Raw genomic sequence first — 57,671 nt, forward strand, 5'->3', positions numbered from 1 at the left:
GAAAACTACAGGCTTTTCTTGTTTATCAGGTTTTTTCTGCTGAAGCATATTCATACTATAATTCTGGTGAGGCAGCTCCGCTGCACTTCTTTAATTCTTATGCCCAGCATATTTGCTGTCCTCTATAATGCCGTCGTTTGAATAAAATCAAACAGTCGGCATTTTTCTTATAACGTCTTTCTACATTTCAACAAATTTTGACCGTAAATAACCGTTATGTTCGATATCGGGCATTTATTATAATTGAAATTAACGTAACTGCCTAGTATATAGGTATTTAATATTGGCATTTTGCTTGTAATCAGGGTAAGCATAATATTATTTATGGACAGACCCTTACCCTCAGCAATCCTAGCTTCAGAAAAAAGAAAGTGGTGGACTATTTCATTTTTAATGGCATTGGTTCTTCTGCTTGCCATCTGGTTTTTAAGGCAGGTATTCCGATCGGAATTATCTGCTTCCAAGATTTCCACAGCAATGGTAGAACGTGGGTCAGTGACTAATACTATTAACGCTACAGGGGAGGTTTTACCTGAATTCGAAGAAGTATTGTCAAGTCCTATTGCTGCTTCTGTTCAGCGCGTTCTACTGGATGCAGGCCAGAAGGTGAATGCCGGACAATCTATTTTAACGCTCGATAAGTCTTCCATCACCACCGAGTATGAAAAACTTCAGTTTCTCATTGAATCGAAAGAGAATGAGATCCACAAATTGAGACTTGACCTCGAAAAAAGCTACTTCGATATTAAATCCAGCAACCAGATTAAGCAATTACGGATAAGTAATTTGACGGACATGGTTACTGGAGCAAAGAGACTGTATAAGGCCGGTGGTGGTACTATGGAAGATATAGAACAGGCGGAATTAAATCTTAAGGTTGCTCAACTCGAGAAAAAGCAGCTCGAAAATGAAATAAGCAGCAAACAAAAGACTATGAAAATTGAATTGCGGGAGGCTGAACTGGCTCTGGCCATCCAGCGGAACGAGGTTAGTGCACTAAAACGCAAAATGGGTCAGGCGGATATTGTGGCATCCAGAACAGGTGTGGTAACCTGGGTAAACCAGAATATAGGGGCTAGTATACAGCAGGGGGAGGCGCTAGCTAGAATTGCTGATTTGAGTTCATTTAAAGTGGCTGGCAGTGTTTCAGATGTTCAGCTGGAAAACTTGCATACTAATATGCCTGCAGTGATACGTATTGGGGAAAAGCAGTTAAAGGGAAAAGTGATAAATATTTCCCCTTCAGTGAAGAATGGTATTGTTTCGTTTGACGTACGGCTGGAGGAACATGATAATTCACTTTTACGGCCGAATATGAAAGTCGAAATCTTCTTAATCACTGCTGTACATGAAAAGACGATGCGCATTACCAATGGAGCAGCATTCAATGGTTCTAATTTGCAAGATGTATTTGTAGTTACTAAAGGAAAAGCTGTGAGAACGAAGATAAAAACCGGGTTGAGCAATTTCGATTATATCGAAGTTCTAAATGGCCTGAATGTCGGGGATCAGGTGATCGTTTCCGACATGAACACTTATAAAAATCAATCTGAAATAGTGATTTCACCATAATTTGAATCCTGATGACCTCTATACTTGTTTTTATTTGCTTTTTTATGCCTCATCCGTCAGTTGCGTCACAAGATACTATCCGGTTGTCCCTTTCACAAGTTATTGATTCCGCAAAAAGGAATTCGATAGCTGCGAAGCAAGCCGTCACCGTCCGTGAAACACGGTATTGGGAATGGCGAAGCTTTAAAGCAGATTATCAGCCGCAATTAGCATTGGAAGGTACGCTTCCAGGATACAACAAAAGCTATACCCAGGTCCTGCAACCTGACGGGACCATTATCTTTCAGCCTATTCATAATGATAATTCATCCCTTGCACTTAATTTCTCCCAACAAATTGCCGCCACAGGAGGTAAGATATATGGAACCACTCAACTACAACGCTTTAATGATTTTGACAGGAATAATGTTTTATATAATGGAATTCCTTATGGAATTGGCTATACACAGCCAATACTTCAGTTCAATAAATTGAAATGGGACAAGAAGATCGAGCCACTCAAATTGAACGAAAGTAAACAAAGTTATATAGAGGCTCAAGAGAAGATCGCGCTAGTGGTGACCGGATATTATTTCGATCTGCTGCTTGCTCAGGTAAATCTGCAGATTGCCGAAACAAATCTAAAAAACACACTCAAAATATTAACGATTGCAGAGTTGAAGTTTGAACTGGGGAAGGTAGCTAAGAATGAAATTTTACAATTAAAGTTAGAACAGCTTAATGCGGAAAAAGCCGTGGGCACTGCGAAGCGTGACATGGAAATCGCCACATTAAATCTATATAGTTATACCGCAATGGAGTCTGGATCTCCTGTCGTTCTACAAATGCCTGAAGCTATAAACTTTATGCAGGTTGCAGCAGAACGGGTTTTGGAGGAGGCATACGCAAACCGTTCTGACGCAATTGCTTTTGTCAGAAGGATTGCTGAGGCCAACCGCGATATCGCAAAAGCAAAAGGGGAAAACGGTCTGATTGCAAATCTGAAGGTCAATGCCGGATTTTCTAACGCCGCCGGATCTGTGTTTGATATCTACCGTTCACCAAAAGCTCAACAGTCCGTTCAGATGCAATTATCCATTCCTATTCTGGACTGGGGGAGGTCGAAATCACGGACTAAGACCGCCGAGGCAAATGCCCAGTTTGTAACCTACGCGGTTGAACAGGATAAACAGATTTTCAAACAGGAAATTATTACCCAGGTGACTTTAATTAATATGATGAAAGATCAACTGGTGCTGACCGCAAGGGCAGAAAACATAGCAGCAGAGAAATACAAAATCGCAAGTGAGCGATATGTGCTGGGAAATCTTGGAATTACTGAGTTAAGTATAGCCTTTCAGGAAAATGATCGTGCAAAACGAGATTATGTTGCCTCGCTACGTGATTTCTGGGAAGCCTATTATCAGCTCCGTTACTTGTCTTTATACGACTTTGAAAAAAATGAAAAAATAATTTATAAATAAATCAGCTAAAATTGTAAACATGATTGAACTAAAAAATATTGAAAAAGTATACCGGACGGATACGGTCGAAACACTAGCTATTAACGGCATCAATCTGCATGTAGCTAAAGGTGAATTCCTTTCTATTATGGGACCCTCAGGCTGTGGGAAAAGTACCTTATTAAATATTATGGGATTATTGGATCAGCCTTCGTCAGGAACGATCGTTGTTGATACGCAGAATACAAATGCCTTTTCGGACAAGCAGCTGGCAGGATTCAGAAACAAGAAATTAGGCTTTATTTTTCAGAGTTATCACTTAATTAATGATCTGCAGGTACTTGATAACGTAGAGCTGCCTCTATTATATAGGAATATTTCTTCGTCAGAACGTCGTGAACTTGCAGCGGCAGCACTGGAAAAAGTAGGTTTGAGTAACCGGATGAGCCATTTTCCGACACAGTTATCAGGGGGACAGCGTCAGCGCGTGGCTATTGCTCGCGCGATTGTCGGCAGACCTGAAATTATTCTGGCCGATGAGCCGACAGGGAATCTGGACAGTGCAATGGGAAACGAGATTATGGATATCCTGCTGCGCTTGAATGAAGTCGATGGGACTACCATTGTCATGGTAACCCATGATGAGCATATGGCGAAAAAGACACATCGTCTGGTGAGATTGTTTGATGGTTCACAAGTTCAATAAAAAAAGGTATGCTTAAGAATTATTTTAAAATAGCCATTGCAGTTCTGCAGCGCAGAAAGTTTTTCACCTTTATCAGCCTTTTCGGAATTAGTATAACCCTAACCATACTTATGGTGGGAACTGCTTTTCTGGACCAGACCATACGCGTAGATTACCCGGAGGCCAAGAGAGACCGTTCTCTCTATGTCTCGTCAATGCAGATGAGTAATACAGAAAAAGGATGGATTAACAGGAGTAGTTTATCAATCTATTTTTTGGAGAAGTACGTGTCCTCTCTGAAAAACATCGAGGCAATGGCGATTATTGCTTATGAAAAATCTGTCAATGCTTATGTTAATGATAAGAAATTAGAACTGGGAATCCGGTTTACGAATGCCGACCTGTGGCGGGTCATGGAATTTACGTTTCTGGAAGGAAAACCATATACCAACACACAGCTAAAGAATAAAGACGCTGTTGCAGTAATTTCTGAAGCTACAAAGAAAGCTTATTTCGGAGATGCTACTCTCGTGACGGGGAAGTTTATTAAGGTTGATAATATTGATTACAAAGTAATAGGGGTGGTTAGAGATGTAAATAAACTGAACGGAAATGTCGCTGGTGACTTGTACATTCCCTATACTCTATCGAAACAAGATTATTCGTATAAGGATTTGCTAGGCGATTATAACGGTATATTATTAGCAAAAGATGCTGCTGATCTGCCGAGAATACAGCAGCAGTATCAACAGATGGTCAGCAAAGTACCTATTGAAAATGCTGAATTTGATCAGCTCGTTAGTTACGCGGACACCTTTATGGAGAATTTAACGAGGTCTGTGGCACGCACTAGCGATGCGCATGACAATGGGATGCGTAAAGTATTGATCACTTTAAGTAGTATGGTATTTCTGTTTTTACTGTTGCCGACCATCAATCTGGTAAATATTAATATGACTCGTATTATGGAACGTGCGTCGGAGATAGGAGTGCGTAAAGCTTTTGGTGCATCTTCGACAACGTTAGTTTACCAGTTTATTGTGGAGAATGTAATACTTACTTTACTGGGAGGAATTTTTGGAATAATATTCTCCCTCCTGCTGATGTATTTTCTGAACTCATCAGATCTTTTTCCCGGTATGGATCTTAGTCTAAATGCTACAGTTATGTTCTATAGCGTCCTGATTTGTCTTGTCTTCGGATTTTTGTCGGGAGTTTATCCAGCATGGCGTATGTCCCGGTTAAATATAGTAACAGCCTTAAAAGCTTAAAAATTCTTCATCACAAAAAATATAACAATGTTCAAGCATTTGATTAAACTAATATGGAACCGGAGAAAGAAAAACTCCCTGTTCCTTGCGGAGATAGTAGTTTCCTTTATGGTTATTTTTATTCTCAGCTCCTTTCTTATCTTCTACTATCAGAACTACCGGAAAGCACTGGGATTTAATTACGAAAATGTATGGGTGCTGCGCTACAGTAACCCACCTGAGCTTAAGGAAATAGATTCCTTGGTCCGTTATTATGATCAGGTTAGAAATGTACTCAAATCTGCACCTCAGGTAAAATCATATAGCTTTTCTGGTGGTAATTTCCCTTACTCAAACAGTATTTCTAATAGTAATCTCGATTACAAAGATAAATCTTTTACCGGTGTCAATGTTTATAGTATAGAAGGCGACTATCCCAAAGTAATGGAAACTGAACTTGTTGCGGGCAGATGGTTCACCGCAGAAGACAGCTTGAATAAACACAAACCTATCTTGATTACAAAAACATTGAGTCAGGAAATGTTTGGGGCCGATAATCCAATTGGTAAAATTACAGGGAAAGCAGAAAAAGAGGCGGAGATAATAGGCGTAATCAACGATATCAAAAGTGATGGCGACTACCTGCCAAGTGGAAACAGTATGTTTAGCCAGCTTAAGCCGGGAGATGTGAAATGGGCGGGCCGGATTTTAATCCGGGTCAGTCCGGATGCAGATGCTGCTTTTGAAAGTAAATTGTATAAATTATTATCAAATACCATGAAAGGGTCTTCCATAGAACTGTCTCATCTTTATGATATCAGGGCTTCCAGAAACAGGCAGACGACGACACCGATGTTGATATTTGCTATAATTGCTAGCTTTTTGGTGTTTAATGTTTCTTTAGGTCTTTTCGGTGTGCTTTGGTACAATATTAACCAGCGTAAGAGCGAAATTGGTTTAAGACGTGCGATTGGAGCGAGTGCATTTGCCGTAAACAGGCAGTTGGTCACGGAGGCTTTAATTTTAACAACATTTTCCTTATTAATCGGTGTTTTCTTTGCTATCCAGTTTCCTCTGCTCAAGGTGTTTGACCTGGAATCCAGCGTTTATTTTATTGCCATATTTATCTCTTGCATTTTTATTTATCTCCTGGTATTTATCTGTGCACTTTACCCCGGAAAACAAGCCGCGGCAATTATGCCTGCAATGGCCCTTCATGAAGAATAATTGTTATATTCAAAAAGTATGATTTTAGTTATAGATGATGATATTGCTGTCAGAACGTCGCTGCTTTTATTGCTGGGAAATGCCGGGTATGAAGTGCTAGGAATAGACAATCCGGAGGAAGCGATGGAAATAATTCAACAGCAAGAACCTGATCTGGTTTTATTGGATCTTAATTTCTCTATAGGTACGACCGGAAAGCAAGGGATGTCTGTATTGGAGAAGATCCGTAAGAACTATACGATGCCTGTCATTCTGATTACCGGCTGGGGAAGTATTGACCTGGCTGTTCAGGGAATGAAGATGGGGGCTAATGATTTTGTGAATAAGCCCTGGCAGAATGATCATCTGTTAAATAGCGTTAGCACACTGCTGGATTTAGAAAAAGAAAAAGTGGTGAGCCTGACGCGTCGTCAGCTGGATAAACAATATAACTTCCCTTTTATTATTGGGGAGGACGCGCAGATGCTTCAAATCCTGGAAACTATAGGCAGGGTCGCCACTACTGATGCGTCTGTGCTGATTCTTGGGGAAAGTGGAACAGGTAAAGAGCTGATTGCGGAGGCTATACATGAAAATAGCCGTCGACGGACAAAACCTTTTATTAAAGTGAATTTAGGAGGGATTTCCTCAACTCTTTTTGAAAGCGAAATGTTTGGGCACGTTCGCGGAGCTTTTACTGATGCACGTTTCGATCGTACCGGCCGGTTTGAACTCGCTAATAAAGGTACTATCTTTTTGGACGAGATCGGCGATCTTGAGCCTGCAAGCCAAGTTAAACTGCTCCGTGTATTGCAGGACAGAACCTATGAGGTACTGGGTAGCAGCCGTAGTAAAACGGTAGATGTAAGGGTGATCTGCGCGACAAATAAAAATCTGCATGAATTGGTTTCGTCCGGATTATTTAGAGAAGATCTTTTATATCGGATTAATCTCATCACAGTTCAGCTCCCAGGCCTGCGTAACCGAAAGGATGATATTACGTTATTAGTTAAGTTCTTTTTGAATAATTTAAGGGAGATCTATAACAGACCGGCCCTTTCAATTTCGCCGGCTGCGATGAGATGGCTGAAGCACTTACCCTTGCCGGGAAATATCCGACAGCTTAAAAACCTGGTGGAACGTACGATTCTGGTTAGCAGAAATGATATTCTTGACATTTCTGATTTTCAGACCCAGCTGGAGGTTGTGCCGATAAAGACAGATCAGCTGTCTCTACCCAGTGTTGGCGCAATGACACTGGACGAAATAGAAGCTGAGATGGTACGAAGGGCTATGAGCTTCCATCAGAACAGGATCACTAAAGCTGCTGCCTCACTAGGCATCACACGGAATGCATTGTATAGGAGACTGGAAAAACATCAAATACCTTTCCATGAAACTGAAGACTAAGTATCTGCTATTTACCGGCATATGCCATGTGGTTTGTCTGGTTCTGAGTTATCTGATATTAGAGAAACATCCGCTAATTTTTATGATCGCTGAAATACTGATTCTGTTGTCTTTTTTTCTAGCCTGGAAACTCTATAAGGACCTGATACTACCGCTAGAGTATCTACGGGAAGGAATTCGGGCGATTAAAGAAAAGGACTTCACCGTAAAATTTCTGCAAACAGGAAAAAAGGATGTTGATGAGCTAGTGATGGTTTACAATCATATGATCGATGAACTCCGGATCGAGCGGACTAAACAGGAAGAACAGCATTTTTTTCTGGATAAATTAATTGAAACCTCACCTACAGGTATTATCATACTGGATTATAATGGTGAATTGAAACAGGTCAATTCCACCGCATCAGAACTTCTCAGGCTCCTGCCGGACCTGCTGGATAAACAACTTAAAAACATGAAGATTGGTGAATCAGAGCTGATCCGGTCGGGTAGCCTCCGTACTTTTAAAGTACAGAAATCACATTTTCTTGATCATGGTTTTCCAAGAGTTTTTATGATGATAGAGGAGGTTACTGCGGAGATTTTTGAGGCAGAGAAACAGGTTTACAGCAAGGTTATCCGGATGATGGCACACGAGGTTAATAATACTGTAGGGCCTGTCAATTCAATTATGGATATGACCTTGCAAAATGCGGTTCTGTGGACAGATCAGAAAAATATAGCATTGCAAAAGGCATTGGGTGTGGCAATGGACAGGAATCACAATTTGAATTTATTTATGCGGAATTTTGCAGATCTCGTTAAATTATCGCCTGTTAATAAAACATCTGTGGACGTAAGTAAACTGGTTAATTCTGCAGCAGACCTGATGCATTTTACAGTAGAGAATAAAGTCATTCGCCTGTTGGTGAAGGGTTCAGAAACTCCATTTCATATTCAAGCTGATGCACTACAACTGGAACAGGCCCTGCTTAACATATTAAAAAATTCGATAGAAGCAATTTCTGATACTGGTGAGATCTCATTGAATTTGTATCCTGAACAGGGAAAGCTGGTGATCTTAGATAATGGTTCCGGACTCTCTGGGGGAGTTGATGAGATATTATTCAGCCCTTTCTTTACAACAAAAAAAGACGGGCAGGGGATAGGCCTTACGTTGGTAAGAGAAATTCTCATTAATCATGGATTTGAATTTAGTTTACAAACTACCGCTGATGGACTTACAGCATTCTCTATCTTTTTTAAATAAGCATTTACATAAAACAAAACGCGGCTGTCCGGCATGTAATGCCGGACAGCCGCGTTTTGTTAGGACCAGAATTTTTATTGTGGATTCTGAGCTAAATTATCTAACGTTACTTCCCGTTGCGGAATTGGAAGTAATAGTTTATTTTCTGTGATCTGGTAAGAGCTGGCAGGGTAGAGATCCTTGTTCTTAGCAACTTCTCTTTTTCCATGATCAAGCATTACCGGAATTGCTTTCCCTGTTCTTAACAGGTCATACCAGCGGTGGTTTTCAAATGCAAGTTCTACTTTTCTTTCCTGTGCGATTGCCTCTCTGAAAGCTTCCTGACTATTTACATTTAATGCTGCGACTGGATTACCCGCAGTTTTCGGTGAAAGACCTGCTCTGGTTCTCACGCTGTTAAGTAGGTTAAAGGCTTCTCCGTTAGCGCTAAATCCGGATTCGTTCAAACATTCAGCAATCTCCAGCATGACATCTGCATATCTGATAATAGGGAAATTAACATTGGTTTGGCCGGGTTGAATAAAACCATGGTTGTATTTTTTGATGTACGGAGCTGCAACAAAGCCTGTTGTAGCATTGAATCCTTCTGCAAGGGAAGTGTTTCGGCGTTTATCTCCAGTTTCATAAGCACTCATCAGGTCATCAGTAGGCGTATTCCATCCACTTGAAAAACTTAAATTAGTACCAAGATCCTGAGTGACTACGGTACCTGAATTGAAAGGCGCAAATTGGTACATAAAGTTACTGGCCAGATCAGGTACTGACCCTAAATACTGTATTTCGAAAATTGATTCCTGATTATTTTTATTGGCAGGAATAAAGATATCTGCATAACTAGGCATCAGATTATAACCAGTCACTTTTCTTAAGGCAGCAAGTGCTTCAGGAAATTTCTTTTGAGTCATATATACTTCTCCTAGAATCGCATTAGCTGTTCCGCTGGTCACCCGGCCTTTGTCTGCTGAGCCATAACTTGCCGGAAGTTTTGTTTCGGCATCAGTCAGATCTGCCAGAATCTGATTGTAAACCTCTTCGACAGATGCGCGGCCTTTAGACTTGGCATCATCTGGCGAGTTAGTTACCTCTAGTCTTAATGGAACACCTCCAAATTGTCTGACGAGATTGAAATAGTGAAATGCGCGCAACAGTTTTACTTCGCCTATTGCCTGATTTTTCGATTCATCAGACATCTGTATGCGATCGACGTTGTTCAGGACATCATTACATCGGGAGATGCCGGTGTAGCTCTGTTGCCAGAAATCCTGAATAAGTGTGTTAGCTGATGTAACCAGAAATTGATCTACCAACTCCCTGTTTTCCTGCCCCCGTTGTGGTGCATTATATTGAAAAGAAGTGTTGTCGGAGCGCATTTCTCCGAACATCCAGTAACTGAATAAACCCAGGTCGCGGAGTGACCGGTAGGAACCAACTACGCCTTGTTTTAAATCTGATTCGGTTTTCCAGAAGTTAGCGCCCAGTAACCCTGATTCAGGTTGCTGAGCTAAAAAATCTTTCTTACAACTAGCTGTGAACAGTGCTGTGCCAAGTATTGTGGTAATTATGTATTTTGATAAGGTTTTCATTATTTCTGATGGTTAAAAGGTAACATTTAAGCCCAAAGTCATGATTCTTGGGATCGGATAGTTGGTGAAGTCACGTCCTGGAGTAAGTACAGAGGAATTATTTGTACTGGCTTCTGGATTTGCACCGCTGTATTTAGTGAAAGTTGCCAGGTTTTGTACACCACCATAAAGGCGTAAAGCTTTAATCGTTTTAGAATTTTTGATGAAGCTGCTGGTGAAGTTATATCCAAGTGTGACGTTTTGTATTCTCAGGAAGCTGGCATCTTCCACCCAGGCAGAATTATTCTCCCTGTAAAGTGGAGTGGCTCCGTTAGTTGTCGGCGTAAAACCATCACCCTGATTCTCTGGTGATCTCCATCTGTTCAGGACCTTACGGTGTACATTGAAAACGCCATCAGTATTGGTCAGGAATTCATTTGCTGTATTTAAGATCTGGCCACCTTGAGAACCTACAATAATAACGTTAAGGTCAAAACCTTTATAACTAAAGGAGTTGGTGAAGCCATAAGTGAAATCAGGATTGGAATTGCCAATCACATCAAAATCTTTTTGGTCTTCAATAATTCCGTTTCCATCTACATCTTTATAGCGGATAGATCCAACTACTGAAGAGGCCGCTTTCGGATAGCGATCCAGGTCTGCCTGATCTCTGTAGATTCCTTCGAGTACATAACCGTAGAATTGACCGATCGGTTTACCTACTTCTGTTTTGTGCGTGAAGAAGCCACCACCGCTTCTTCCGCTGTAAATAGGATCATTATTGTCATTAAGTGCGAGCACCGTGTTTCTATTGATGCTTATATTCAGATTCGTAGACCAGGTGAAGGCGCCGGTAAGATTTTTTGTGTTAATCCCAAACTCCAGACCTCGGTTTCTGATTCTTCCATCATTGATTAATGCATTGGCGAAGCCAGATGACAGAGGAATTTCGGTGTTGTAAAGCATCCCCGTCGTAATCCTGTTATAGTAATCTGCAGTGAAGTTTACGCGGTTATTTAATATGGCTAAATCAATACCCAGATCAAGCTCGTCTGAGTTTTCCCACGTTAAATTCGGGTTGTTCAGTGACGTGGAAACTCTTCCATTTGCGAGTTGTCCGCCAAAACTATAGTTTGCACCTGAAATAATAGAAGAGTAGTTGTAATTTCCAATATTGAAATTACCTGATCTACCGTAACTTGCTCTTAGTTTCAGATCGCTTATCCACGATACGTTTTTCATAAAGTCTTCCTGTGAAACTCTCCAGCCTAATGCTACTGAGGGAAATGTACCATAGCGGACGTTTTCTCCGAAACGGGACGAGCCATCGGAACGAATAGTCGCAGTTAGCAGATAGCGATCTTTAAACGTGTAGTTGACGCGGGCCAGGTAGGACACCAATGACCATTTGTCTATACTTGCACCCTGGCCATTTAGTAATGAGGCCGCGTTGATTGTCTCAATTAGGTTATCCGGATAATTGGTAGCATTGAAATTATATCCGTCACCACGTTCCTGTTGTGCTGTGTACCCCACTAAGGCACTGATTCTATGATCTTTTCCGAAGCTTTTATCGTAGTTCAAGACTAACTCTGAAAGCCAATTAACGGTATTTGAATTAGTAGTAGTTGAACTCGGAATGGCAAGATTAGGGTTTTGATTTCCTGTTTCGCCAAGCACGAAACTCGGATTAAATCTGAAAGAGCTTTGTTGTGAGTAATCCAGATTATAGCTGTATTTAGCTTTTAAACCGGGTATGATTTCATATTCAGCAAAGGCGTTCGCCAGTCCGCGGAAATATTTGGCTTTTGTTCCACCGAATTCCAGTGTGTTTAGTGGGTTTCCTGCGCCAATTGCTCCCGGCGAGGTGATAAATACAGTACGGTTTCCGTTGGCATCATTTACGGGTACAATTGGGCTTAACCACAAGGTTCTGGTTAATAAATCGCGTTGTCCAGTCTCGAAATCGTTACGGTTCTGCACCCCTCCAGTCGGGGCGATCATCACGCCGACTTTTAGTTTTTTACCCAGGTTGGACTGCAGATTAGCCTGTACTGAATATCTGCTGTAGTCGGTATATCTGATGGTACCTTGCTGATCCAATCTACCTAATGAGATCGAGTATTGTGTATTATCGGAACCGCCTCTTATGCTTGCATCAACATTTGTCTGGATAGCAGTGCGTAATACTTCATCATACCAATCGGTACCCTTACCATACTGTTCCGGGTTTCTAAACTCGGCAGGTATGTCGGCATCGGTAGCCACTTTACCCTGAGATAGAAATAAGTCAATGATTTTTTCTTTTCTGAATTGTGCATATTCTGTTCCATTCAACACATCTGGCCTGCCTTTCTGGGGAACTTGCTGTATACCGGTATAGGTATTTAAGCTAACTACCGGAGGACCATTCTTACCTTTTTTAGTAGTAATTACGATGACACCATTTGCTCCCCTGGAACCATAAATCGCAGTAGATGATGCATCTTTCAGCACAGTAATATTATCTATATCTTCCGGACTAATCATATTTAAAGGATTATACGATTGGCCTGTAGTATTAGAAATAGCAAATCCATCGACTACGAACAGTGGATTGTCACCCGCACCGATTGAACCGGATCCCCTGATTTTTATTCCGGTACCGCCACCAGGTGCGCCTGTTGGTGAACTGACCTGGACACCTGGAATCTGACCGACTAATTTCTGGTCAACAGAACTCACAGGAAGATCTTTGATCTGTGCAGCCGATACTGTGGCGACAGAACCAGTCAGGTCTTTCTTTTGCTGTGTGCCGTACCCAATGACTACGATTTCACTTAGCTGATCGCCTGCTGCTGCAAGGCTAATATTGACGCTGGAACTTTCGCCAACGGTTACTTCTTTAGTTCCATATCCAATGTATGTAAATACCAGGATTGCCCCCTTCGGAGCTGTAATACTGTAATTTCCCGTATTACTGGTCACAGTACCGGTAGTTGTATTTTTAACCCGGACGGAAACTCCAGGAATTGGGTTGTTGTCTGCAGCATCTGTTACTTTCCCGGCAATTGGAGTTCCCTGGGCAAGTAGAAAGGTACTGGTGAAAATCAGATACAATAGTATCATAAAGCTCTTATAGCGAGCTTGGTAGGGTAGATTTTTAAATTTCATACTTTTAGTTTATGGTTTGAGATTAAATAAGGTGCGTTTGCAAGTGTTTATGATCTGGTTTTTATAGTTGTGCGAAATTTGATTATCCGGTTTTTTTCAATTACGTAGTTTTTGCCCTGGTCTGAACTGTACGAAGCACCTGAATTCGGTTCAGTGTTTTCATCGTGATACATAAAGCCATATATCCCCTTGGTTGCTGAAGACTTAAGGACGATGGTATACTTGCTTCCCTTGTTTACTGAGATATTTGGATTAACAGTGATATTTGAAGGTGACCAGCTCACGCGATCTCTGGGAATATTCGTACTATATAAAGGTTTACCTATGGGCAGATAGTTTTCATCTGCTGCATAAAGCAAAATCACGAGGTCGGCATCAGGATAGCCGTTTTGGAAAGTCGTAACTGAAATGCCATTCAGTATCCCTTTGCGTGTAGTAGTAAAGCCTTGTCCGCGCTGAACATTGTGACTGATATCTTCATAAGTTTTGAAGTTCCTGACACCGGCATCATTATCCAGATTTTTGATCTCTTTCTGTTTACCCGCGCCACCCTCAGCCAGGGAGAGTTCGGCCTCATTCTGGCAAGACATAGGGAGAATAGATCCGTCTTCGGCAAACGTTAATGGTGCCCAGTAAAAATTAGCGAGCGCTTCGTTCTTTGCAGCATCATTCCAAAGGTCACTGCCATAAATGTAAACTGTTCCTGAGGTTAGCTGAATTGGTGAGACGAAAGACGGTTGTCCACCGCAGGAGTTGCTGCTGATCTGAATTCCTTCCGACCAAGGCCCTAAGGGTGTTTTGGCAGTACGATAGGAAGTTCCGGTTCCTGCGCAGTAACCACAATTCGGGTCGGAATACGTAAGATAGTAAATTCCGTTGCGCTCGAAAACTGACGGCGCTTCTGTCTTCCCGGGCGTGATATTTTTTGTGACTTCCCCGGTACCTGTCAGGTAATCATCGCTTAATTTTTCAATAACGATAGTGCCCTTCGTTCTCCAGTCGGTGTAGGCTATGTAACCCGTGCCGTCAAGATCTACGAATGTATCATGGTCCCCGTTGTTAAGTCCTGCTGCAGGAGCATCAGCATTAACCGCCAATTTCGGTTCGGCTACTTCTACAAATGGGCCGACAGGGCTTTTACTGGTAAATACCCGAAAGCCGGAAACATTATCATATACATTGATCCACAGTACATAATTTGACGTTTTTTTATTGAAGATTACATGTGGTCTGAAGCAACCATAAGTACTTCCGTCGCATCGCGACTGCCAAACTGGTGTTGTTGGATCAAATAGCATCCCCCGATCTGTCCAGTGAACAAGATCTGTCGATGAATAGGTTTTAAATCCACAGAACGGAGCTTCTTTTTTACCCCACTCAAAACCGCAGCCATAGCTTGTCCCGTATAAATAGTATACGCCCTCGAAAAAAGCTATCTCTCCGTCATGTGCATCGATGGCTTCCCCCATGGTGCTGAACCGCGTCACCTGTTCGCCGGCCTTATTAAAATTTTGAATCTTAGTCTGATAACTTTTATTTCTGGTTTGAACTGCTTTTTTTGTCTTTGTGCCGGATTTATCTGACTGCGCCTGCAGATCCGATGAAGCGGCTACACTCATAGAAATGAGAGCAATAGAAAATACCAGTTTCTGGAATAAGTTGAATGTACCTGTCATGAAGGAATAATTATATTTGGATTGCTAAAAGCGAAATCCAAATCTAAAGGCTTAAGCAGGGAAACCACCTGTTCAATTTGATTAATTGAATATACTTTTTGATAAAAAAAGCGATTTAGCAAAGACTTTTTGGAGGGTACGCAGAAAAAAGCTCAACTTTTGGTGAGTTCTAATAGTCAGAATTTTAATGTAGAAGTGCGATGTTGAAATTCAAAATGGCTAAGAATTATACTTGTTGCCATTGACTGCCGGGAGGCTAAAACAGCAGGTTTTCCTTTGAGATGCTATTACTTCTTTCAAACATTAGCAGCCATTTTTTCTTATCCGTTCCCGCTGCATAACCGGTCATTGTTCCATTGCTGCCGATTACCCGGTGACAGGGTATGATGATTGCCAGTCTGTTTCTGCCGTTGGTTGAAGCGATTGCGCGGATTGCTTTAGGATTATTCATTCTCTCTGCCTGCTCTTTGTAAGTACAGGTCTGTCCATAAGGGATTTGCACGAGACTTTGCCAGACTGCCTGTGCAAAATCGTTTCCAGGCGTATGAAGTGATACAGAAAAAGTTTTACGTAATCCCTGAAAGTATTCGCCAAGTTCTGTCTCAGCCTGTTCGGAATATTGATTTCTCCCTGGAATAATTCTTGCTTTCAGCAAATTACGAAGATCGGCGATTTCTTTCTCCAGCCTGATCCGGTTCGCGAATTCCAGTAGACAAAGACCTTGCAGTGTAGCTCCTGCCAGCATCGGGCCTAGAGGTGTAGCAATTTCTGTCATGTATAGCACAGAATCACTATCCGCATAATCTGAATTAATCTTAAATATCCAGCTGTATCGTTCAGCAAAAATCTGGTCTTCCGGTTTAAGTACTGTGTTCATGAATTCAAATATAATGGATAAAAGAATAGCAGAGAACCCGGTTATTGCTAGGCATAGGCATATTTCTGCACAGTATTGTTGCGAACGGTGACAGTCCGGAGAATCGTATATCGACCATAAAGATATTATGAATAGCGTTAAACTGATTCTGTAAATGGGAAATAAGAGATATCAATTGGTTTTGAATGCTGATCTCTGCTTCATTTAACAGTTTGTTAATATGTCCGTCATTTAGCAGCTCTAATTTCGCTTCATATTTTATGGGCGAAAACAATACTACCGTATTTGACGGAGACCTTGTACATAATTTCGATGGAAAAGCATTTGAGGATCTTTATCGTCGTATGTACCCTACGCTTAAAAAATACGCTGTCTATCTGGTGAGGGACGTTGAGGATGCGCAACTTATTTTAAATGATGTGTTTATAGCCATCTGGAAAAATAATATCCGCATTTCAAACGAAAAGGCATATCTGTTCCGGGCGGTAAAAAATGCCTCCACCAATTATCATAAAATTTCCAAAACAAACTTTTTGCATATAGACGAACAGGAGAGTCTGGAAGTTTGGGATAAAGCGGCAGACCCGTCTCAGATTTACCTTGATAAGGATAGAAACCGGATACTCTACAATCTGATTGATCAAATGCCCGAGCGCAGGCGTTTGGTTTTCTATATGTACCGGATCGATGGTTTCAGCTATAAAGAAATTGCAGCACTGTTAGATATTTCCGTCCGTACGGTCGAGGATCACCTTGTCAAAGGCTTTCAGTTTTTGCAGGACATAGTGCTGAAAAATGAAACGGAATTCCGGTAGATAAACTCTTAACCGTTTGTTAATGCAATGTTAACGTTTTGCGGCCCGTAATAGATGCCCGGTTTCTTGTCTTGTCTGTATAAAAGCATGAGGATGGACCAAGAAAACTGGAAATTTGTACTTGATTATTTATCCGCAAAGGAAAATGCACATGGCAACGTTCAGCAAATAAAGCAGGAAGAGAAAAAAATACAGGAATGGCTGAGTAAAGATCCTAAAAATCAACAGGATCTTGAACATGCTTTATGGTTATGGCAAATTAGTGCTGTGCCACACGAAGATGATGATTGGAAAGAGAGTTTTAATACTATTCAAACTTCCTTGTCTAAGGAAGTTTCTCCAAAGACTGTTAAGTTTAGATTTTGGATAGCCGCCGCTGCAGTTTTTACTGCGGTAGCTTTATCCACCTTCTTCTATAGATTGCAGCAACCAGTTTTGCAAAATACCGGAATTGACTGGGTCACAAAGTCCGCAGGCGCTGGAAAAGTTATTAATATAATATTGCCCGATAGTACGGAGATCTGGCTAAACTCCGGCAGCTCTATTAGTTTTCCCAAAAATCTGCAACATGCAGCTTTGAGAACCGTGAAACTTAAAGGAGAAGCTTTTTTTAAAGTAAAACGAGACCCCCGGCATCCATTCGTAGTACATAGTTTAAATCTCAGAACCCAGGTGCTTGGGACTAGTTTTAATATCCGAGCATGGGAAGGGCACCGGTCTGAAGTGACGGTATTAACGGGCAAGGTAGCAGTTTCCAGAGACTCTGCAGGAGGCCAGTCGGCCGCTATTCATTTGCTGCCCAACCAAAAAGCAGCATATGATGTGCATTCCACTAATCTTTCTCTTGAAAATATTGGCAATGCTCAAACTGCTGCAGACTGGACAGAAGGGAAGATGACTTTTGATCAGACAGACTTACGAGATGTTTTCGAGGTAATAGAGCGGAAATACGACATGAAAATTATCACTGATCAATCTTTTAAAGGATGTAAACTCACCGCGCAATTTGATAATGTCAACTTAAATGAGGTGTTGAAAACCATTCAGCTGAGCCTGGATCTTCATTACACAATAAATAAAAAGACAATTTATATAAAAGGAGGTAAATGTAATTAGACAACTAACTATAAAGAAAAAGCCGAAGCATGTTGACGCATGCCCCGGCTATGATTTTCAATTTTATTTTAACCCATCACGATTAAAACACACAAAGTTATGAAAAAGTCCGCAGTGACTAATCAATTAATTTTTAAAGCAATGCGTTTTGTTAGTATCATTTATTTTCTGCTCTCTGTTATGTTCTTTACGGGACAGGCATCACCTTTAAAGGCGCAGGATGTTAACAGTAGAATCAGTTTCAATTTTAAAAATGGAACCTTAAATGAACTGCTGAAAAGCATTGAAAAGAAAACCAATCTATCTTTTGTTTATACGAATAAGGACGCCGCATTAAACCAAAGAATAGAATCTGTGAAAGCAGAGAATGAAATGGTCAGCAGTTTGCTTAGCCGCGTACTTGCCCCCGCTCAATTAACTTATATAGTCCGAAATAATCAGATTATTATTAAAAATGTTGTGCGGATTAAAGGGAAGGTAACGGACGAAAAAGGCTTGCCCATACCAGGCGTGAGCGTCATTGAAAAAGACCGCGGTAACACTACCACTACCAGTTTAAATGGCGAATATAGTCTGAATGTAAGGGATGCATCAGCTACAATTCTATTTAGAATGATGGGGTATCAAACTAAAGAACAGGCTCTGAACGGAGAAACGAAGATTAATATAAGTTTGGTTCCGGATGAGACTGCTTTATCTGAAGTAGTTGTTACCGCACTCGGGATTAAGCGTGCCGAAAAAGCACTCGGTTATTCTATAGCCACTATAAAAGGTAGTGACGTGAATACCGTAAAAGAAGTAAACGTAGTAAATTCACTGGCCGGAAAGGTTGCTGGTGTAAATGTGGTAAGCGCAGGATCTGATCCAGGTTCGACTGCACTGATTACCATTCGCGGGCAATCTTCAATTGCGACGGATAACCAACCGCTTTTTGTGGTGGATGGCGTTCCGGTGGCACATTCGCTGCGGCCGACTTCAGAGGTGGGCCGTTCTTCTATTGACTACGGAAGCCCCGTCGCCGATATCAGTCCTGATGATATTGAAAGCATTACCATACTGAAAGGTGCCAGTGCCGCGGCTTTATATGGCAGTAGAGCGGGAAGTGGTGTTGTACTGATTACTACAAAGAGCGGCTCGGCAAATAAAAAAGGTCTCGGGATAAGCTTCAATTCAAATGCCATGTACGATCAGGCCTGGATGTTCCCTCATTTTCAGAACCAGTTCGGGGCGGGAGATTTTACTGACGATCCTGCTTCTAACACTTCCTCTGCCTGGGGCCCGCGCCTCGATGCGGGAACTAAACACCTGCAGTGGAATAGCCCACTTGATGCGAGTGGAAAGCCTGTGCCCACAGACTGGGTATCCCACCCTGATAATGCAAGAGATTTTTATAAAACAGGTTCTACCTACACGAATAATATTGCCATCAGTGGTAAAAACGCCGATGGTAATTATAGGCTTTCCTATACTAACATGGTCAATAAAGGTATTGTGCCGAACACAGATCTGAGCAGGAATACTCTGAATCTTGCTGCAACGTACGTATTGCATCCGCGGGTAAAAATCAGTACTAATATCGGGTATGTAAATAATAAAAGTGATAACCGTCCATCTGCTTACAGGGAAAGTGTTACTCAAATGGTTTATTCTATGCCTTCCAATATGAGTATTAAAGATTTGAAAAATTACTGGAAACCCGGCAGGGAGAATATTGAACAGTTTTCTCCGGATGATTCCGATAACCCTAACTTCGTAGCTTATGAACATACGAATGGTTATGACAGAAACCGTTTGACCGGGAATATACAGGCCGTAATTGATGTGACCAAAGAGCTTAGTGTGATGGTGCGTACCGGTCTTGATATGTATAATGAAGAGCACGAAACCAAGCGTCCTTTTAGCTCTAAACGATTTAAATTTGGAGGTTACGGTGTAGATAACTCTTACTTCAAGGAGCAGAATTCTGATTTCCTGATTAATTATAAAAAGACCCTGAATCAGGACTGGTCTTTTGGCTTGTCGGTAGGAGGTAACCAAATGGATCAGACTAGCAGAAGTACTGCACAGCGCACTGAAAGCTTGAGTATCCCCGGAATTTATAATATCAACAATGCGCGGGCAGGAACTATAACGAATGCGCAGTATAATTCCCGTAAACGAATTAATAGTTTATATGGAATGGGTCAGGCATCATTCAAGGATATGGTATTTCTTGATGTGACTGGCAGAAATGACTGGTCAAGTACATTACCCGAGCAAAATAATTCTTACTTCTACCCTTCGGTGTCATTAAGCACTGTTTTAACTGATTTGCTGAAGATGAAGTCCGACTTGTTGTCATTTGTTAAAATCAGGGCTAACTGGGCACAGGTAGGAAGTGATACGGATCCTTATCAGCTATATAATACTATTCCTTTCAACCAGGATTGGGGTGATGTGAAAAGAGCTACTATAGAGTTTAATTTGAAAAACAATTTCCTGAAGCCGGAAATAGCAACTTCCTATGAGTTTGGTGGAGATCTTCGCTTTTTTAAAAACAGGTTAGGTCTGGATGTGACCTGGTATAAGACCAATAAAAGAAACCAGATTATCAATATTCCAACTACGATCGCTTCCGGAGCATCCAATCGTTTAATCAATGCCGGGAATATTCAGAACAGTGGCTGGGAAATCGGGTTGAATGCTGTTCCGGTTCAGGGTACATTCAAATGGGAAGTGAACGCAAACTTCACAAGAAATGAAAATAAAGTGATCTCCTTACTGGAGGGTTTGCCCGAGTATTCTATGGGTAGTGCAGACGGGGATAACATTCGCTACTTAATTAAAGAGGGAACCAAAATAGGAGATTTCTATACACCGAGTTACACAAAGGTACCAAGCGGGCAGTATGCCGGAGCAGCTTTACTGGATAAAACCGGACATTATATCCGCAATAATTCGGAGTATATAAAAGTTGGAAATTATAATCCTGATTTTACCATAGGTCTCAATAATACCTTCAGCTATAAAAATCTGACACTCAACTTCCTTTTGGATTGGCGCAAAGGTGGAAACTTCTATTCATACGTGGTTAAAAGTTTAATCAATGCGGGCCTGACAGATAATACACTTGTGGGCAGAGACGCAGAAACCGGGGGTCTGCCCTGGGTAGATTCGCAAGGGAAGCAAAGGAATGACGGGATGATCATTCCCGGCTATATTGCAAATGCAGACGGGACATACAGTGAAAATAAGTTAGTTATTGCAGCCTCAGATTTTTACAATAACACTTACAACAAATATTACGAGCGTCTAACTTATTCTGCTTCTTTTCTCAAGCTGAGGGAAGCATCTATAACCTATGTGTTCGGCAAAAACGTGTTAGGAAAGCTTCCGATAAGCAATCTCTCGGTTTCGTTGATCGGCAGAAACCTATACACCTGGACTGCCAATGGACTGGGCTACGATCCTGAAACGACCATGAGTGTCACTGAAGGGTTTAAGCAGGGGGTAGGACACTGGACATTACCCGGTACACGTTCTTTTGGCTTTAAATTGAGTTGTAACTTTTAATCAGTATAAAAATGAAATTAAGATATAAAACGATCCTGGTATTATTTATAGCGGTACTGGGTGCCTGTACCAAAGATTTTGATACCATTAATACGAATCCAAACTCTCCGGAAAATACTAATACCGAGTTCCTGATGTCTGAGGTAGTTTTATCTACTGCATATGCTTATCAGGAGAATTCCGTGAACAGAAGACCTGCGTCCGCTGCAAGATATCTTACACTGGTACGTAATACTGGTTATGACTTATTAGACTGGGGGCCGGTGGATTGGGACGATATTTATGCCCGGTTGTCTGTAAATAATACACTATTGGAGACTGCTCAAAAGCGTTCGGAAAGTCAGTATATCGCAATCAGTAAAATCATGAAAGCATTTAATTTTGCCTACCTGACCGATCTGTATGGAGATATCCCTTATACGCAGGCACTAAAGTCGAAAGAAAGTAATGTCATTTACCCTGAATATGATCAGCAGCAGGTTATCTATCCTGATTTATTGAGAGAGCTGCGGGAGGCTAATGATCTTCTAAAAGCAAACCCGGAAGAAATTAATGCCAAGGGTGATGTGATGTTTAGCGGCAGGGCATTGCAGTGGCGTAAGTTTGCAAACTCATTGCGCTTAAGAATGCTGTTACGTATTTCTAAAGCGTATGCTCCGGCGTTCGCAGAAATGCAGGCGATTATTAATGATAAGGCCGCATTTCCTGTGTTTGAAGGTAGTGCCGATAACGCAGAAATTCCATACTTGGGAAATTTGGCTGCGTATAGCTGGCCTGGAGGCCCCCTTGCTATGATTGATTTTGATTATCAAAAAACAAAAGTGAGTAAGGAACTGGTAGACAAACTCATTCAAAGAAACGACCCCAGGCTCGGGGTTTGGGTTGAACCGGTTAAAAGTACCGCGGGTTCGACGGTAGACCCTAATAAATTCGTAGGTGTGCCCAATGCAATTGATGCCCCTGCAGCATATAATGGAGGAGAGGATCATGTGTCTGTTTTTTCGTCAGCGTTTTTCAGAAAGAATGGTGGGTCTGCAAATCCTTTATTGAAAGCAAGTCTGATGACTTATACTGAACAATGCTTTATTCTGGCAGAATCGATTCAAAAAGGTAAAATCACTGTTCCGGGAGAGACTGCAGAGTCGATGTATTACAAAGGAATCAAGGAGTCTATGAACAATTACGGAGTAGTCGTTTCTTCAAATTACTTTGATCAGTCCATTGTTAAATATGACGGCACACTTGAACAACTGATCACACAAAAATGGATTGCCATGTTATTTAAAGGTTCAGAAGGCTGGTTTGACCAACGGCGGACTGGTTATCCTGCTTTTGTGACGGGTCCTCTGGCTGCTGGCAGAGGGATTCCAAAACGTTATGTTTTTCCAGATTCTGAAAGCGCGAAGAATAAAGTAAGTTATCAGAAAGCGGTATCTGTCTTTGGCCCTGATAACGAATCTACTTTAATGTGGTACCTGAAATAATTTTAAACCTTATAAGATGAATATTTTAAATAAATATATATATAGTACTGCGCTAATTATCGTTGCAGCTTTTACTAACATACAGGCGCAGGACTTCGATCCAAAACCTTTTCCGGACCGTGTTATTTTAACCTGGAAAGGCAGTACTTCCCTTAGTCAGACGGTAACCTGGCGCACCGATACTACAATTCTGGGTTCCAAAGCACAGATTAAAGCTGAAGATTCCAGTCCGGCTTTGGAGGATGCTATTACTACTTATGATGCTAGTTCACGTTTATTATCTGGTGGCGAAAACTATGCTGTTGCCAAGTATCACCATGTTACTTTTGACAATCTTAAGCCTGGAACGGTGTACGCTTACCGCGTGGGTACCGGTGATTATTGGAGTGAATGGTTTCAATTTACAACAGCGTCAGACCGGGACAAACCCTTTTCTTTTATTTATCTAGGTGATGCACAGAATGATATCCGCTCAAAATGGTCACGCGTAATCCGAAGAGCATTCTCCCACGAGCCAAATGCGCGGTTTATAATCCATACAGGTGATCTGATCAACCGATCTAATAATGATAAGGAATGGGGTGAATGGCATTATGGTGGTGGATTTATCAATGGAATGGTTCCAAGTATGCCCTCTCCAGGGAATCACGAATATGTGCGTGATGACAAAAGGAAATTGATTCTGGATCCTCACTGGGGCGTACAATATACGTTGCCTGGAAACGGACCGGCAGGTTTAGAGGAATCTGTGTATTATATAGACTATCAGAATCTACGTGTGATCTCATTGGATTCTCAAATGATAATCCTTGACGAGGCTTCTGCAAAGGTTCAGTATGAGTGGCTCGAAAAGGTTTTGAAGGAAAACACAAAACTGTGGACAGTTATAACTTTTCACCACCCTATCTTTTCCACTGCCAAAAGTAGGGACAACAAAGAATTCAGAGAGCGGTTTAAACCATTATTTGATAAATATCATATAGATCTGGTTTTGCAAGGGCATGACCATACCTACAGCAGAGGCCAAAACCTGCCCCGCGGACTATCTGGCAGAGAAGCCAGCGGACCGGTATATCTGGTTTCAGTCGCCGGTCCTAAAATGTATAAAGTAGATGGTGCTAAATGGATGAATGTTTCCTTGGAAAACACTCAGCTTTTTCAGGTTATTCATATTGACGGCAAAAATCTGAAGTTTGAAGCTTATAAAACTTCGGGAGACTTATTTGATGCCTTTTCCCTAAAAAAATCGAGCAGGGAAACTGCAGCGGAATTTACTGATATGAACCCTGCTGCAAAGCAATAATAATAGACTAATGAAGTATAAGGTAAACCTGCTTACGTTAATATGCTGTTGTTCTGTATTTGCAACATCCGGGCAGCACAAAACTATGCCACTTCCCAAAAGTAAGAACGACTTTATCGTGATAGCCCACAGAGGAAGCCATCTTGTAAAACCCGAAAATAGTATAGCGGCAATTCAGGAAGCTATTGAACTCGGGGTGGATTATGTTGAAATGGATCTTCGTACAACTCGTGATGGCCACCTTGTTTTAATTCATAATGAGACGGTAGATCGGACGACAAGTGGTAAGGGGCGGATTCAGGATTTGAACCTGGATGAAGTGAAGAGACTAACCTTGATTGCTAATGACGGCCATATTCATAAGTTACCGCTTTTTGAGGATGCTTTGCGCATTTGTAAAAACCGTGTTAATGTTTACCTGGATTTTAAGGATGCTGATGCAGTGCAGGCATACCGGGAAATCAGAGCTGCGGGAATGGAGGCTCAGGTACTTGTTTATATCAATACGGCAGAACAGTATAAATCCTGGCGGAGAGCAGCTCCAAAAATGCCGTTGATGTCTGGATTGCCAAAGTATATACGCACAGAAGGAGAGCTTGCTTCCTATCTTGCCGAAATGCCTTTAGCAGCTACTGACAATCTTCCGTATCAGTCTCTTCTTTTTGCTATGAGAGATAACGGGCTATCCGTATTTTTGGATGTGCAGGCATCTGAAGAAGATCTGGTAAGCTGGAACACTGCTATAAATAAAGGAGTTCAGGGCGTCCAGACTGACCACCCCGAAGCCTTAATCAAATATTTAAAACAGAATAATCTGCGTAGACGTGTAAAAGTGCCGATCCATTAATACTCGGAATTTAGTTAATGAAGAGGCTGTACCAGAAATGAAGTGAACCCAAATTTTGACAAAAAATCGGTTCACAACAATATGGTACAGCCTTTTTATTTATACGAATTTTGGGTGATAATGAGTATTACTCTATATTAAAGGCAGTATTGGTTGCTTTGTATGTATGGTGTGATCTTTCAGTTATAAATTTACTCATTTTGAATTAGATATAATTCTTGGTTTATTGGCGGTAAGTAATCGGTGTTTGATCAGGTAACTACCATAAATTGTAAATAGATCAAAAATTGGTAAGTATACCACTTTTCTGATAGACAATTTTTCAAATTTATTTATTGTACTTAACATATATATCTACTACGAAATTAATATCAACTCCAGTTTAGGAGTTCTATTATATTCCCGTCCGGGTCTGAGATGTAAATAAACCTAAATACACCGATATTATCAAAATGATGTTCGCTTAGCTCTCCAATTTTCGATGCTCCATTCTTTAATGCTATTGCTAAAACCCCCGCAATATCCTCTACCTTAAATGCGATATGTCCAAATCCTTTTTGATTGGCTAGGTGTCTTTCAGCATTAATCATTTCTGAATACTGATAGATTTCTAATGTGGGTCCATTATCCCCATAGCCAGGTAGCCGTAATTGTACCCCTTGTAAATTCGCATTAAAGACGCCGGTGCCTTTTTCAAGCCACTCCCCTTGATAGTTTCGTATAGGTGGAATCGCTATGCAATTAAACACGATTTCATAGAAACGTGCAAGTTCCTTCCAATCCTTTGTTATAATGTTGGTATGCGCATACTTTATGTTCATGATGTAAATTTTGACTTGATTGTACGTAACGGTATTATGCGTAACGGTATTAAAGGTAAGATTTTTTTGAAAAGCTTTGTGCGGCCCGCATGGCAAAAATTATTGGCTGATCTCGGTATAGAGCCTCAGCCCATTGAGCAGCCTCTTGATATCTCTATTCCTGAAAATAAAATGATGTTGGCTTTCTATCTCGCAGCTCCAGAGGTTGAGAATGATAGAAGAGCGCTCTATTGGATCAGCCACAGTCCCCGATAATCCTCCATGTGAAATGTTAACAACTCCCAGCACTCTGTTTCTCCTGTTTAACAATAGAATTTTAAACTCTTCTAATAGGCCTATTCTAATAGTACCTAATATAATAACGCCAACAAATAACATAATTAATCCGCCAACAAAGATTATTGTGTTAATTGGATGAGCCATCTTTGTCGTAAACCCTATTCCTAGGCAAAGCCATCCTCCAATCATTAACACAATACCAAGTAGTTTAAATGTCTTTTTCATTAGGGGGTAGATCCAAGTCTTGATTATTATTATTATGAAATTAGCGTCATTGAGTAAGCCAAGCCAATTGTAAGTGTAAATTATTCTCTGTCGTAAATTTATCGAAGTACTTGAGTTTCACTGCTGCTATTGCCTTATTCTCATCGCCTTCATTGGACGCTAAAGTATTCCAATATAACTGGCGTATTTCCCAATCTTCGATCATCAACTTGCTTACCTTACCTTTTTCAATCTCAAAAACATACCTAAATTTATACTCTCCATCGAACACCTGTAATAAGTACAGTAAGACCTTTCTTCTATAGAACATACTTCAAAGGGAAGAAATCATTTAATCTAGCTCACCTAACCTTCGCGAATTGAGGTTAAAATCTAAGCAGAGGTAATCCGAAGGGTGGCTGCTTAGTATGTCTTTACACAAGACGAAGTCGCAGTTTTAGCCGACGTGTAGGTGAGCATATACTAAATGATGGCTGAGGTATTTAAAGTGACTGAGAGTAACGAAGGAGATTGTGAAGGCGAAGGAAGCTATCACGGAGCAATGACGTTTGCGGAAAGCATTCATGTATGACATGATATATTCTAAACTGAGTGAATCCAGGATAAACTTATCATAGATGAATGAAGGCATATCTGGCATTCTTAATGCACCGCTTACAAATGTGGAGTACTCCTCCCTGACTCTTTAAGAGGGCCACCTGCTCAACAGTATAATTAAGGAAATATTCGTTTAATCTATCGAAGTCTACATTAACTTTAAAATCTGACATAGTTTGGCTTATTGAAGTCTGACAATATCCAAAATAAATTCTATTCCTTCTATTTAAGGGGGACAATCTATTCTTGGATATTCTATTTGGGCGAGAATATCATTAGTGATATGCTAAACGATTTTGGCGTGCGCCAAAGGATGCGCCAAATCTCTCCGAATTAAATAGGTTTTGATGGGTATTATGCTATATTTGAAATAAGCACATGTTTCCGAAAAATCACGTAATAGCCATTTAAGACATAAAAAAAGCCCATCTTTCGATGAGCTTTCAAGTAGCGGGGAGCAGAATCGAACTGCCGACCTCAGGGTTATGAATCCTGCGCTCTAACCATCTGAGCTACCCCGCCAAGGGGATGGTATTTTTTAGAGTTGCAAATATAGAATAAAATACTTTTCTTTAGAAAAAAAAGTTAAAATAGTTTACAAATAGCAAGATATAAGCGATTTAAGATGTCAGAAAAGAAAAAGTTTACCCTGGAATATGAATTGAAATCGTCTCCACGTATTTTGTTTAGTTTTATCAGTGAACCAAATGGCCTTTCTCAGTGGTTTGCTGATGATGTGGTTTTTAGAGACCAGATATATACTTTCACCTGGGATGATGAGGTGCAGAAAGCAAAAATGCTGAGCTTTAAAGAGAATAAGATGGTTAAGTTTAAATGGATCGACGATGAGCCTCATTGTTATTTTGAGATGGAAATCGTTCAGGACGAACTAACCAATGATGTGGCGCTCGCCATTACTGATTTTGCAACTGATGAGACCTTAAAAGAAAGAACCCAGATATGGGATAACCAGATAACCTATTTGCTGAGTGTAATTGGTGCATAGATTTTCAGGTACATTACCTACCTTTGTGTATTGAAAAAGATTCACATACTCCTTCTTAAAGCATTCATAAGGCCTTTTATCGTCACTTTTTTTATTGTGATGTTTATTTTGCTAATGCTTTTCCTATTTAAATATGTCGATGATCTGATAGGGAAAGGGTTTGAGTGGTATACTATTTTGGAATTGATGTTCTACGCATCAGCTGCGAATGTATCTATGGCCCTGCCACTGGCCATTCTTCTATCTTCAATAATGACTTTCGGTACACTCGGTGAGAACTATGAACTGGTTGCTATCAAATCTGCAGGGGTTTCCCTGCAGAAAGCTATGCGGCCTTTGCTTGTACTTATTATGTGTATTGCTTTTGCGTCCTTCCTTTTTTCAGAATATATGCTGCCTAAAGCAAATTTGAAATTTGGTTCTCTGTTATGGGATGTCCGTAATAAAAAACTAAGTTTTATGATTAAAGAGGGTGTCTTCAACAATAGTATTCCTCAATATTCAATCCGGGTAGACAAAAAAGTGGGAGATGGTAGTTCGCTGGAAGGGGTTATGATTTATGATCATACAGGGAATAATGGTGTCGCTAAGATTATCATGGCCAAAAGCGGTACTATGAATACCACCAGCGACCAGCAGTTTATGATCCTGAAGCTTAAAGATGGGATCCGGTATGAAGAAGCAAGCGGGCAGGGTGGAAATTACAATCCGAGGCAGCAGCTGACCAGAATGCGTTTTGGGGAAACCGAACAGAAATTTGATCTGTCTAGTTTTAAAATGAACAGGACCGATGAAAATAGTTTCCGTTCCAATAATCAGATGCTTAACCTAAAAGGCTTGACGCATAAACAAGATTCATTGACTAAAGAATTGGATAGTATAGATCGTTTTGCTAAAATAAGTATGGGAACTTATCTCAAGCAGAATGGTTACACCAAAGGATATAGTAAGATCAAAATTAAGCCAATAACCTTTAGTAAGGGGGTGCTTGAGGCTATTCCTATAGATAAAAGAGCCTCAGCTGTTCAGGAAGCATTGAACCAGGCTGCTTCAGCCAAACAATCATTGGAAATGAAAGTGCAGGATCACAAAGACCGCAGAACGGCTTTGATAAGAATCAAAATTGAATATCAGCGGAAGTTTACGCTGGCCGTATCTTGTGTTTTACTGTTTTTTATAGGGGCCCCACTAGGCGCAATTATCAGAAAAGGGGGGCTTGGTCTTCCGGTAGTTATGGCAATTGTTTTCTTTCTGGCTTATCATATTATTTCTACAGTTGCCGAGAAATCTGCTAATCAGGGAAATATTAACCCGATGCTGGGAATATGGATGTCGATTATTGTACTCACCCCGATCGGGGTATTTCTAACCTATAAAGCAACAGTGGATTCTGCCTTATTTGATATTTCTTCTTACAAAGCTTTGATAACAAACTTATTCAGTAAGAAAAAGAAGGAGGAATCATAATCAAATAGATTTGTTCAAATCTGGTAATGATGAGATTTTACAGACTTTATTATCTGCTTTAAGGTTGTAACTTTGTATATCTGGTTGCTGAATAAGGTGGTTTTTGGTGTTACCTCCCAGACTGAATAACGTATAAAATGGAAATTAAATTAAATACGATAGATGAAGCTATCGCCGCTATAAAAGAAGGTAAAGTAGTTATCGTTGTGGATGATGAAGATCGTGAAAATGAAGGCGATTTTCTAACCGCTGCCGGAAATGCAACTCCGGAAGTTATTAATTTCATGGCTACTTACGGCCGGGGTTTGATTTGCGCCGCAATCACTGAGCAACGTTGTGATGAGTTGGAACTTGAGCTGATGGTTGGTAAAAATACAGCAGCATATGAGACAAATTTCACTGTTTCTGTAGATTTAATCGGCCATGGTTGTACCACCGGCATCTCTGCTTCTGACCGTTCAAAAACGATCAAAGCATTGATAAATCCTGAAACGAAACCAGAAGAACTTGGGAGACCCGGACATATTTTTCCATTAAGGGCAAAAGACGGAGGCGTAATCCGTCGTGCAGGTCATACAGAAGCTGCAGTCGATTTAGCTGTTCTTGCAGGAATGGAGCCCGCTGGAGTTTTGGTTGAGATCATGAAGGAAGATGGTGAAATGGCCAGACTCCCGGATTTGATTAAAATAGCAGCGCAACATCAACTCAAAATTGTGTCTATCAAAGACCTCATCGCTTATCGCCTGAACAAGGAAAGTCTGATAAGGGAAGAGGTGAGTATCAGTCTCCCTACAGAATGGGGGGATTTTAAAATGACTGCTTATACCCAGCTTGAAAATAACGCAACTCATCTTGCACTCAGTAAAGGGGAGTGGTCGGCAGAGGAGCCTATCCTTGTCCGTGTACATAGTTCTTGTGTAACGGGTGATATTTTCGGATCCTGCAGATGCGATTGTGGACCACAATTGCATAAAGCAATGGAAATGATCGATAAGGAAGGCAAGGGCATTATTGTATACATGAATCAGGAAGGCCGTGGAATAGGGCTTGTAAATAAATTACTTGCATATAACCTGCAGGATGCTGGATTCGATACTGTTGAGGCTAATATCAAATTAGGCTTTAAAGGTGATGAAAGAGATTATGGTGTGGGTGCACAAATTTTGCGAGCCCAAGGTGTGAGCAAAATGAAGCTGATGTCTAACAATCCTACAAAAAGAGCCGGGCTTATCGGCTATGGTTTAGAAGTTGTCGAAAATATTCCGATTGAAATTACCAGCAATTCCCATAATGAGATTTATCTTAAAACCAAGCGTGATAAAATGGGGCATACGATTATGAAAGGATAGCCACTATTTTTGTTGTTGCAGTCGTTTTTCTTCATTAATGATGGCCTCTTTATTGACGGATTGATTCATCTTTCTGTCTTGTTGATTGTTTTGCTCTTTCCGCTTCTGTTCCCTGCGGATTTTACCGGATAACCGCTGAAGGAATTCTCTGAAATTATCAAATTGCTGATTGTAGATCAGTCCGAGTGAGGTTACATTAACGTTCTGTGTAATTCCTGCATTTGAAAATATACTTTGTTGGGTAGGCGGCTTATTAGCCAGCTTACCTATCAAGGTTCCATCCTTGCGGATCAATGCAAGGATTTCCACCTCACCACCGACATTGGCACTATTGAAACCTATAGGAGAAAGGTCATTAGTACTTCGTCTGTCTACCACACCCGCATTCACTACAATACGGTCGTTGAAAAACTTGAAGGAAGCACTAGCCTCACTTAATGAGCGGATATTAATATCAACGAAGTCCAGGTTTAAGGATGAGAGCACATTGTTAAACTGATTGAAGAGGAGTTCGGTAGCAGTACTTGTTACCCCTGATGTAACCTGTCTGCCTAAATCTTCATTTCCATTTCCCGGAGCGAAGCTTCTTCTGATAATTAAACTGAATGCCTGCATATTCAGATTGTTCGCATCATTAAAATAAGCTTGTAACTCTTCTTTTACAACAGGATTGGATGGGAAGAATATGTCAAGCTTAATATCTGGTTTTAAGAGTAATCCGCTCAACCCCATTTCCACTTCCACCGGAACTCTCGTGTCTACCTCATTTGCAGATTTACTTCTGTTAGCTGCAAGGTACAGGTCCTTGAGTCCTGCCCGGAGTTCGTAGATAGCTTTTAATTGTATCTGAGCCTGGGTTGGATTACCAGTCCAGCGAATCGTCCCACCCTGGCGTATGTTGAATTTTTTATTTATAATCTCTTGCGCAGTGAAGTCGAAGCTACCAGACTCAATAATATAGTCACCAGACATTTCGAAATCGCCCAGACTATTAATTTCCAGGTTTAAATCCGCATTTCCTTTTCCACTCAGGTTCCCCAAATTCGTGAATATGTTTGCGGTACTGCTAGGGTCGACCTGTAGCTTAAAACTCATAGTCAATCCATCAAAACTAGCGGCATTTTTACCGGTTTCGGTAGTGTCTTTGCTAATGAAAGTTATAAAATCTTTACTACTAACCGTTTCAGAACTGTTAAGAGGGAGATTAAAAACGGTTCCTTTTTCGGTCTTTGCATCAATACCAATAAACATTTTATTGGTCGGACCCCGGAATACAAATGTACCGGTCGCAAATGCTTGTCCATAATAAAGTTCACTATCTTTCGCTGTCGTATTTAAAGCCATGAAATTTTTGGCTTTGATTGAAATGTCGAGTGTAGGAGTACTGATTTTATTCAGATCTACAGTTCCGTTAGCTGTAGCAATATTGCCACCTGTGTCTTTTAGATTTAGATTGTTAATTTGGATAATACTGTTCCTCACTTTAACCTCATCCGAAATTATATAAGTTGTTTTAAGATAGTTAACCATCAGTTCTGCTTGATCCAGCTTCAGATCTCCGCCAATTTCAGGCGCAGAAAAATCTCCTTTAACTTCGATGTCAGCCGATATGCGTCCCTTCAGATTAGAGACAAGCTCACTAACAAACGGCGTGAGAATGGCCAACTCGCTGTCGTCCATTTTCACTGTCAGATCCAGTTTCTTTTCTTTAAGATCTAAGTCACCATCAATCTTAAACGTTTCTTTCCCATTGGTATTTATACGCGTGTATATATTCGCCATATTGGTGAACTGATTATAAGAGGAAGTATCTGTTAATGTGCCTATAAGGGTTTGGTTAAATAAGAGCGAGTCTATTTTGATATTATCGCCGATCTGAGGTGCTTTAAGTATACCATATATTTTAGTCTCACCATTTAGTCTTCCACCCAAGCTGATACCTTGCGATTTAAGGAATGGATTGATTGTCGTTAGACTGAAATCTTTGAAACCAACAATCAGTTCATCAAGCTGATCTTCCGAAATAATTCCGTCTATAGTAAGCATTTGTCTACCATTGGTTAGATCGAAATTACTTATCCTTGTTTTTCCTTGTTGGAAATTAATACGGACCTTCTCCTGGATAGCCCAGTCTTCGTTATTAATCTTTAACAGAGAAGGCAGAATGCTGATCTTTGCCGTCGTATCTTTGCCAAATTCCACCAGGCCGTTTAAATCCAGTTGGTTGTCATCTTCTGCGTTTGATAGTTTTACGTTGAGAGAAAGACTGTCGTTTCGCAAAATATTTGAGATATTCACGTTTTTGATAAAAAGGCTGTCGTTGAGGTCTACCCGGTCTGACGTTATAATAGTCTGCAACGCATTTGTTGTCGTATTTTCATCGATAATTATATTATTAGCAACAACACCTTTATAGGTTAGCTTTTTCACGAAGCCATTTAGCGTTGCGATATTTTTTTCTGAATCAAAATTTCCAAATAGTTGTGCTTGTCCTTCAATTGATAGGCCTGGAACCAGCAATTCCGCAACAGGTTCGAAACGTTTAACATCCAGATTAAACTGGAAAGCTTGTTTGCCGGACCTCACTATATCAACTTGAAGAGAGGGGATGTAGGTCTTAGCCAGTGCCTTATAGTAGGATGGAAGTGTATTCAAATCGTACTGCCCACGGATACTTGCGTCCACTACATCTGAAGAAATCTTCAGAGTCCTGTCAGCGCCAATACCTTGAGCCTGTAATTGTAGTGAATCAATATGGTAAATACCCTTAACATTGTTTAGTTCGATTGCCTGAACCAATAATGTACCTTGAATATTATTGAGGTTTGTTCCACTAAAATTGGTGCTCAAATTTGCGTCCACCATCAAAGAGTCCTGCATGAGATTGAGGGCTTTAAGTTTCGCTTTTTTTATTTGAGCCTTAAAATTAAATTCAGGTAGTTTGGGATTAAGATTCACTCCGCCGTCAAAATCAAGAAAGACATTTTTGTCTCTGATATTTAAGGTTCCATCGAAATATTTTTTATCAAACGTTCCGTCAATTTTAACATTGGAATAGCGATAGCCGTTGAAATCGATATAGCTTATATCTCCGTTGATCTTTTCAGTTAGGTCATCTATTTCTGTTCCCCGTCCTTTAATGTAGACTGAAGCAGATATTTTTCCTAATGTTTCTTCATTCAGCAAGGACCCGATGCCAAAATCAAATGTTTTGACGTTTCCTGTATAAGATGGAACACCATCTTTGTTGATTTTCATATTTACATCGGATACAACGCGCCCTAGTTTTGTCTTAAATTCACCAAATGCTATAAAGTCATTTTGAAATCCTGTAAAGTTTCCTTTGAAATAGATATCACCAAATTTCTCCATGATTACTGGAATTACATTTTTCCTGTTTCCAGTAACCTGTTTTACAACCTCATCAAGATCTTTTTTGTTGGAAGAGGCCATATCTACCTTAAATTCCATGAAAGTTTCCTTAAGTAGAGGAAGTCCTTTAATATTGAAATCTCCTTGAATATATGTTGCCTTTCCTGCCTTCACGGCTAGTTTTTTTGCTTTTAGATTATTTACGAGACCAGTAATTTGTCCGTTTATATCCAATGCCAGTTTCATTTGACCAAGGGCGGGAGTGAAATAGGCTACGTCGCGAGCATCAAGATGACTGTTTTTGAAGCTGGCCTTCATCCTGACTTTTCTGATATAGTCGTTAAAATCTGCAAATTTGCTAAATCTCATTTCATAATAATCAGAGAGATTACTATTGTTGGTAATGAGGCGTAGTTTTTTCAATTCTATCCGATTGGTATCTACTGTCGTTTCAGCAGTCAGGTTTTTTAGGAAAAAGCCGCTTTTTTCTTTAAACGTCAAGTTCTTTATGTTAGCCTGAAATAAATGATCTTTGGTATTTAACTCCTCAAAAATACCGTTCATATTACGGAGCTCGACATCGTCAAAATTTACCCCATTAACTACGGAGTCGACATTGTAATCCTTATACTTCAAGCTAAGATTATTTAAAATAACTCTATTGAAGGTAAGATCGTATGGTTTTTTCTTTTTCGTTGTGTCGGTAGGTGAACCTGAATCAAAATAATTAATGATAAAATCGAGATTTGTTCCGCTGTCTTTTCCCTTGTAAGATTTCAGGAAGAATAGCCCGTCATTAAGCTGTACAGTATTAATATCAATAATTCTTTTGTCAAAAGATAGTTGATTAAGGTTTACTATGAACTTTTGGGTATGCAGTAGAGTATCTTTCTGCAGGTCTAGTACAACTAATTCTTCAAGCACCAATGAAGTGAATGGTTTAACGTAAATGCTTTTAAGAGAGATGGTTGTCTGTAACTCTTTAGATAGATATGCAGCTGCTTTTTTTGCAACGAAAGTTTGGACTGGCCGGAACTGCAGCGAAAATAGGACCACAGCCAGCAACAGCAGAATTGATGCAATAATCCAAAGAAGTATTTTTAATAGTTTTTTGATATTTTTGTAGCTTAATAATAATCAACGTGTCAGTAATACTTGCTATCGAATCTTCTTGTGATGAAACTTCTGTTGCTATTTGTAACAACGGCAAAATTACTGCCAATGTTATTGCAAACCAAACTATTCATCAAAATTATGGCGGTGTAATTCCTGAGCTTGCGTCCAGAGTGCACCAACAAAATATTATTCCTGTAATTCATCAGGCATTAGCAGATGCTAAAGTTAGTAAAAAGGATATTAATGCAATTGCATTTACCAGGGGGCCAGGATTATTAGGCTCATTATTGGTAGGTGTGTCATTTGCGAAATCTTTTGCACTGGCGCTGAACCTTCCGCTGATTGCGGTAAACCATATGCATGCGCATATACTCGCCCATTTTATAGATGAACCAAAACCTGAATTTCCTTTTCTTTGTCTGACAGTGTCCGGAGGACATACACAAATTGTTCTTGTAAAAGACTATTTTGATATGGAAATAATTGGAGAATCACTTGATGATGCAGCGGGTGAGGCGTTTGATAAGACCGCAAAGATTCTAGGCCTTCCCTATCCGGGAGGACCTTTGATAGATAAACATGCAGCTAAGGGGAATCCTTTGGCTTATAAATTTGCAGTGCCTCAAATTAAAGATTTGAATTATAGCTTTAGCGGCTTCAAGACCTCTATTTTGTATTTTATAAGGGCCCAGGAGAAGCAGAACCCAGATTTCATTGTCGAAAAGCTTGATGATATCTGTGCTTCCGTACAGCATAGTATCGTTCAGATATTGCTTAACAAGCTGAAAAAGGCCGCTAAACAGTATGGAATTAAAGAAATAGCAATAGCCGGAGGTGTTTCGGCTAATTCGGGTTTGAGGAATGCATTGGGGCAGCTAGCAACTGATCTCGGTTGGAATGTGTATATTCCTGCTTTTGAATATTGTACAGATAATGCGGCGATGATTGCTATTGCCGGTCACCATAAATTTATGCGACAGGAATTTGTCGGGCAGGATGTGGCTCCTGCATCCAGAATGGAATTTAATCCTGTAAAATAAGCGTGTTATGAATGCAATGAGCTTCTTCTTCTTCGGCCTGATGCTGATCCCTTTTGTCTTGTTTCTGATTTGGTTGGTCAGACAGGATAAAAATAAAAATTATATTGGTTTGGTCGTATTGGCGATTGCAATAATTATTGCAGCCTATGTTGCCATTAATGTGGATCTGAAATTCATGAGTCCGCAATAGCAAATAATATTACAGATTTATCTGATAACCCCCATTCTATTTCAACTTTTGCTTTACCCCCCGGAGCGCGAAGCGGCGGAACCCGTGGTTTTGCTTAATATTTGCGAAGACCGGTTCAACATCAAAGCACCGCTTTTTTCCGGTGTCTAATCCCTTGCTCAAGTTGAGCAACTCATGACAAATTCTACCACTTTGGTAAGGAACATTTTTCAATGTCCTGCTGCTGAAGTGCGTCCTTTTCTGTACCCTAACCTTAATCATGTTGTTAATTCCTTAAATAAGTATACCGGTTAGCTCACTTTACGCTAAAAGGCTATTGAGCCGGTGTTAAGAGGGTGTCCAGTCGGTAATTGGGTATATCAACACCGAATCAACACCGACTCAACACCCTATCAACACCGTTTTAACCTTTAATAATACCCTGATGTGAATGCAGATTTCCATACTTTTTCAACAAATAAAAAGGCGTTATGCAATGCATAACGCCTTTTTATTTGTTTCCGGAATTTGTTCGATTATAATAGTTCTTCCAGTTTCTCGCCTGTAACTTCTGCTCTGATCTTAGCTTCGATCTCGTCAGATAACTCAGGGTTATCCAGTAGCAACTGTTTTACAGCATCTCTTCCCTGTCCAAGTTTGGTTTCGCTGTAAGAGAACCATGATCCTGCTTTTTTAATAATGTTAAAGTCAACACCCAGATCGATAATCTCACCAACTTTTGAAATACCTTGTCCAAACATGATATCGAATTCAGCAATACGGAAAGGTGGAGCAACTTTATTTTTAACGATCTTTACTTTTACACGGTTACCTGAGACTTCATCAGAATCTTTGATCTGGGAAGTTCTGCGAATATCCAGACGTACAGATGCATAAAATTTTAAGGCATTACCACCTGTTGTGGTCTCAGGATTACCAAACATAACACCAATTTTCTCACGCAGCTGGTTAATAAAGATACAGCAACAACCCGTTTTGGCAATTGTACCGGTTAATTTCCTCAGCGCCTGAGACATTAAACGCGCTTGAAGTCCCATTTTGGAATCTCCCATTTCACCTTCGATTTCCGCTTTTGGAACCAAAGCAGCAACAGAGTCAATAACAATAACATCAATAGCTCCGGATCTGATCAGGTTATCAGCAATCTCCAATGCCTGCTCTCCATTATCTGGTTGTGCAATCAATAGATTGTCTACATCAACACCTAATTTTTTGGCATAAAACTTATCAAATGCATGCTCTGCATCTATAAATGCGGCAACACCGCCTTTTTTCTGTGCTTCAGCAATAATATGAGTCGCTAAAGTTGTTTTACCTGAAGACTCAGGGCCATATATTTCAATGACACGGCCTTTTGGTACACCGCCAATGCCTAAAGCAATATCCAAACTGATAGAGCCCGTTGAAATTGACTCAATAGATTCAGTAGGTGTATCACCTAGTTTCATCACGGCACCTTTACCGTAAGATTTTTCTAACTTATCTAAAGTAAGTTGAAGAGCTTTTAGTTTATCTGCGTTTGGATTCATCGTTGTTCTTTGTACTCGTAAATATAAAGTATTAATTATTTATGATGGTAGTTTATCTGCTAATTATTTTAGCAAAAATAAGTAATATATTTCAATCTAATGTGTTTTTTCTAAAAATATTACTATTTGTTTGAAAGTTCTCCGAGACTTTTTGTCTGTTTATTTTGTTTTTCAAAATATTTGCAGAAAGATGTGATCTCACAAATTTTGCACTTAGGTGACCTTGCTACACATACGTACCTCCCATGGAGAATCAACCAATGGTGAGCGATATGGATGGTTTCTTTTGGAAGATTTTTGACCAGGTCCTTTTCAACAGCCAATGGTGTTTTGCCTATCGTTAATCCTATTCTGTTCGATACCCTAAATACATGGGTGTCGACAGCCATCGCCGGAGCGTTGTAAATAACTGATGCAATGACGTTTGCAGTCTTACGACCTACACCTGGCATTTTCTGCAGCTGATCTATATCAGATGGCACTTCATTATTAAATTCATTCATCAGGATGCTGGCCATACCCACCAGATGTTTAGCTTTATTATTTGGATAACTGACACTTCTGATATAGTCGAATACAATGTCTGGTGTGACCTCTGCGAGCGATCGGGGAGTTGGAAAACGTTGAAAAAGTGCTGGGGTGATTTGATTAATCCGTTTATCTGTACACTGTGCAGACAATATTACTGCAATCAGAAGCTGAAAAGGATTATTATAATGCAATTCTGTTTCTGCATCCGGTTGTTTTGCCGAAAAATGTTCGACGAAACGCTGATACCGTTCTTTTTTTAGCATAAGGGCAAAGATAAAACAAAAAAAGCTGCCTCAGAGGGCAGCTTGTTCTTTTAAACCAAATTAAAGACTTTTCGAGTAGGCCAGAATCCTTGAGATGGTTTCCTCTTGCGGATCCTTTTTAAGCTGGTCCAGCTGAGGCTTAATGTTTTCGTAAAATGCTGTATCAGACTCGTTGAAAAACTCAGTATTGGAATTCTCAGCTGGCTGGTTAAAGCACTGGTTGGTAACAGGAGTAGAGCTTATCATCATACGCATATTTATTGTTTATTGAATATGCTAATAAAACGCCACAACTTTAAATTTATTTTAAAATTTTTGGATTAATTATTTTGAAATTTTCGGTAAGTTCAAGTTACTTCTTTTACTTTCATCATTTTGCGCAGATTACTTAGTGCATAACGCATCCGTCCAAGTGCCGTATTAATACTTACATCAGTGAGGTCTGCAATTTCTTTAAAACTCAGGTCTGCATAATGGCGCATAATCAGAACTTCCTTCTGTTCATCAGGCAAAAGCTGAATCAGCATTCTTAAATCAGTGTGTGTTTGTTCACGTAGTAATTTGTCTTCTGCATTTTCTTCATGGATTTGAAGAAGATTTAGTACATCGCTACCATCTGCACTGGTAATAACAGGTGCGCGCTTTTCTTTTCTGAAATAGTCAATAACCAGATTATGCGCGATACGCATCACCCATGGCAGAAATTTACCTTCTTCATTATACCTGCCAGAGCGCAGTGTATTAATCACCTTAATAAAAGCATCCTGAAAGATGTCTTCTGCAAGGTACTGGTCTTTCACCAATAGATAAATAGAGGTATATATTTTTGACTTATGTCTTCTTAATAACTCTTCCAGGACTGATTCATCGCCCGTCAGATATAATTTAACCAGATTCTGGTCACTATAGGTTTGTAACTTCATAGGATTATCCGTACTTAATTCCCTTGCTTTTTGCTAAAAAAATACTGAGTAGATGTTTTTTTCTATAGCTATTCTCCTATGTGGTTTTTGATTGTGAGTTTCAAATTTCTGTTACAACTCCAAAAGAAGCATTTTTTTGTTAGAATTCAACAATAAAAATACTAAAAAAAAATTAATTAGCTAAAGTGCTGTATTTTTGCTGTCAGCCTGAAAACCAACATAATGTTTTTTGGTTTATATTAGCAAATCCCAGAAGGAAGTAAATGAGCAAGGAAACGGAGAAAGATCCACATCAGAATATCATCATTAAAGGGGCGAGGGTCCATAATCTGAAAAACATAGATGTAGCCATCCCTAAGAACAGATTGGTTGTGATTACAGGGATGTCGGGTTCAGGTAAATCATCACTTGCATTCGATACCTTATATGCAGAAGGGCAGAGGCGCTACGTAGAGAGCCTGTCTTCTTATGCAAGACAATTTATGGGCCGGATGAACAAGCCGGACGTAGATTATATTAAAGGTATCGCGCCCGCTATAGCCATTGAGCAGAAAGTAATTACGTCAAATCCAAGATCAACTGTAGGTACCTCAACAGAGATTTATGACTATCTGAAACTATTATTTTCGAGAATAGGTAAAACCTATTCACCGGAATCCGGAGAAATAGTCAAAAAAGATACGGTCAGCACTGTAGTCGATTTTATCAGTGGTTTGGGAGAAGAAAATGTATCTACAATTTTCTGTCCCCTTCATCCTCATAACAACAGGTCAATTAAGGAAGAACTTGCGGTATTGCTTCAGAAAGGTTTTTTGCGAATCTATCTGGATGATAAAATATTTAAAATTGAGACTATACTTGAAGACGAAAGCTTCGAAGACAAAGAGCTAAAAGATTCCGGGACTGTTAAAATATTAATCGACAGAATTGTCTTTCATAATGACGAGGAGACGCTTAGCCGGCTTGCAGATTCTATTCAAACAGCATTTTTTGAAGGTAAGGGAGACTGCTACGTCGAACATGAGGGTAAGATCAGTCATTTCTGTGATCGTTTTGAACTCGACGGCATGCGCTTTGAAGAGCCTACACCGAACTTTTTTAGTTTCAATAATCCCTATGGCGCGTGTAAACGATGTGAAGGTTATGGAAATGTCATTGGTATTGACGAAGATCTGGTTATTCCAGACAAGAGCAAAAGTGTTTATGACAATGCCATAGCACCATGGCGTGGGGAGAAAATGCGGGAATGGCTGAACAGACTGATTGCTACGGCTTCCAAATTTGATTTTCCTATACACCGTTCTTACAGCGAACTTACTGAGAAAGAGCAGCGATTACTCTGGACCGGAAACAAATATTTCGAAGGCCTAGATGCATTCTTTAAAGATCTGGAAACTCAGACCTTTAAGATTCAGTATCGTGTAATGTTATCACGATATAGAGGTAAAACAGTCTGCCCGGATTGTAAAGGCTCAAGACTAAGAAAAGATGCATCCTATGTAAAAATAGCAGGGAAGTCAATTATTGACGTTGTTTTAATGCCCCTGTCCCGTATTCAGGAATTTTTTGATAATCTGGACCTGAGTCCTTCAGATGTCAAGATCTCTAAGAGATTATTGGCTGAAGTTACCAGCAGGGTGCTTTATCTGAATAATGTTGGTTTGGGATATCTTACCCTGAACCGGTTGTCGAATACGCTTTCGGGCGGTGAGTCACAGCGTATTAATTTAGCAACTTCGCTAGGCAGCAGTCTGGTCGGTTCAATTTATGTATTGGACGAACCAAGTATTGGGTTGCACCCAAGGGATACCAACAAATTAATCGAAGTCCTCGTTTCTCTGCGTAATGTTGGGAATACGGTAATCGTTGTGGAACATGAAGAAGAAATGATGCGTGCCGCAGACCATATAATTGATATTGGTCCTGAGGCAGGCACACATGGTGGTAATCTGGTATTTAGCGGTACTTATGATCAGATTATTAAAGATAAAAAAAGTCTTACCGGGGCTTATTTATCAGGAAAGGAAAAGATCGCTATTCCGGCCATGAGGAGAAAGTGGGCAAGTCATATTCTGATTAAAGGAGCCAGAGAGAATAACTTAAAAAACATAGCGGTGAAGTTTCCTCTCGGTGTTTTTACCGTAGTCAGTGGCGTTTCGGGCTCTGGAAAAACAAGTCTGATTAAAAAGATTTTGTTCCCTGCTTTACAAAAAGCAATAGGGAATTATGCAGGTGAGCAAACAGGTTTATACGACGGTATCTTTGGCGATTATGAACAGGTTAGTCAGGTTGAAATGGTCGATCAGAACCCCATTGGGAGATCGTCCCGGTCTAATCCTGTAACCTATGTTAAAGCCTGGGATGATGTCAGGGCTTTGTTTGCAGCTTTACCAGCATCGAAAGCAGCAGGCTTAAAACCAGCAGCATTTTCTTTTAATGTTGAGGGTGGACGTTGTGACGTTTGTCAGGGAGAAGGTGAAGTGAAGATTGAGATGCAGTTTATGGCAGACATCTATTTACCCTGTGAAGCGTGTAATGGAAGAAGATTTAAACAGCAGGTACTGGATATCACTTATGAAGATAAAAATGTAGCGGATATACTAGATCTCACTATAGAACAAGCAGTTGGTTTTTTTGCTAAAGAGCCGAAGATTCTCAATAAGCTGCAGCCGTTGGTTGATGTTGGCCTGGGTTATGTTCACCTGGGACAATCCTCTAATACACTGTCTGGTGGTGAGGCGCAAAGGATCAAGCTGGCGTCATTCCTGATCAAAGGTAATCATGCTAGCAAAACACTTTTTATTTTTGATGAGCCAACAACCGGACTGCATTTCCATGATATTAAAAAACTGTTAATTGCCTTGAATACATTAATTGAACAAGGGAATACGATTCTGGTTATTGAACACAACATGGACATGATCAAATCGGCAGACTGGGTTATAGATATCGGTCCAGAGGGAGGAGATGCCGGCGGCAATATAGTTTTTGAAGGTACACCTGAAGATCTGGCGAAAGTAAAGGGTTCTTATACAGGTAAATATTTAAAAGATCATTTGAAGGCTTGAAAAATGTCAGCTATTTTAAGCTAATTTTATTCAAAAACAGCATTCAAAGTTATTCAGCATCCGCTCACTAAATTTTATTTATATTAGCGGATGCTTTTTCTAACCTTTTTCCTGGGCGTTATTCTGAACTCTCTGGGATACATACCACCCGGAAATATCAACCTTACGGTTGTTCAGCTTACTATTACCAGGGGTATTAAGCAAGCACTATATTTCATAGCTGCATTCTCCGTTATTGAGGTTCTTTTTACATTTGGTGTCATGCGTTTTGTGCAATGGTTATCGAGTGAAATTGAGTTCGGGAATTATATAGATGGCGTGATGATTGCCCTTTTTCTAGTATTGGGAATAACCACCTGGCGATCGAGGAAAGAGATGCCTAAAACAGACTATTCCAATAAAGACAGCATCCGGTATGGCATGCTACTAGGGGTTTTAAATCCTATGCAAATCCCTTTTTGGCTGTTTGTCGGTACCTACCTGATCTCACATGAGTGGATTGATATCGGTTATGTGTCGCTTAGTGTATTTAGTGTCGGGTCGGGAATAGGCGCGGGATTAGCACTTTACGGCTTTGCCCGTTTTGCTCAATATATACAGACAAAATTTACACTGACAACCTATGTCGTAAATAAAGCGATTGCCGGTCTGTTCTTCGCTCTTTCGGCCTATCATATCTTCAAACTGATCTACATTCATTTTATTAAATAACAATTGGCGGAAGTTCTCCAACGCTAAATAGCTTTTAGTCGCTTCTAAAAAATGTTGCTTTTTATTTTTTGAGAAATTCCAGGTTCCATATCTTCTCGGCCCTGCGTCCTATAAACCAGAATGACGCTGCCAGGATACTGAAAAAAAGAGCCTTGTGCCAGGTATCCCAGAAATACTCAAAATAGCGGGTATACAGGTTTATAAAAAGAAATGTGATTCCGAATTCTCTAGCTATATCATCCCTGAATTTCAAACCTGCGAAAATACTGATACCACAGGCACTCATAGAAATCAATGCCCAATAAAACAAACTTATCTGTCTTATCCCATACCATTGATCCAGCGTACCGAAATTCCCAAAGACGGAGATCAGCCATAAAGAGACGAACAGGTAAATCATACCACCGATATAGGTAGTTTCGTAGAAGAAACTGAATGCTTTAATCTTGCGCAGCATTAAAGCCGCTGATGTAAGCAGAAGACCGAAGCATACGAATCTGAGCGGGAAATTCATTCCCAGAAAATAAAGGTTGTCACGGGAAAGATAACCAGTTTCAGTTCCAAACCATGCGCCAAAAGAGATCATAGTAAAGACCCAGATTAATCGGGATTTAAATATAAATGCAAGAAAACCGTAAATCAGTACTGAAAAAAGTATAAGCAGAGAAAAATGACTCTCGCCTTTTCCCAGCGCTTTACCAAGATAGGCGATTGCATTTGCTGTTAACATTACAGCGGTGAAGATCAGGGCATCATTACTGAATACTTCCATCGCCCTGGATTTTTTTCTTTTAAAGCTGATATAATACAGGTATGCTGCTGCAGCTGCGGAAATAAGACAGATGAGACTGTCAGGCGTATCATATAGTTTATAAAGATAATCGAGAACCTTGTTGTCGATTAGCAAGGCACCGAGAGAGATGACTCCGCAAGCCATAGCAATCCAGAAAGAGTATTGGGCAAGCCGTCTCCAGTCAAAGGATTTGGCTTCATAGCTACCTTTCAGTTTTTGCGCATCAGCTTCGGACAATAAATTTTCATGCTGCCACATGTCCAGCATCTCGTCTAAAAAATCACTTTTGTCCTGATCGATTTTCATATTAAAAAAACTGGAAGCCGAAAAGACGGCTTCCAAAACGAAGCTAGTTGTTTCACCGGATAAACAATGATCAGTTCATTATGTTTTTTTGAGCAGATCGGGTATTTTCTTTGTATTACCTACAATCCAGACAATGTCCTCATTTTCAAAGACGAGATTGGAATCCGGGTTGAGGATACGTACACCGTTTCTTTCAATACCGACAACAAGCCCCTGTGTTTTCTCCCTTATACCAGATTCACGGATACTTTGGTTATAAACCGGCGAAGAACTCGTAATTACGACTTTCTGCAGCGTCATATCCTTCTTCGGGAAACTGGTTTCCTGATTTTCATCTGTGATACCTTTGAACAATTCGGTAATCGCCGCTAGCTGATCATCAGTACCAATCAGCATGACTTTGTCATTTGGGTAAAGCCTTTCATCCCTGCCAGGAGTAGGAATCATTCTGTGACCCCTTTCAATCATGGCGATATTGACACCGTATTTCTCTCTCACGGCAAGCTCTATCAGAGATTTTCCTACTAACGGAGAATCAGGGGAGATACTCAATTCTGTTAAGTGAGTGTCCCATGGCAGGATTTCAGGTTGTTTTTGCAGTTCCTCACGTGCATTCAGGTTGTGCAGGAAACGATTTTCGAGCCTGTCGTAGAACTGCTGCAGCTTCCTGGAAAAGAAATACATGCCCAGAACAATCAGGCCAAATGCGATTCCCAGGGCAACCAGGGTATTATAGAACTGGAAGATCAGAAAGCCCACAGCAAAGATTGCTAATGCAATACGCAGCACTTCCAGTGCAACCAGCGGACCTCTCGTGTATTTTTTATTCAACCAGAGATGAGAATGTGCTTTACGCTCAATTCTGCGTAAGGCCAGAGCCCATAAAAATGGCGCAGTAAGGATAAATGTTAAAATCAGGCTGATCATTGTCCCGTTATTTCCGTTGATAATATTTTCAGTGATGAATGGCTGCAGATACCTTGAGCCGATAAAAATAATTGCAACTAGAATAACCAGGTGAATGATCGTGTTAAAAGTATAAGCACGGAGAAGGACTCTCCAATCGCTCATGGTGGTAATACCTGCCGTACTTGAACTGTAACGGTTGAGCGCATCAAGCCATTTCTTAGGCATTATTCTTTCCAAAAAAAGATAGAATGGCTCTGATGCCTTAATCAGATAGGGAGTTGTGAATGTGGTAATTGCAGATACTGCAACAGCGATCGGATAAAGAAAATCACTGGTAACTTTAAGCGTTACTCCTAATGTGGCGATGATAAACGAGAATTCTCCTATTTGGGCAAGACTCATACCCGTTTGTACCGACGTTTTCAGCGGCTGTCCTGATACCAGCGCACCAAGTCCGGAGCTCATGAATTTACCAAGAATAGTAGCCAGGGTAATAACCAGAATTGGAACCGCATAATCCAGTAAAATTCCAGGGTCTATCATCATCCCTACAGACACGAAGAAAATTGCAGCGAATAGATCCTTAACAGATTTAGTCAGATGTTCGATTTTTTCAGCTTGCGTAGTTTCAGCAAGGATGGAACCCATAATAAATGCGCCCAGGGCGGGAGAGAAGCCGACCTTTACCGCCAGCATAACCATAATCAGGCAGAGGGCAATAGACACAATGAGCATGGTCTCATCGTTCATCAATTTCTTAGTTGCTTTCAGGAAAGTAGGCACCAGAAAAATACCGCCAATAAACCAGAGGATTAGAAAGAAACATAATTTAAGAATCGACAGGAACATTTCCGTTCCTGCGAATTGCTGACTCACAGCTAGTGTAGATAGCAGAACCAGCAGTAAAATCGCAACCAGATCTTCTACAATCAGTACGCCGAATACCAGACCTGCAAATTTCTTATGTTTTACCCCCAGCTCTTCAAAAGCCCGGATAATAATTGTTGTCGAAGAGACCGAAAGAATACCGCCGAGGAAAATACTGTCCATTGTGGTCCATCCCATGGCCTTTCCGGCCACAAATCCAATCAGCAGCATGAAGAAGACTTCCACAACCGCTGTGATGGAAGCGGAGCCTCCGACTTTAACCAGTTTCTTGAAACTGAACTCTAGTCCCAGACTGAACAATAGGAAGATTACACCTATTTCTGCCCAGATATGGATACTTTCATTGTCAGTGACAGTAGGGATAAAGTTAATATGTGGTCCTACCAGCAGTCCGGCCAGAATGTAGCCAAGAACTAATGGTTGTTTGATTTTTTTAAAAAGTAAAGTTGTGATTCCTGCAGCAGCGAGAATCAGGCCCAGATCGGTAATTAAAACAGGTAAATGCAGCATATAAAAGGATCATATTTGTGTGTGAAATTTAAGATAAGCATCACGGAAGCTACCAAAAGACGTGTTTGGGGTAGAGCAGATGAAATATGAATTTATAATTTAATGCTGGATCGCCAATATATATACGGCTGCTAAATGCCCGTAGATACTTAATAGCACCCGCATCAAAAAGGCGCATGCTGGCAGGTGAGAACTGGCTGAACTGGATCCGGTTAAGAGTCCTGTGCTCAGTGTTGTTTAGACGAAAAAGGTGTTTGCTTTCAGAATTAGAATCCATTCTGAATTTTGAGATTATCTTTGGCGTTATATGGTGTTGAGAGACCGAAACAGCAGCATCCGATTCAAGCTCCCTGGCATAGCAGGAATTGAATATGAGCAGCAGAAAAAAAACCGTTAAAATCGATCTCATTGTTGTAAATATACAAAAATAAGGTGGTTTTTGAACGGGAAACAGATAGTTATATGGAATTATCTATCTTTTCAAAATAAGATATGGTGTCTTCCTTGTCTTTTTGTAATTGGATCTTAAGTGCTTCAAGACCAGTGAACTTGACGTCGTGCCTCAGGAATTCCATAAAGTTCATTTTGATATACTGACCATAGATCTCCCTGTCGAAATCAAATATATTGACTTCTATATTACGCGTCATTCCATTGATCGTCGGACGCTGACCGATATACGCCATACCCCGGTAATTTTGGTTTTCCATAGAAATCGTTACCGCATAAATGCCATCCGAAGGAATTAGTTTATAAGCCTGTTCAATAAATATATTTGCAGTTGGAAATCCAATTGTGCGACCTATTTTATCGCCTTTAATCACAGGGCCGTACAGCGAAAACGGATAGCCGAGATAAGTCGCAGCAAGTGCAACATTTCCATTTAACAGAGACTCTCTGATTTTTGTAGAACTAACTGCAACATCGTTGATATCCTGTTCATCTATCTGTTCCACTTCAAAGCCAAGTTTGGACGCACTTTCCAGCAATTCCTTCATACCTCCGCTCCTGTTTTTACCAAAACGGTGGTCATAACCTACAATCAGATTTTTTAAGCCTATAGTATCCACAAGAATCTCCCTGATATATTCATCTGGGCTGAGATTGGAGAAATCACGCGTGAAAGGGGTAATAATCAAATGATCCACACCAAGTTTTTCCAGCATTTCTGCTTTCTCCTCAATAGTATTAATCATTTTGAGATCCTGATTTTCAGGATCGATAATAAGCCTTGGGTGTGGAAAGAAAGTAAGGATTACGCTTTCTCCACCATTAGATTTGGCAAGATCACAGAGCCTGCTGATAATTTTGCGGTGTCCAAAATGCACACCGTCATAAGTACCAATAGTTACGACTGCATGGTCCAGTCTCTTAAATTCAGCAAGGTTATTATATATTTTCACAATCTTATTATTTAATGCAAAGCCTGGCGTTTGACCACTCCGCCTTTAATATCTGCAATTTGTTGCTGGACAATGAATGCATCCGGATCCATCTGGCGGATCTCCGAAGATAATTTACCCATTTCCAGTTTGGTCATTACAGTATACAGAATATCTATTTCTTTATGCTCACCGTAGCCACCTTCGCCTTTGTAAACAGTAACGCCGCGTTTCATATCATTGATCAGAAACTGTTTGATCTCTACTGCTTTCTCTGAGATAATCGTAACGCCGATGTATTGTTCCAGGCCGTTAACAACAAAATCTACTGTCTTCGAAGCAGAGAGATAAGTAAGGATCGCATACATCGCGGTTTCTATACCGAGAAAGAGTGCGGCTACACCGAAAATGAGAATATTCAGGATGAGAATAATATTGCCAACCGTCAGCATGCTATTTTTACTGATGTAAAGCGCTAGAACCTCTGTTCCGTCAATTACACAGCCACCACGCATGGCGAGTCCTATACCGCCACCCAGAAAAAGTCCGCCGAAAAATGCAATGAGCAATTTATCATGAGTTATAGACGGGAAAGGAACCAGGAAGAGCATTGTAGCTAGTATGGCGATTGCAAAAGCGGTCTTAACTGCAAATGCTTTACCAATCTGGTGATAGCCAAGGATAACAAAAGGAATATTGATGAGGATAATCAGGTAAGAAAGCTTAAGCCCGGTTAGTGTGCTGATCAAAAGGGAGATTCCAGTTACCCCACCGTCAATAAAACCATTTGGCATCAGGAAACTCTTTAATCCGAAACAAGCAGAAATGATTCCGCATGCAACAAGAAAAAAGTCCTTAAGATGCCGGAGTGATTTGTTTTTCAGGTGGTTGTGCATAAATTAGCTATTAGCAACCGCAGAATTTAAGGTATGGAGTTCACGTTGTAACTTCAGGTAAGAAACCATATCAGTAACTTCTATGGCATCTTCAAGAAGGAAACTTCCGCTGCGGGTACGTGTGAGTTTAGATAGATAAGCACCATTATTCAGTAATCTTCCAAAATCTGAAACTAGAGAACGGATATAAGTTCCCTTACTGCAGGCAATTCTGAAATCTACCTCAGGCAGTGCAATCCGTGTAATTTCAAATACATGTACAGTTACATTGCGCAATCGCAGTTCCTGTTCCTCACCACGTCTCGCCTTTACATATAGCCTTTCTCCGTTTATTTTAACAGCAGAGTGGGCGGGAGGGTATTGTTGTATATCACCTGTGAATGGAGTAGCAGCAGCGTAGATAGCCTCTTCAGTCAATGCGTCCAATGGAAATTCCGCGTCGACTTCTGTTTCCATGTCAAATGAAGGAGTTGTGGCACCAAGAACCATGGTTCCGGTATATTCCTTGTCTTCCGACTGAAAGGTATCAATCTGTTTAGTCAGTTTACCGGTGCATAAGATCAGCAGGCCGGTAGCCAATGGATCTAGCGTACCCGCATGACCAACTTTTAGTTTAAGCGGTTTCAGAGAATTCCTGATTTTGCCGACCACATCAAAACTAGTCCATTTATAGGGCTTGTTGATGAGTAATAATTCACCTTCTGCAAAATTGAAGGTTCTCTCCTGTAATTTTTGTACGCTCAAAACGGTATGGTAATTAAAGCCGCAATTTACGGATTAAATAATTTGCAGGTTATGTCCGCTGTAAATAAGCGCAATAATAATCAGGCCTGCAATAATTCTGTACCAGCCAAACATGCGGAATCCGTTTTTATTCAGGTAGCCGATAAAGCTTTTAATAGCTAGCAGGGCAACTATGAATGCAACAATATTTCCTACTGCAAGCAGTTGGATTTCCTGAGTGGTGATTGTATGACCTTCCTTGTAAAAATCGAAAAGTTTCTTTGCCGTGGCTGCGAACATCGTTGGGACAGCCAGAAAGAATGAGAATTCAGCTGCCGCTTTTCTGCTTAGCTTTAGGGACATACCGCCTACGATACTTGCACCGGACCTGGATACACCCGGAATCATAGCCAGGCATTGAAAGAAGCCGATTTTAAAAGCGGTGAGGTAATTTATGTCCTCTTCGCGTTCAATCACAGGGTTATTAAACCATTTGTCGACAAAAAGCAAAATAACACCACCGATAACTAGTGAAACAGCTACTGTCAAAGGGCTTTCCAGCAGTTCATCAATTTTATCACTCAGCAGCAGTCCGAAAACGGCAGCTGGTATAAAAGCAACAAGTAATTTAAAATAGAAATCAAGACTTTTGAAGAAACGCTTAAAATAAAGCACCACTACAGAGAGAATAGCACCGAGCTGAATCACGATAGTGAATAATTTTACAAAAGGATCTGATGCGATACCCATAAAAGAGGAGGCAATGATCATGTGGCCGGTAGATGAAACCGGTAAAAACTCAGTCAGGCCTTCGATAACGGCGAGAATGATAGTCTGAAGAAAGTTCATGTAAGCTTATTTTTTCAAGATGGCATAAATACCAAAACCGAACCCGAAAAGAACGACCATTGGTGCAATCAGCGTTTTTCTAACGTCATAGATATCAGTAGTTCCGATCATCAGCAGGAAACCCACAACAACGATGGCAATACTGATTAGCAGTAGTTGGTAATTTTTTTTGGTGAAAACCATTTCGTTTTTGCTATCCTGACTTGCAGGAGCGGTTCTTTTTTCTGTCATTATCTGTAAAGATCGTAAGTTTTTAATCGTAAATATCTGCTGACAGCAAAAGAAGTGCTGAAAGCCGTAATAAATATACCTATTCCGACCAGGAATAGCAGGACTATACCAAATTCAGTATAATTTCTCAAAATTACGATTTCCGGAATTTCACGCTGTGCATAGAATAACAGACCCATCAGCAAAGTCACTGCAATAATAGAAGCAATTAAGCCGTGCAGCATTGCGAGCAAGATAAATGGCTTGCGGATAAAGTTTTTAGTAGCACCAACCAGCTGCATACTTTTAATCAGAAAACGCTGTGAGTAAATAGCCAGGCGGATGGTATTGTTAATTAAAGCGATAGAAATAACCAGCAGGATAGCTGCAAAAGCCAGAATAATTAAACCAATGGTGTTAATATTCTTATTTACCATTTCAATTAATGAGCTCTGATAAATTACTTCCTTTACCACCGGGTTCTTTCCGATTTGGGCTTTCAGCGTGTCGATACCCTGAATATTTGCATACTCAGCTTTCAGATATACATCTACTGTCGAAAGTAGCGGATTATATCCAAGAAAATTTACGAAATCTTCTCCCAGATCCTGTGTCAGGTTCCTTGCCGCCAGCTCTTTGTTTACATACTGCGTTTGTTTTACCGCTGGATTTGCATTTAGCTCCTTCTGAAATTGTAAGACATCAGCTTCTTTAGCACCTTCATCGACAATTATATTCAGTACTATATTTTCCTTCACATAATTAGACAAGTTTTTTGCGTGAACCAGGATCAGTCCCAAAACGCCTAACATCAGCAGTACCAGCGTGATACTAAAGATCGTAGAAATGTATATGGTTTTAGTTTTCTTAGAAGCATCGCTAACTTCAAATTCTTCCATGTGTCGATTGTTTGATGATTTTACAGCTGTTTTTAAACCTGAAATACCTGCCGCCATTCGCAGACTGGTCCCGGTTTTCAGGGATATGTTTTGCGAAAATAGGAAATATAAGCAAAATAATAAATTATATACTTTTAAACGGGGAAAATACCCGTATTGGTATATCTAGCCTTTATTTGTTATTTTCGCCCAATACAAAGGAATTAGCTGCAATGGATTACCAATTTAAAGAAATAGAACAGAAATGGCAAGGCTTCTGGGCTGCGCATCAAACGTTTAAAGCAGAGCAGGATTCTGCTAAGCCTAAATATTATGTACTAGACATGTTTCCTTACCCATCCGGGGCGGGTTTGCACGTTGGTCATCCACTAGGCTATATTGCTTCAGATATCTTTGCAAGATACAAAAGGCTGAAAGGCTTTAATGTCCTGCACCCAATGGGTTATGACTCATTCGGTCTGCCGGCAGAACAATATGCCATTCAAACAGGTAAACATCCCGCCCTGACAACCGAAACAAATATTAATACTTACCGCAGGCAACTGGATCAGATCGGTTTTTCTTTCGACTGGAGCCGTGAAGTGAGAACCAGTGAGCCTGACTATTACCGCTGGACACAGTGGATTTTTATGCAGTTGTTTAATTCCTGGTATAATCTGGAAACGGATAAAGCTGAGCCCATCAGTTTATTGATTGAGAAAATCAGTACTGTAGGGTCGGCTGGCCTTAAAGCTGTGGCCGACGAAGATATTTTGGATCTGGCACCGGGCGACTGGGCTGAGTTAAGTGAAACAGAGCAGGAAAAAGAGCTCCTGAAATACAGGTTAACTTATTTGCGTGAATCTACAGTTAACTGGTGTCCGGCACTGGGTACGGTGCTGGCTAATGACGAAGTTAAAGAAGGTTTTTCTGAAAGGGGCGGGCATCCGGTTGAACAGAAGAAAATGATGCAGTGGAGCATGCGTATATCTGCTTATGCAGAACGTTTGTTACAAGGGTTGAATACCATTGACTGGCCGGAACCGATTAAAGAAATGCAGCGGAACTGGATCGGCAAAAGCGTTGGCGCCAGTGTAAGGTTTAAAATAGAAAACCCACCAGCAGGACTTCCTACTGATCAGATTGAAGTTTTTACGACAAGAGTGGATACTATATTTGGCGTTTCTTATCTGGTTCTTGCGCCCGAACACGAACTCGTTTCTGCATTAACTACACCAGAACAGGAAGCTGCAATACAGCAATATATTGCGCAGACCAAGAAAAAATCTGAACTCGACAGGATGGCTGATACCAAAACGGTTTCGGGAGCCTTCACAGGTACATACGTAATTAATCCTGTTAGCGGAGAAAGAGTGCAGCTGTGGATCGCCGATTATGTACTTGCTGGTTATGGAACAGGAGCTGTTATGGGTGTGCCGAGTGGTGATCAGCGGGACTGGTTATTCGCCAGGCACTTTAACCTGCCAGTAATACAGATTCTGGATGCGCAGCAGGACATTACCTTGCAGGCAGATTCAACCAAAGAAGGTAAGTATGTTAATTCTGGATTTATCAATGGCATGCATTATCAGGAAGCAACGGCAACCTTGAATGAGTGGCTGGAGAAAATGCAGGTTGGTAAAGCAAAAATAAACTATAGAATGCGCGATGCCATTTTTGGCAGACAGAGATATTGGGGTGAGCCTATTCCTGTTTACTTTAAAGACGGCTTGCCTTATTTAATTAAGGAAGCCGAATTGCCTCTATTGCTTCCTGATGTAGATAAATATCTGCCTACAGAAAGCGGTGAGCCACCGTTGGGCCGTGCACATGAATGGACTTACGAAAAGCAATATCAGTATGAATTAAGTACGATGCCAGGCTGGGCAGGTTCGAGCTGGTACTGGTACAGGTATATGGATAACCAGAACGAAAATGCTTTCGCATCCGAAGATGCAATCGCTTACTGGAAAGATGTAGATTTATATATCGGCGGCGCTGAACATGCAACCGGACACTTATTATATAGCAGGTTCTGGAATAAATTCCTGAAAGATCTTGGGCATGTGAATGAAGAAGAACCTTTCAAAAAGTTAATTAACCAGGGCATGATCCAGGGCAGAAGTAATTTTGTTTACCGTGTAGTCGCAGAAGACGGACGAGGTACGCAGACGCTGGTTTCCCATGGATTGAAAGATCAGTATAAGACAGCAGCTTTGCATGTCGATGTGAATATTGTCGAAAATGAAGTGCTGAATATTGCGAAGTTTAAAGAATTCAGACCTGAATTTGCAGAAGCCGAATTTATACTGGAAAATGGAAAATACATCTGTGGTGTAGAAGTCGAGAAGATGTCTAAGTCTAAATTCAATGTTGTTAATCCTGACGTGCTGATCGCCGGCTATGGAGCAGACACGTTGCGGATGTATGAAATGTTCCTAGGACCGTTGGAGCAAAGTAAACCATGGAACACAAATGGAATAGAAGGTGTATTTAAATTCCTTAGAAAATTCTGGCGCCTGTTCCATAATGATCAGTGGGAGTTTAGTGTCAGTGATGCCGAACCGACAAAAGCAGAATGGAAAGCATTGCATAAAATCATTAAAAAAGTACAGGAAGATATTGAACGTTTTTCTTTCAATACTTCTGTTTCGAGCTTTATGATTGCAGTAAATGAACTGACAGATCTTAAATGTAATAAGAAAGCGATTTTACAGGAATTAGTATTAGTGTTAAGTCCTTATGCGCCCCATATCACAGAAGAGCTCTGGTCTCTTTTAGGAAATAACGAAAGCCTTTCCGGAGCAGTTTACCCAGAATTTAAACCTGAGTATCTGGTGGAAGATGAATTTAGTTATCCCGTTTCTGTTAACGGAAAGACCAGGACAAATCTCAATTTGAGCCTCGCCCTGGAGTCTGCTGAAATAGAGGAACTGGTATTGGCAGATGAAACTGTTCAAAAATACCTTGAAGGTAAGACCCCTAAGAAGGTAATTATTGTAAAAGGAAGAATCGTCAACATCGTTATCTGAGACGGGTTTAAACCCTGACCGGTACACGTTTTATAAAAAAAATGCCCTGGAAAATATCCGGGGCATTTTTTTTCACCGGTCTTAAACGACGGTTTACCGGCGTATAAATGTTATTTATATAGAAAATATTCCGCCGAAGCTGTAACAAAAATAGATTTGCAGAGACTAATCACCCATAAGAACTAAAACTACTATAAAACAATTCATGAAAAAATTTCTACTCCTATTATTAATGTTCGGTGTTATGCAGCAGACAGCCAGTGCTCAGTTTGGCCTCGGAGGTGCTCAAAAATCTACTATCACCGGTAAAATTACTGCAGTTATTGTCGACTCCTTAACACAGACACCAATAGATTATGCCACTGTATCACTAATTCGTATTAAAGACAAAAAATCCGTGAATGGTGCTATCACGGATGCTAAGGGAAAAGTTGTTCTGCAAAATATCTCACCAGATAAATATCAGCTGAGCATTGGCTTTATGGGCTACAAAAGTAAAACGATTGATGTCGAGACTACAGCCGGTAAACCAGACCTTAATGCAGGAACTATCGCTATTTCTGGTACTCAAAGTAATTTAAAAGAAGTTGCCATTGTAGGGACAACGCCGTTAATTGAGAATAAAATTGATAAGGTTGTATATAACGCGGAGCAGGACGTAACTACTGCAGGTGGAAATGCGGGGGACGTTATGCGTAAAGTTCCTATGGTAACCGTTGATATAGAAGGAAACCCATCACTTCGTGGAAGCTCTGCAGTTAGAGTCCTGATTAATGGTAAGCCCTCCGGAACGATGTCTAATAGTGTAGCAGATGCGCTTAAGATGATTCCTGCCGAAGAAATTAAAAGCGTTGAGGTCATTACCAGCCCTTCGGCAAAATACGATGCAGAAGGCTCGGGTGGTATTATTAACATTATCACCAAGAAAAAGACGGCTCAGGGTATCAATGGAAATGCAAGTATAGCAGGAGGCACCAGACAGAATAATGCAAATTTTGGTTTAAATGCTAAAAAAGGACGTTTAGGATTTAACAGTAATTTCGGGGGCCAGTATGCAATTCCGCAAGATACAAGGGTTATCATTCAAAATGATAACTATGCAACTGACAGGTCGATCTCACAGATAGGAACGACAAAGGCCAAACGCTATGGATTTAGCGGCAGCGCCGGACTGGATTATGATATTAACGGATACAACAGTTTATCCACCAATATCAAATACAATGAGTTTTCAATGAAAACGAATGGTGTGATGGATGTGCTGGAAAGATTAGCTGCTACATCCGATACTTATCGTCGTCCGACAGATAATGAAAATGGTTCCAGTAACATTGACTGGAGTGCCGATTACAGAAGAACATCAAAGAAAGAAGGTGAGGAGTTCACTGTTTCCGGACAGGCAAGTTTCGGTAGGAATACGGCCAGATATAATACTTTCAGAGAGGCGTCAGATGGAACTATTTCAGAAAGACAAGATGATAATAATACCGGTAAAAATAATGAATATACGATTCAGTCAGATTACATTTATCCATTTAGTAAAGATCTGAAACTGGAGACAGGAATGAAAGGTATTTTCAGAAACATCAGAAGTAAATATGAAGATACAAACCAGGACTTTGATTATAATCAGAATGTTGGTGCCGCTTACGGTGTACTGAATATTAAACTAGCTAAAACTCTCGATCTGAAAGGAGGCCTGCGCGCTGAATACACAGATATCAGCAGTGTATCCGGAAATGCAATTAATTCGTCTAATAACTATTTTAACCTGTTTCCAAGTGCGATCCTTTCGAAAACCCTGAAAGGAAACAGTACTTTGAAGCTGAGCTATAACAAAAGGATGCAGCGCCCGAGTCTGTTTTACCTGAATCCGTTCCTTAACCAGGCCGATCCGGAAAACAGAAGTCAGGGTAATCCCGACCTGACGCCTGAGATTAGTGATCTGATTGAATTAGGTTATTCTACATTTATCAAAGGATCTGTAATTAATGCTTCTGTATTTTACCGGAATACAAGGGGTGTAATTGAGAGTCTTTTCGATCCGAATCAAAAATTGACTTCATACTATAATATCGGTACAAACGAATCTTTTGGGGCTAACGTCTTTGCCTCTTATAATCCGTTGCCAAAATGGACGCTGATGGGTAATTTCAGTATGAATACTTATAAGCTCACCAATTCTCAAACTAAAGTGAGTACTGATCTTTTCGTAAATTATACAGTGTTTGGTCGTTCTGCAATATCCTTTAAAGGAGGTTGGAATACAGAGATCTTCGCGGTTTATAATGCCGCAAAAAGAACTTTCCAGGGTGAAACAGGAGCAATGGTATTCTACGGTGGTGCATTCAAGAAAGATATTATGAAAAAGAAAGCCACTGTTGGTATCAACGTGCTGAATGTATTCTCCAGAGATCTACATATCCGTACTGAAAACAGCGGCCCGCAGTTCCTTCAAAGCACAAACGTCTATTACCCACTGCGTTCTTTTGGGGTGAACTTCAGTTATAAATTCGGTAAAATGAATTTCAACCCATCAACTAAAAAGAAAAAAGGGATAAATAATGATGACCTTAAGCAAGGAGAAACCGGCGGCGGTATGGGCGGTG

Annotated in this window: 41 protein-coding genes, 1 tRNA gene and 2 pseudogenes (1 of these 44 running past the window's edge); 23 read left to right on the forward strand and 21 right to left on the reverse strand. The window is 40.4% G+C overall.

The genetic code is table 11. The annotated features are described in order from the left end of the window. Positions 1-324: 324 nt before the first annotated feature. From BLR53_RS16270 to BLR53_RS16300, 7 genes are read left to right on the forward strand one after another with little or no spacing between them, the layout of a single operon-like run. Entirely contained in the window at positions 325-1,572 is a 1,248-nt protein-coding gene (locus tag BLR53_RS16270; RefSeq protein ID WP_037442468.1) for an efflux RND transporter periplasmic adaptor subunit, read from the forward strand. Positions 1,573-1,616: 44 nt separating this feature from the next. Next, positions 1,617-3,035 (forward strand): TolC family protein, encoded by a 1,419-nt coding sequence (locus tag BLR53_RS16275; protein ID WP_244889555.1) that lies wholly within the window; start codon positions 1,617-1,619, stop codon positions 3,033-3,035. Between the two features lie 19 nt (positions 3,036-3,054). Continuing rightward, positions 3,055-3,720, forward strand: coding sequence for an ABC transporter ATP-binding protein (locus BLR53_RS16280; protein WP_037442464.1), 666 nt, complete (start codon positions 3,055-3,057; stop codon positions 3,718-3,720). An 8-nt stretch (positions 3,721-3,728) separates the two neighbouring features. Then, positions 3,729-4,970 carry an ABC transporter permease gene (locus BLR53_RS16285; RefSeq protein WP_074591240.1) on the forward strand — a complete coding sequence of 414 codons (1,242 nt, stop codon included), beginning with the start codon at positions 3,729-3,731 and terminating at the stop codon, positions 4,968-4,970. 27 nt (positions 4,971-4,997) lie between these two features. Beyond that, complete coding sequence (locus tag BLR53_RS16290; protein WP_074591242.1) at positions 4,998-6,176, forward strand: ABC transporter permease; 1,179 nt, start codon at positions 4,998-5,000, stop codon at positions 6,174-6,176. Positions 6,177-6,194: 18 nt separating this feature from the next. Further along, positions 6,195-7,565: a sigma-54-dependent transcriptional regulator gene (locus tag BLR53_RS16295; RefSeq protein WP_074591244.1), complete on the forward strand. Its 1,371-nt coding sequence runs from the start codon at positions 6,195-6,197 to the stop codon at positions 7,563-7,565. Beyond that, complete coding sequence (locus tag BLR53_RS16300) at positions 7,549-8,814, forward strand: sensor histidine kinase (protein ID WP_074591246.1); 1,266 nt, start codon at positions 7,549-7,551, stop codon at positions 8,812-8,814. The genes BLR53_RS16295 and BLR53_RS16300 overlap by 17 nt, the downstream gene beginning before the upstream one ends. A gap of 74 nt (positions 8,815-8,888) precedes the next feature. Here BLR53_RS16300 and BLR53_RS16305 read toward each other — a convergent pair whose 3' ends face one another. The 4 genes from BLR53_RS16305 to BLR53_RS16320 form a co-directional block, all read right to left on the reverse strand. Next, on the reverse strand, positions 8,889-10,397 hold the full coding sequence (locus BLR53_RS16305) for a RagB/SusD family nutrient uptake outer membrane protein (protein ID WP_074591248.1): 1,509 nt from the start codon (positions 10,395-10,397) through the stop codon (positions 8,889-8,891). A gap of 12 nt (positions 10,398-10,409) precedes the next feature. Continuing rightward, positions 10,410-13,529, reverse strand: a complete 3,120-nt coding sequence (locus BLR53_RS16310) for a SusC/RagA family TonB-linked outer membrane protein (protein WP_074591250.1) — start codon at positions 13,527-13,529, stop codon at positions 10,410-10,412. 47 nt (positions 13,530-13,576) lie between these two features. Further along, entirely contained in the window at positions 13,577-15,205 is a 1,629-nt protein-coding gene (locus BLR53_RS16315; RefSeq protein ID WP_074591252.1) for a family 43 glycosylhydrolase, read from the reverse strand. Between the two features lie 256 nt (positions 15,206-15,461). Continuing rightward, positions 15,462-16,082, reverse strand: coding sequence for a methylated-DNA--[protein]-cysteine S-methyltransferase (locus tag BLR53_RS16320; protein ID WP_218122994.1), 621 nt, complete (start codon positions 16,080-16,082; stop codon positions 15,462-15,464). Between the two features lie 260 nt (positions 16,083-16,342). On the opposite strand from BLR53_RS16320, the gene BLR53_RS16325 reads away from it, so the two are divergent. The 6 genes from BLR53_RS16325 (at position 16,343) to BLR53_RS16350 (ending at position 25,199) form a co-directional block, all read left to right on the forward strand. Next, entirely contained in the window at positions 16,343-16,897 is a 555-nt protein-coding gene (locus BLR53_RS16325) for an RNA polymerase sigma-70 factor (protein WP_074591254.1), read from the forward strand. 93 nt (positions 16,898-16,990) lie between these two features. Beyond that, complete coding sequence (locus BLR53_RS16330; RefSeq protein ID WP_176763554.1) at positions 16,991-18,013, forward strand: FecR family protein; 1,023 nt, start codon at positions 16,991-16,993, stop codon at positions 18,011-18,013. A gap of 99 nt (positions 18,014-18,112) precedes the next feature. Further along, positions 18,113-21,565 (forward strand): SusC/RagA family TonB-linked outer membrane protein, encoded by a 3,453-nt coding sequence (locus BLR53_RS16335; RefSeq protein ID WP_074591258.1) that lies wholly within the window; start codon positions 18,113-18,115, stop codon positions 21,563-21,565. 11 nt (positions 21,566-21,576) lie between these two features. Continuing rightward, positions 21,577-23,049, forward strand: a complete 1,473-nt coding sequence (locus tag BLR53_RS16340) for a SusD/RagB family nutrient-binding outer membrane lipoprotein (protein ID WP_074591261.1) — start codon at positions 21,577-21,579, stop codon at positions 23,047-23,049. A gap of 16 nt (positions 23,050-23,065) precedes the next feature. Further along, positions 23,066-24,352 carry a purple acid phosphatase family protein gene (locus BLR53_RS16345; protein WP_074591263.1) on the forward strand — a complete coding sequence of 429 codons (1,287 nt, stop codon included), beginning with the start codon at positions 23,066-23,068 and terminating at the stop codon, positions 24,350-24,352. A 10-nt stretch (positions 24,353-24,362) separates the two neighbouring features. Next, positions 24,363-25,199, forward strand: a complete 837-nt coding sequence (locus BLR53_RS16350; protein WP_074591265.1) for a glycerophosphodiester phosphodiesterase family protein — start codon at positions 24,363-24,365, stop codon at positions 25,197-25,199. Positions 25,200-25,570: 371 nt separating this feature from the next. Here BLR53_RS16350 and BLR53_RS16355 read toward each other — a convergent pair whose 3' ends face one another. Beyond that, complete coding sequence (locus BLR53_RS16355; protein WP_074591267.1) at positions 25,571-26,020, reverse strand: VOC family protein; 450 nt, start codon at positions 26,018-26,020, stop codon at positions 25,571-25,573. Positions 26,021-26,089: 69 nt separating this feature from the next. Here BLR53_RS16355 and BLR53_RS20345 point away from each other — a divergent pair. Next, a pseudogene (locus tag BLR53_RS20345) lies at positions 26,090-26,248 on the forward strand (recombinase family protein); the annotation flags it as partial. Between the two features lie 322 nt (positions 26,249-26,570). Here BLR53_RS20345 and BLR53_RS16365 read toward each other — a convergent pair. Beyond that, entirely contained in the window at positions 26,571-26,834 is a 264-nt protein-coding gene (locus BLR53_RS16365; protein WP_074591272.1) for a hypothetical protein, read from the reverse strand. Between the two features lie 735 nt (positions 26,835-27,569). Beyond that, positions 27,570-27,643 (reverse strand) — tRNA-Met (locus tag BLR53_RS16370). A 103-nt stretch (positions 27,644-27,746) separates the two neighbouring features. Here BLR53_RS16370 and BLR53_RS16375 point away from each other — a divergent pair. From BLR53_RS16375 to BLR53_RS16385, 3 genes are all read left to right on the forward strand, one after another. Continuing rightward, positions 27,747-28,127, forward strand: coding sequence for an START-like domain-containing protein (locus BLR53_RS16375; protein WP_037437895.1), 381 nt, complete (start codon positions 27,747-27,749; stop codon positions 28,125-28,127). Between the two features lie 30 nt (positions 28,128-28,157). Continuing rightward, positions 28,158-29,594 carry an LptF/LptG family permease gene (locus BLR53_RS16380; RefSeq protein ID WP_074591274.1) on the forward strand — a complete coding sequence of 479 codons (1,437 nt, stop codon included), beginning with the start codon at positions 28,158-28,160 and terminating at the stop codon, positions 29,592-29,594. 137 nt (positions 29,595-29,731) lie between these two features. After that, complete coding sequence (locus BLR53_RS16385; protein ID WP_037437892.1) at positions 29,732-30,943, forward strand: bifunctional 3,4-dihydroxy-2-butanone-4-phosphate synthase/GTP cyclohydrolase II; 1,212 nt, start codon at positions 29,732-29,734, stop codon at positions 30,941-30,943. A gap of 3 nt (positions 30,944-30,946) precedes the next feature. Here the strand turns inward: BLR53_RS16385 and BLR53_RS16390 are convergent, their stop codons facing one another. Next, positions 30,947-35,371 carry a translocation/assembly module TamB domain-containing protein gene (locus BLR53_RS16390; RefSeq protein ID WP_244889557.1) on the reverse strand — a complete coding sequence of 1,475 codons (4,425 nt, stop codon included), beginning with the start codon at positions 35,369-35,371 and terminating at the stop codon, positions 30,947-30,949. An 86-nt stretch (positions 35,372-35,457) separates the two neighbouring features. Between BLR53_RS16390 and tsaD the strand changes: the two genes are divergently transcribed. Both tsaD and BLR53_RS16400 read left to right on the forward strand, forming a co-directional pair. After that, positions 35,458-36,471, forward strand: coding sequence for a tRNA (adenosine(37)-N6)-threonylcarbamoyltransferase complex transferase subunit TsaD (gene tsaD / locus BLR53_RS16395; RefSeq protein WP_074591278.1), 1,014 nt, complete (start codon positions 35,458-35,460; stop codon positions 36,469-36,471). A 7-nt stretch (positions 36,472-36,478) separates the two neighbouring features. Then, positions 36,479-36,661 (forward strand): hypothetical protein, encoded by a 183-nt coding sequence (locus BLR53_RS16400; RefSeq protein WP_037437889.1) that lies wholly within the window; start codon positions 36,479-36,481, stop codon positions 36,659-36,661. Here the strand turns inward: BLR53_RS16400 and BLR53_RS20350 are convergent. The 5 genes and pseudogenes from BLR53_RS20350 to BLR53_RS16425 form a co-directional block, all read right to left on the reverse strand. Continuing rightward, a pseudogene (locus tag BLR53_RS20350) lies at positions 36,645-36,805 on the reverse strand (transposase); the annotation flags it as partial. The gene BLR53_RS16400 and the pseudogene BLR53_RS20350 sit on opposite strands and share 17 nt — an antisense overlap. Before the next feature lie 371 nt (positions 36,806-37,176). Further along, entirely contained in the window at positions 37,177-38,190 is a 1,014-nt protein-coding gene (gene recA / locus BLR53_RS16410) for a recombinase RecA (protein ID WP_074591280.1), read from the reverse strand. Positions 38,191-38,312: 122 nt separating this feature from the next. Then, positions 38,313-38,984, reverse strand: a complete 672-nt coding sequence (gene nth, locus BLR53_RS16415; RefSeq protein ID WP_074591283.1) for an endonuclease III — start codon at positions 38,982-38,984, stop codon at positions 38,313-38,315. A gap of 60 nt (positions 38,985-39,044) precedes the next feature. Next, positions 39,045-39,239: a hypothetical protein gene (locus BLR53_RS16420; RefSeq protein WP_037437884.1), complete on the reverse strand. Its 195-nt coding sequence runs from the start codon at positions 39,237-39,239 to the stop codon at positions 39,045-39,047. A gap of 92 nt (positions 39,240-39,331) precedes the next feature. Beyond that, positions 39,332-39,907 (reverse strand): RNA polymerase sigma factor, encoded by a 576-nt coding sequence (locus BLR53_RS16425; protein WP_037437883.1) that lies wholly within the window; start codon positions 39,905-39,907, stop codon positions 39,332-39,334. 263 nt (positions 39,908-40,170) lie between these two features. On the opposite strand from BLR53_RS16425, the gene uvrA reads away from it, so the two are divergent. Together uvrA and BLR53_RS16435 are read left to right on the forward strand one after the other, a co-directional pair. Further along, on the forward strand, positions 40,171-42,975 hold the full coding sequence (gene uvrA / locus BLR53_RS16430; protein WP_074591285.1) for an excinuclease ABC subunit UvrA: 2,805 nt from the start codon (positions 40,171-40,173) through the stop codon (positions 42,973-42,975). A gap of 90 nt (positions 42,976-43,065) precedes the next feature. After that, positions 43,066-43,686: a lysine transporter LysE gene (locus BLR53_RS16435; protein WP_074591287.1), complete on the forward strand. Its 621-nt coding sequence runs from the start codon at positions 43,066-43,068 to the stop codon at positions 43,684-43,686. 61 nt (positions 43,687-43,747) lie between these two features. Here the strand turns inward: BLR53_RS16435 and BLR53_RS16440 are convergent, their stop codons facing one another. From BLR53_RS16440 to BLR53_RS16480, 8 genes are all read right to left on the reverse strand, one after another. Beyond that, complete coding sequence (locus BLR53_RS16440; protein WP_074591290.1) at positions 43,748-44,785, reverse strand: DUF2157 domain-containing protein; 1,038 nt, start codon at positions 44,783-44,785, stop codon at positions 43,748-43,750. Positions 44,786-44,863: 78 nt separating this feature from the next. Further along, positions 44,864-47,092 (reverse strand): monovalent cation:proton antiporter family protein, encoded by a 2,229-nt coding sequence (locus tag BLR53_RS16445; protein ID WP_074591292.1) that lies wholly within the window; start codon positions 47,090-47,092, stop codon positions 44,864-44,866. 458 nt (positions 47,093-47,550) lie between these two features. Further along, on the reverse strand, positions 47,551-48,495 hold the full coding sequence (locus BLR53_RS16455; RefSeq protein ID WP_037437874.1) for a bifunctional riboflavin kinase/FAD synthetase: 945 nt from the start codon (positions 48,493-48,495) through the stop codon (positions 47,551-47,553). 11 nt (positions 48,496-48,506) lie between these two features. Further along, complete coding sequence (locus BLR53_RS16460; protein ID WP_037437873.1) at positions 48,507-49,370, reverse strand: YitT family protein; 864 nt, start codon at positions 49,368-49,370, stop codon at positions 48,507-48,509. Between the two features lie 3 nt (positions 49,371-49,373). Then, on the reverse strand, positions 49,374-50,114 hold the full coding sequence (gene truB / locus BLR53_RS16465) for a tRNA pseudouridine(55) synthase TruB (protein WP_037437872.1): 741 nt from the start codon (positions 50,112-50,114) through the stop codon (positions 49,374-49,376). Between the two features lie 33 nt (positions 50,115-50,147). After that, positions 50,148-50,942, reverse strand: coding sequence for an undecaprenyl-diphosphate phosphatase (locus tag BLR53_RS16470; RefSeq protein WP_074591295.1), 795 nt, complete (start codon positions 50,940-50,942; stop codon positions 50,148-50,150). A 6-nt stretch (positions 50,943-50,948) separates the two neighbouring features. Then, complete coding sequence (locus tag BLR53_RS16475) at positions 50,949-51,173, reverse strand: DUF3098 domain-containing protein (RefSeq protein WP_037437869.1); 225 nt, start codon at positions 51,171-51,173, stop codon at positions 50,949-50,951. Further along, the gene (locus BLR53_RS16480) at positions 51,173-52,051 is read right to left on the reverse strand and encodes a cell division protein FtsX (protein ID WP_037437868.1); all 879 of its coding nucleotides are present in this window, start codon (positions 52,049-52,051) and stop codon (positions 51,173-51,175) included. The genes BLR53_RS16475 and BLR53_RS16480 overlap by 1 nt, the downstream gene beginning before the upstream one ends. A 212-nt stretch (positions 52,052-52,263) precedes the next feature. Between BLR53_RS16480 and leuS the strand changes: the two genes are divergently transcribed. Both leuS and BLR53_RS16490 read left to right on the forward strand, forming a co-directional pair. Beyond that, a complete protein-coding gene (leuS, locus tag BLR53_RS16485; protein ID WP_074591366.1) occupies positions 52,264-55,062 on the forward strand; it encodes a leucine--tRNA ligase in 2,799 nt (932 codons plus the stop codon). A gap of 205 nt (positions 55,063-55,267) precedes the next feature. Continuing rightward, on the forward strand, positions 55,268-57,671 hold the 5' portion of the coding sequence (locus BLR53_RS16490; protein ID WP_074591298.1) for a TonB-dependent receptor. 14 nt of this gene lie beyond the right edge of the window; 2,404 of the gene's 2,418 nt are visible here — the first part of the coding sequence; it begins with the start codon at positions 55,268-55,270; the stop codon falls past the right edge of the window.

The organism is Pedobacter antarcticus (assembly GCF_900103515.1).
In the GTDB taxonomy this organism is placed as follows: Bacteria; Bacteroidota; Bacteroidia; order Sphingobacteriales; family Sphingobacteriaceae; genus Pedobacter; species Pedobacter antarcticus.

What these genes read in the sequence shown, in the direction of transcription:
- BLR53_RS16270 (WP_037442468.1), top strand. Translation starts at nt 325, where the DNA reads ATGGACAGACCCTTACCCTCAGCAATCCTAGCTTCAGAAAAAAGAAAG.
- BLR53_RS16275 (WP_244889555.1), top strand. Translation starts at nt 1,617, where the DNA reads ATGCCTCATCCGTCAGTTGCGTCACAAGATACTATCCGGTTGTCCCTT.
- BLR53_RS16280 (WP_037442464.1), top strand. Translation starts at nt 3,055, where the DNA reads ATGATTGAACTAAAAAATATTGAAAAAGTATACCGGACGGATACGGTC.
- BLR53_RS16285 (WP_074591240.1), top strand. Translation starts at nt 3,729, where the DNA reads ATGCTTAAGAATTATTTTAAAATAGCCATTGCAGTTCTGCAGCGCAGA.
- BLR53_RS16290 (WP_074591242.1), top strand. Translation starts at nt 4,998, where the DNA reads ATGTTCAAGCATTTGATTAAACTAATATGGAACCGGAGAAAGAAAAAC.
- BLR53_RS16295 (WP_074591244.1), top strand. Translation starts at nt 6,195, where the DNA reads ATGATTTTAGTTATAGATGATGATATTGCTGTCAGAACGTCGCTGCTT.
- BLR53_RS16300 (WP_074591246.1), top strand. Translation starts at nt 7,549, where the DNA reads ATGAAACTGAAGACTAAGTATCTGCTATTTACCGGCATATGCCATGTG.
- BLR53_RS16305 (WP_074591248.1), bottom strand. Translation starts at nt 10,397, where the DNA reads ATGAAAACCTTATCAAAATACATAATTACCACAATACTTGGCACAGCA.
- BLR53_RS16310 (WP_074591250.1), bottom strand. Translation starts at nt 13,529, where the DNA reads ATGAAATTTAAAAATCTACCCTACCAAGCTCGCTATAAGAGCTTTATG.
- BLR53_RS16315 (WP_074591252.1), bottom strand. Translation starts at nt 15,205, where the DNA reads ATGACAGGTACATTCAACTTATTCCAGAAACTGGTATTTTCTATTGCT.
- BLR53_RS16320 (WP_218122994.1), bottom strand. Translation starts at nt 16,082, where the DNA reads ATGAACACAGTACTTAAACCGGAAGACCAGATTTTTGCTGAACGATAC.
- BLR53_RS16325 (WP_074591254.1), top strand. Translation starts at nt 16,343, where the DNA reads ATGGGCGAAAACAATACTACCGTATTTGACGGAGACCTTGTACATAAT.
- BLR53_RS16330 (WP_176763554.1), top strand. Translation starts at nt 16,991, where the DNA reads ATGGACCAAGAAAACTGGAAATTTGTACTTGATTATTTATCCGCAAAG.
- BLR53_RS16335 (WP_074591258.1), top strand. Translation starts at nt 18,113, where the DNA reads ATGAAAAAGTCCGCAGTGACTAATCAATTAATTTTTAAAGCAATGCGT.
- BLR53_RS16340 (WP_074591261.1), top strand. Translation starts at nt 21,577, where the DNA reads ATGAAATTAAGATATAAAACGATCCTGGTATTATTTATAGCGGTACTG.
- BLR53_RS16345 (WP_074591263.1), top strand. Translation starts at nt 23,066, where the DNA reads ATGAATATTTTAAATAAATATATATATAGTACTGCGCTAATTATCGTT.
- BLR53_RS16350 (WP_074591265.1), top strand. Translation starts at nt 24,363, where the DNA reads ATGAAGTATAAGGTAAACCTGCTTACGTTAATATGCTGTTGTTCTGTA.
- BLR53_RS16355 (WP_074591267.1), bottom strand. Translation starts at nt 26,020, where the DNA reads ATGAACATAAAGTATGCGCATACCAACATTATAACAAAGGATTGGAAG.
- BLR53_RS16365 (WP_074591272.1), bottom strand. Translation starts at nt 26,834, where the DNA reads ATGTTCTATAGAAGAAAGGTCTTACTGTACTTATTACAGGTGTTCGAT.
- BLR53_RS16375 (WP_037437895.1), top strand. Translation starts at nt 27,747, where the DNA reads ATGTCAGAAAAGAAAAAGTTTACCCTGGAATATGAATTGAAATCGTCT.
- BLR53_RS16385 (WP_037437892.1), top strand. Translation starts at nt 29,732, where the DNA reads ATGGAAATTAAATTAAATACGATAGATGAAGCTATCGCCGCTATAAAA.
- BLR53_RS16400 (WP_037437889.1), top strand. Translation starts at nt 36,479, where the DNA reads ATGAATGCAATGAGCTTCTTCTTCTTCGGCCTGATGCTGATCCCTTTT.
- recA (WP_074591280.1), bottom strand. Translation starts at nt 38,190, where the DNA reads ATGAATCCAAACGCAGATAAACTAAAAGCTCTTCAACTTACTTTAGAT.
- nth (WP_074591283.1), bottom strand. Translation starts at nt 38,984, where the DNA reads ATGCTAAAAAAAGAACGGTATCAGCGTTTCGTCGAACATTTTTCGGCA.
- BLR53_RS16420 (WP_037437884.1), bottom strand. Translation starts at nt 39,239, where the DNA reads ATGCGTATGATGATAAGCTCTACTCCTGTTACCAACCAGTGCTTTAAC.
- BLR53_RS16425 (WP_037437883.1), bottom strand. Translation starts at nt 39,907, where the DNA reads ATGAAGTTACAAACCTATAGTGACCAGAATCTGGTTAAATTATATCTG.
- uvrA (WP_074591285.1), top strand. Translation starts at nt 40,171, where the DNA reads ATGAGCAAGGAAACGGAGAAAGATCCACATCAGAATATCATCATTAAA.
- BLR53_RS16435 (WP_074591287.1), top strand. Translation starts at nt 43,066, where the DNA reads ATGCTTTTTCTAACCTTTTTCCTGGGCGTTATTCTGAACTCTCTGGGA.
- BLR53_RS16440 (WP_074591290.1), bottom strand. Translation starts at nt 44,785, where the DNA reads ATGAAAATCGATCAGGACAAAAGTGATTTTTTAGACGAGATGCTGGAC.
- BLR53_RS16445 (WP_074591292.1), bottom strand. Translation starts at nt 47,092, where the DNA reads ATGCTGCATTTACCTGTTTTAATTACCGATCTGGGCCTGATTCTCGCT.
- BLR53_RS16460 (WP_037437873.1), bottom strand. Translation starts at nt 49,370, where the DNA reads ATGCACAACCACCTGAAAAACAAATCACTCCGGCATCTTAAGGACTTT.
- BLR53_RS16470 (WP_074591295.1), bottom strand. Translation starts at nt 50,942, where the DNA reads ATGAACTTTCTTCAGACTATCATTCTCGCCGTTATCGAAGGCCTGACT.
- BLR53_RS16475 (WP_037437869.1), bottom strand. Translation starts at nt 51,173, where the DNA reads ATGACAGAAAAAAGAACCGCTCCTGCAAGTCAGGATAGCAAAAACGAA.
- BLR53_RS16480 (WP_037437868.1), bottom strand. Translation starts at nt 52,051, where the DNA reads ATGGAAGAATTTGAAGTTAGCGATGCTTCTAAGAAAACTAAAACCATA.
- leuS (WP_074591366.1), top strand. Translation starts at nt 52,264, where the DNA reads ATGGATTACCAATTTAAAGAAATAGAACAGAAATGGCAAGGCTTCTGG.